The organism is Tianweitania populi (assembly GCF_014652875.1).
GTDB classification, from domain to species: domain Bacteria; phylum Pseudomonadota; class Alphaproteobacteria; order Rhizobiales; family Rhizobiaceae; genus Tianweitania; species Tianweitania populi.
Window position 1 is genome coordinate 977501 of sequence record NZ_BMZQ01000002.1, and the last position, 56920, is coordinate 1034420.

At 61.0% G+C, this 56920-nt stretch carries 53 protein-coding genes, 1 tRNA gene and 2 rRNA genes (2 of these 56 cut by a window edge); 19 read left to right on the top strand and 37 right to left on the bottom strand.

Annotated elements, in window-relative coordinates; translation table 11 throughout:
- The 4 genes from IE166_RS14000 to IE166_RS14015 form a co-directional block, all read left to right on the top strand.
- Nucleotides 1-2042 (top strand): 23S ribosomal RNA (locus IE166_RS14000); it begins 766 nt to the left of the window's first position.
- A 252-nt stretch (nucleotides 2043-2294) separates the two neighbouring features.
- Nucleotides 2295-2409 (top strand): 5S ribosomal RNA (rrf, locus tag IE166_RS14005).
- Between the two features lie 91 nt (nucleotides 2410-2500).
- A tRNA-Met gene (locus IE166_RS14010) sits at nucleotides 2501-2577 on the top strand.
- 656 nt (nucleotides 2578-3233) lie between these two features.
- Nucleotides 3234-4373, top strand: coding sequence for a glycosyltransferase (locus IE166_RS14015; RefSeq protein ID WP_189504815.1), 1140 nt, complete (start codon nucleotides 3234-3236; stop codon nucleotides 4371-4373).
- Here the strand turns inward: IE166_RS14015 and IE166_RS14020 are convergent.
- The 4 genes from IE166_RS14020 to IE166_RS14035 are packed head-to-tail and all read right to left on the bottom strand — an operon-like array spanning nucleotide 4279 to nucleotide 9729.
- Nucleotides 4279-5613 carry a PIG-L family deacetylase gene (locus IE166_RS14020; RefSeq protein WP_189504818.1) on the bottom strand — a complete coding sequence of 445 codons (1335 nt, stop codon included), beginning with the start codon at nucleotides 5611-5613 and terminating at the stop codon, nucleotides 4279-4281. The genes IE166_RS14015 and IE166_RS14020 overlap by 95 nt on opposite strands.
- A gap of 38 nt (nucleotides 5614-5651) precedes the next feature.
- Nucleotides 5652-6767: an acyl-CoA dehydrogenase family protein gene (locus tag IE166_RS14025; protein ID WP_189504820.1), complete on the bottom strand. Its 1116-nt coding sequence runs from the start codon at nucleotides 6765-6767 to the stop codon at nucleotides 5652-5654.
- A gap of 44 nt (nucleotides 6768-6811) precedes the next feature.
- Nucleotides 6812-7675 (bottom strand): glycosyltransferase family 2 protein, encoded by an 864-nt coding sequence (locus IE166_RS14030; protein WP_189504822.1) that lies wholly within the window; start codon nucleotides 7673-7675, stop codon nucleotides 6812-6814.
- Nucleotides 7657-9729: an HAD-IIB family hydrolase gene (locus IE166_RS14035; protein WP_189504824.1), complete on the bottom strand. Its 2073-nt coding sequence runs from the start codon at nucleotides 9727-9729 to the stop codon at nucleotides 7657-7659. The genes IE166_RS14030 and IE166_RS14035 overlap by 19 nt, the downstream gene beginning before the upstream one ends.
- A gap of 43 nt (nucleotides 9730-9772) precedes the next feature.
- Here IE166_RS14035 and IE166_RS14040 point away from each other — a divergent pair, with 43 nt between their 5' ends.
- On the top strand, nucleotides 9773-10831 hold the full coding sequence (locus IE166_RS14040) for a glycosyltransferase family 4 protein (RefSeq protein ID WP_189504826.1): 1059 nt from the start codon (nucleotides 9773-9775) through the stop codon (nucleotides 10829-10831).
- Nucleotides 10831-12015, top strand: a complete 1185-nt coding sequence (locus IE166_RS14045) for a glycosyltransferase family 4 protein (RefSeq protein ID WP_189504828.1) — start codon at nucleotides 10831-10833, stop codon at nucleotides 12013-12015. Before IE166_RS14040 ends, IE166_RS14045 begins: the two co-directional genes overlap by 1 nt.
- Here the strand turns inward: IE166_RS14045 and IE166_RS14050 are convergent.
- Both IE166_RS14050 and IE166_RS14055 read right to left on the bottom strand, forming a co-directional pair.
- Entirely contained in the window at nucleotides 12003-12824 is an 822-nt protein-coding gene (locus tag IE166_RS14050; protein ID WP_244641471.1) for a glycosyltransferase family protein, read from the bottom strand. The genes IE166_RS14045 and IE166_RS14050 overlap by 13 nt on opposite strands.
- A gap of 158 nt (nucleotides 12825-12982) precedes the next feature.
- Entirely contained in the window at nucleotides 12983-13621 is a 639-nt protein-coding gene (locus IE166_RS14055; protein ID WP_244641472.1) for a glycosyltransferase family 29 protein, read from the bottom strand.
- Nucleotides 13622-13723: 102 nt separating this feature from the next.
- On the opposite strand from IE166_RS14055, the gene IE166_RS14060 reads away from it, so the two are divergent.
- Nucleotides 13724-14821 (top strand): glycosyltransferase, encoded by a 1098-nt coding sequence (locus IE166_RS14060; protein WP_189505994.1) that lies wholly within the window; start codon nucleotides 13724-13726, stop codon nucleotides 14819-14821.
- A gap of 121 nt (nucleotides 14822-14942) precedes the next feature.
- On the opposite strand, the gene IE166_RS14065 is transcribed toward IE166_RS14060, so the two are convergent.
- Nucleotides 14943-15386, bottom strand: coding sequence for a DUF1810 domain-containing protein (locus tag IE166_RS14065; RefSeq protein WP_189505996.1), 444 nt, complete (start codon nucleotides 15384-15386; stop codon nucleotides 14943-14945).
- A gap of 159 nt (nucleotides 15387-15545) precedes the next feature.
- Complete coding sequence (locus IE166_RS14070) at nucleotides 15546-16061, bottom strand: Lrp/AsnC family transcriptional regulator (RefSeq protein ID WP_189504832.1); 516 nt, start codon at nucleotides 16059-16061, stop codon at nucleotides 15546-15548.
- Between the two features lie 215 nt (nucleotides 16062-16276).
- Between IE166_RS14070 and IE166_RS14075 the strand changes: the two genes are divergently transcribed.
- Nucleotides 16277-17506, top strand: a complete 1230-nt coding sequence (locus IE166_RS14075) for a thiamine pyrophosphate-dependent dehydrogenase E1 component subunit alpha (RefSeq protein WP_189504834.1) — start codon at nucleotides 16277-16279, stop codon at nucleotides 17504-17506.
- A 4-nt stretch (nucleotides 17507-17510) separates the two neighbouring features.
- Entirely contained in the window at nucleotides 17511-18527 is a 1017-nt protein-coding gene (locus tag IE166_RS14080; RefSeq protein ID WP_189504836.1) for an alpha-ketoacid dehydrogenase subunit beta, read from the top strand.
- Nucleotides 18528-18546: 19 nt separating this feature from the next.
- Here IE166_RS14080 and IE166_RS14085 read toward each other — a convergent pair whose 3' ends face one another.
- Genes IE166_RS14085 through IE166_RS14105 form a run of 5 tightly spaced genes read right to left on the bottom strand, consistent with a single transcriptional unit; the run spans nucleotide 18547 to nucleotide 23527 of the window.
- Complete coding sequence (locus IE166_RS14085) at nucleotides 18547-18765, bottom strand: TOBE domain-containing protein (protein ID WP_189504838.1); 219 nt, start codon at nucleotides 18763-18765, stop codon at nucleotides 18547-18549.
- A gap of 46 nt (nucleotides 18766-18811) precedes the next feature.
- Entirely contained in the window at nucleotides 18812-20059 is a 1248-nt protein-coding gene (locus tag IE166_RS14090; protein ID WP_189504840.1) for an LLM class flavin-dependent oxidoreductase, read from the bottom strand.
- On the bottom strand, nucleotides 20059-20919 hold the full coding sequence (locus tag IE166_RS14095; protein WP_189504842.1) for an LLM class flavin-dependent oxidoreductase: 861 nt from the start codon (nucleotides 20917-20919) through the stop codon (nucleotides 20059-20061). Before IE166_RS14095 ends, IE166_RS14090 begins: the two co-directional genes overlap by 1 nt.
- A 53-nt stretch (nucleotides 20920-20972) precedes the next feature.
- Nucleotides 20973-22526: an HAL/PAL/TAL family ammonia-lyase gene (locus tag IE166_RS14100; protein WP_189504844.1), complete on the bottom strand. Its 1554-nt coding sequence runs from the start codon at nucleotides 22524-22526 to the stop codon at nucleotides 20973-20975.
- Nucleotides 22523-23527 (bottom strand): ornithine cyclodeaminase family protein, encoded by a 1005-nt coding sequence (locus IE166_RS14105; RefSeq protein ID WP_189504846.1) that lies wholly within the window; start codon nucleotides 23525-23527, stop codon nucleotides 22523-22525. Before IE166_RS14105 ends, IE166_RS14100 begins: the two co-directional genes overlap by 4 nt.
- 207 nt (nucleotides 23528-23734) lie before the next feature.
- On the opposite strand from IE166_RS14105, the gene IE166_RS20695 reads away from it, so the two are divergent.
- The gene (locus IE166_RS20695; protein ID WP_244641473.1) at nucleotides 23735-24961 is read left to right on the top strand and encodes a DUF2778 domain-containing protein; all 1227 of its coding nucleotides are present in this window, start codon (nucleotides 23735-23737) and stop codon (nucleotides 24959-24961) included.
- Between the two features lie 76 nt (nucleotides 24962-25037).
- Here the strand turns inward: IE166_RS20695 and leuB are convergent, their stop codons facing one another.
- Nucleotides 25038-26138: a 3-isopropylmalate dehydrogenase gene (gene leuB, locus IE166_RS14115; RefSeq protein WP_189504848.1), complete on the bottom strand. Its 1101-nt coding sequence runs from the start codon at nucleotides 26136-26138 to the stop codon at nucleotides 25038-25040.
- 145 nt (nucleotides 26139-26283) lie between these two features.
- On the opposite strand from leuB, the gene IE166_RS14120 reads away from it, so the two are divergent.
- Nucleotides 26284-26520 carry a type II toxin-antitoxin system VapB family antitoxin gene (locus tag IE166_RS14120; protein ID WP_189504861.1) on the top strand — a complete coding sequence of 79 codons (237 nt, stop codon included), beginning with the start codon at nucleotides 26284-26286 and terminating at the stop codon, nucleotides 26518-26520.
- Entirely contained in the window at nucleotides 26517-26909 is a 393-nt protein-coding gene (gene vapC / locus IE166_RS14125; RefSeq protein ID WP_189504863.1) for a type II toxin-antitoxin system VapC family toxin, read from the top strand. Before IE166_RS14120 ends, vapC begins: the two co-directional genes overlap by 4 nt.
- A 10-nt stretch (nucleotides 26910-26919) precedes the next feature.
- Here vapC and leuD read toward each other — a convergent pair whose 3' ends face one another.
- From leuD to IE166_RS14160, 7 genes are all read right to left on the bottom strand, one after another.
- On the bottom strand, nucleotides 26920-27525 hold the full coding sequence (leuD, locus tag IE166_RS14130; protein WP_189504865.1) for a 3-isopropylmalate dehydratase small subunit: 606 nt from the start codon (nucleotides 27523-27525) through the stop codon (nucleotides 26920-26922).
- 130 nt (nucleotides 27526-27655) lie between these two features.
- Nucleotides 27656-28435 carry a succinate dehydrogenase iron-sulfur subunit gene (locus IE166_RS14135; RefSeq protein WP_189504867.1) on the bottom strand — a complete coding sequence of 260 codons (780 nt, stop codon included), beginning with the start codon at nucleotides 28433-28435 and terminating at the stop codon, nucleotides 27656-27658.
- A gap of 12 nt (nucleotides 28436-28447) precedes the next feature.
- Complete coding sequence (gene sdhA / locus IE166_RS14140) at nucleotides 28448-30274, bottom strand: succinate dehydrogenase flavoprotein subunit (RefSeq protein ID WP_189504869.1); 1827 nt, start codon at nucleotides 30272-30274, stop codon at nucleotides 28448-28450.
- 7 nt (nucleotides 30275-30281) lie between these two features.
- Nucleotides 30282-30665: a succinate dehydrogenase, hydrophobic membrane anchor protein gene (gene sdhD, locus IE166_RS14145; RefSeq protein ID WP_189504871.1), complete on the bottom strand. Its 384-nt coding sequence runs from the start codon at nucleotides 30663-30665 to the stop codon at nucleotides 30282-30284.
- A gap of 1 nt (nucleotide 30666) precedes the next feature.
- The gene (gene sdhC, locus IE166_RS14150) at nucleotides 30667-31065 is read right to left on the bottom strand and encodes a succinate dehydrogenase, cytochrome b556 subunit (protein ID WP_189504873.1); all 399 of its coding nucleotides are present in this window, start codon (nucleotides 31063-31065) and stop codon (nucleotides 30667-30669) included.
- A 202-nt stretch (nucleotides 31066-31267) separates the two neighbouring features.
- Nucleotides 31268-31636 (bottom strand): hypothetical protein, encoded by a 369-nt coding sequence (locus tag IE166_RS14155; RefSeq protein WP_189504875.1) that lies wholly within the window; start codon nucleotides 31634-31636, stop codon nucleotides 31268-31270.
- Nucleotides 31637-31695: 59 nt separating this feature from the next.
- The gene (locus IE166_RS14160) at nucleotides 31696-32157 is read right to left on the bottom strand and encodes a GNAT family N-acetyltransferase (protein ID WP_189504877.1); all 462 of its coding nucleotides are present in this window, start codon (nucleotides 32155-32157) and stop codon (nucleotides 31696-31698) included.
- Nucleotides 32158-32381: 224 nt separating this feature from the next.
- Here IE166_RS14160 and IE166_RS14165 point away from each other — a divergent pair, with 224 nt between their 5' ends.
- A complete protein-coding gene (locus tag IE166_RS14165) occupies nucleotides 32382-33227 on the top strand; it encodes a COG3904 family protein (protein WP_244641475.1) in 846 nt (281 codons plus the stop codon).
- A gap of 21 nt (nucleotides 33228-33248) precedes the next feature.
- Here IE166_RS14165 and IE166_RS14170 read toward each other — a convergent pair whose 3' ends face one another.
- The gene (locus tag IE166_RS14170) at nucleotides 33249-34451 is read right to left on the bottom strand and encodes a GGDEF domain-containing protein (protein ID WP_189504879.1); all 1203 of its coding nucleotides are present in this window, start codon (nucleotides 34449-34451) and stop codon (nucleotides 33249-33251) included.
- A gap of 160 nt (nucleotides 34452-34611) precedes the next feature.
- On the opposite strand from IE166_RS14170, the gene IE166_RS14175 reads away from it, so the two are divergent.
- Nucleotides 34612-34932, top strand: coding sequence for a hypothetical protein (locus IE166_RS14175; RefSeq protein WP_189504881.1), 321 nt, complete (start codon nucleotides 34612-34614; stop codon nucleotides 34930-34932).
- Nucleotides 34933-35021: 89 nt separating this feature from the next.
- Here the strand turns inward: IE166_RS14175 and leuC are convergent, their stop codons facing one another.
- The 3 genes from leuC to IE166_RS14185 form a co-directional block, all read right to left on the bottom strand.
- The gene (gene leuC / locus IE166_RS14180; RefSeq protein ID WP_189504883.1) at nucleotides 35022-36431 is read right to left on the bottom strand and encodes a 3-isopropylmalate dehydratase large subunit; all 1410 of its coding nucleotides are present in this window, start codon (nucleotides 36429-36431) and stop codon (nucleotides 35022-35024) included.
- 66 nt (nucleotides 36432-36497) lie between these two features.
- Nucleotides 36498-36626, bottom strand: a complete 129-nt coding sequence (locus IE166_RS20825; protein WP_280514885.1) for a hypothetical protein — start codon at nucleotides 36624-36626, stop codon at nucleotides 36498-36500.
- 46 nt (nucleotides 36627-36672) lie between these two features.
- Nucleotides 36673-37224: an MgtC/SapB family protein gene (locus tag IE166_RS14185; RefSeq protein ID WP_189504885.1), complete on the bottom strand. Its 552-nt coding sequence runs from the start codon at nucleotides 37222-37224 to the stop codon at nucleotides 36673-36675.
- A 320-nt stretch (nucleotides 37225-37544) separates the two neighbouring features.
- On the opposite strand from IE166_RS14185, the gene IE166_RS14190 reads away from it, so the two are divergent.
- On the top strand, nucleotides 37545-38258 hold the full coding sequence (locus IE166_RS14190) for a hypothetical protein (RefSeq protein WP_189504887.1): 714 nt from the start codon (nucleotides 37545-37547) through the stop codon (nucleotides 38256-38258).
- Between the two features lie 26 nt (nucleotides 38259-38284).
- Here the strand turns inward: IE166_RS14190 and IE166_RS14195 are convergent, their stop codons facing one another.
- The 5 genes from IE166_RS14195 to IE166_RS14215 all read right to left on the bottom strand — a co-directional run bounded on the left by IE166_RS14195 (nucleotide 38285) and on the right by IE166_RS14215 (nucleotide 41851).
- Complete coding sequence (locus IE166_RS14195; protein ID WP_189504889.1) at nucleotides 38285-38563, bottom strand: helix-turn-helix domain-containing protein; 279 nt, start codon at nucleotides 38561-38563, stop codon at nucleotides 38285-38287.
- Entirely contained in the window at nucleotides 38532-38807 is a 276-nt protein-coding gene (locus tag IE166_RS14200) for a BrnT family toxin (protein WP_189504891.1), read from the bottom strand. The genes IE166_RS14195 and IE166_RS14200 overlap by 32 nt, the downstream gene beginning before the upstream one ends.
- A gap of 89 nt (nucleotides 38808-38896) precedes the next feature.
- Nucleotides 38897-39430 carry a GNAT family N-acetyltransferase gene (locus IE166_RS14205; RefSeq protein ID WP_189506002.1) on the bottom strand — a complete coding sequence of 178 codons (534 nt, stop codon included), beginning with the start codon at nucleotides 39428-39430 and terminating at the stop codon, nucleotides 38897-38899.
- A 57-nt stretch (nucleotides 39431-39487) separates the two neighbouring features.
- The gene (locus tag IE166_RS14210) at nucleotides 39488-40864 is read right to left on the bottom strand and encodes a dicarboxylate/amino acid:cation symporter (RefSeq protein WP_189504893.1); all 1377 of its coding nucleotides are present in this window, start codon (nucleotides 40862-40864) and stop codon (nucleotides 39488-39490) included.
- 207 nt (nucleotides 40865-41071) lie between these two features.
- Nucleotides 41072-41851, bottom strand: a complete 780-nt coding sequence (locus IE166_RS14215; RefSeq protein ID WP_189504895.1) for a Bax inhibitor-1/YccA family protein — start codon at nucleotides 41849-41851, stop codon at nucleotides 41072-41074.
- A 243-nt stretch (nucleotides 41852-42094) separates the two neighbouring features.
- Between IE166_RS14215 and IE166_RS14220 the strand changes: the two genes are divergently transcribed.
- From IE166_RS14220 to IE166_RS14235, 4 genes are all read left to right on the top strand, one after another.
- Nucleotides 42095-42889 carry a 3-hydroxybutyrate dehydrogenase gene (locus tag IE166_RS14220; protein WP_385966345.1) on the top strand — a complete coding sequence of 265 codons (795 nt, stop codon included), beginning with the start codon at nucleotides 42095-42097 and terminating at the stop codon, nucleotides 42887-42889.
- Nucleotides 42890-43076: 187 nt separating this feature from the next.
- On the top strand, nucleotides 43077-44213 hold the full coding sequence (locus IE166_RS14225) for an efflux RND transporter periplasmic adaptor subunit (RefSeq protein WP_189504900.1): 1137 nt from the start codon (nucleotides 43077-43079) through the stop codon (nucleotides 44211-44213).
- A 2-nt stretch (nucleotides 44214-44215) separates the two neighbouring features.
- Entirely contained in the window at nucleotides 44216-47389 is a 3174-nt protein-coding gene (locus tag IE166_RS14230) for an efflux RND transporter permease subunit (RefSeq protein WP_189504902.1), read from the top strand.
- A gap of 105 nt (nucleotides 47390-47494) precedes the next feature.
- A complete protein-coding gene (locus tag IE166_RS14235; RefSeq protein WP_189504904.1) occupies nucleotides 47495-47653 on the top strand; it encodes a DUF3309 family protein in 159 nt (52 codons plus the stop codon).
- Between the two features lie 78 nt (nucleotides 47654-47731).
- Here the strand turns inward: IE166_RS14235 and IE166_RS14240 are convergent, their stop codons facing one another.
- The 7 genes from IE166_RS14240 to livM all read right to left on the bottom strand — a co-directional run.
- Nucleotides 47732-48907 (bottom strand): MFS transporter, encoded by a 1176-nt coding sequence (locus IE166_RS14240; RefSeq protein WP_189504907.1) that lies wholly within the window; start codon nucleotides 48905-48907, stop codon nucleotides 47732-47734.
- A 111-nt stretch (nucleotides 48908-49018) separates the two neighbouring features.
- A complete protein-coding gene (gene pyc / locus IE166_RS14245) occupies nucleotides 49019-52477 on the bottom strand; it encodes a pyruvate carboxylase (RefSeq protein ID WP_189504909.1) in 3459 nt (1152 codons plus the stop codon).
- A gap of 169 nt (nucleotides 52478-52646) precedes the next feature.
- Entirely contained in the window at nucleotides 52647-53762 is a 1116-nt protein-coding gene (locus tag IE166_RS14250; protein ID WP_189504911.1) for a branched-chain amino acid ABC transporter substrate-binding protein, read from the bottom strand.
- A gap of 149 nt (nucleotides 53763-53911) precedes the next feature.
- Nucleotides 53912-54259, bottom strand: a complete 348-nt coding sequence (locus IE166_RS14255; protein ID WP_189504913.1) for a DUF6867 family protein — start codon at nucleotides 54257-54259, stop codon at nucleotides 53912-53914.
- Nucleotides 54260-54275: 16 nt separating this feature from the next.
- The gene (locus IE166_RS14260; RefSeq protein WP_189504915.1) at nucleotides 54276-55007 is read right to left on the bottom strand and encodes an ABC transporter ATP-binding protein; all 732 of its coding nucleotides are present in this window, start codon (nucleotides 55005-55007) and stop codon (nucleotides 54276-54278) included.
- Nucleotides 55004-56062 (bottom strand): ABC transporter ATP-binding protein, encoded by a 1059-nt coding sequence (locus IE166_RS14265; RefSeq protein ID WP_189504917.1) that lies wholly within the window; start codon nucleotides 56060-56062, stop codon nucleotides 55004-55006. Before IE166_RS14265 ends, IE166_RS14260 begins: the two co-directional genes overlap by 4 nt.
- Nucleotides 56062-56920 carry the 3' portion of a high-affinity branched-chain amino acid ABC transporter permease LivM gene (livM, locus tag IE166_RS14270; protein ID WP_189504919.1) on the bottom strand. It continues 536 nt past the right edge of the window, so the window shows 859 of its 1395 coding nt (coding positions 537-1395); its start codon lies beyond the right edge, outside the window; it ends in the stop codon at nucleotides 56062-56064. Before livM ends, IE166_RS14265 begins: the two co-directional genes overlap by 1 nt.

Genomic DNA, 56920 nt, shown 5'->3' on the forward strand with positions numbered 1-56920 from the left:
AACTGGAGGACCGAACCCGCATCTGTTGCAATAGATTGGGATGACTTGTGGCTAGGGGTGAAAGGCCAATCAAACTCGGAAATAGCTGGTTCTCCGCGAAATCTATTTAGGTAGAGCGTCGACCGAATACCCTCGGGGGTAGAGCACTGGATGGGCTAGGGGTCCTCACCGGATTACCAAACCTAACCAAACTCCGAATACCGAGGAGTACTAGTCGGCAGACACACGGCGGGTGCTAACGTCCGTCGTGGAAAGGGAAACAACCCTGACCAACAGCTAAGGTCCCCAAGTTATGGCTAAGTGGGAAAGGATGTGAGGATCCCAAAACAACCAGGATGTTGGCTTAGAAGCAGCCATCATTTAAAGAAAGCGTAACAGCTCACTGGTCTAAATAAGGGTCTTTGCGCCGAAAATGTAACGGGGCTCAAGCCATACACCGAAGCTTTGGGTTTGGCACTTTGTGCTAAGCGGTAGCGGAGCGTTCTGTAAGTCTGCGAAGGGATACCTGTGAGGGGTCCTGGAGATATCAGAAGTGCGAATGCTGACATGAGTAACGATAAAGAGGGTGAGAGACCCTCTCGCCGAAAGTCCAAGGGTTCCTGCTTAAAGTTAATCTGAGCAGGGTTAGCCGGCCCCTAAGGCGAGGCCGAAAGGCGTAGTCGATGGGAATCACGTTAATATTCGTGAGCCTGGAGGTAGTGACGGATCGTGTGTGTTGTTCGACCTTATTGGATTGGTCGGGCTTCGAAGCGGTCCCAGGAAATAGCTCCTCCTTATAGCCCGTACCCGAAACCGACACAGGTGGACTGGTAGAGTATACCAAGGCGCTTGAGAGAACTCTGCTGAAGGAACTCGGCAAATTGCACGCGTAACTTCGGAAGAAGCGTGACCCTTTTGCGGGCAACCGTATGAGGGTGGCACAGACCAGGGGGTAGCGACTGTTTACCAAAAACACAGGGCTCTGCGAAGTCGCAAGACGACGTATAGGGTCTGACGCCTGCCCGGTGCTGGAAGGTTAAGAGGAGGGGTGCAAGCTCTGAATCGAAGCCCCAGTAAACGGCGGCCGTAACTATAACGGTCCTAAGGTAGCGAAATTCCTTGTCGGGTAAGTTCCGACCTGCACGAATGGCGTAACGACTTCCCCGCTGTCTCCAGCAGAGACTCAGTGAAATTGAATTCCCCGTGAAGATGCGGGGTTCCTGCGGTTAGACGGAAAGACCCCGTGCACCTTTACTATAGCTTTACACTGGCATTCGTGTCGGCATGTGTAGGATAGGTGGTAGACTTTGAAGCCAGGGCGCCAGCCTTGGTGGAGTCATCCTTGAAATACCACCCTTATCTATATGGATGTCTAACCGCGACCCGTTATCCGGGCCCGGGACAGTGTATGGTGGGTAGTTTGACTGGGGCGGTCGCCTCCTAAAGAGTAACGGAGGCGCGCGATGGTGGGCTCAGAACGGTCGGAAATCGTTCGCTGAGTGCAATGGCATAAGCCTGCCTGACTGCAAGACTGACAAGTCGAGCAGAGACGAAAGTCGGTCATAGTGATCCGGTGGTCCCGTGTGGAAGGGCCATCGCTCAACGGATAAAAGGTACGCCGGGGATAACAGGCTGATGACCCCCAAGAGTCCATATCGACGGGGTTGTTTGGCACCTCGATGTCGACTCATCGCATCCTGGGGCTGGAGCAGGTCCCAAGGGTATGGCTGTTCGCCATTTAAAGCGGTACGTGAGTTGGGTTCAGAACGTCGTGAGACAGTTCGGTCCCTATCTGCCGTGGGTGTAGGAATATTGATAGGATCTGTCCCTAGTACGAGAGGACCGGGATGGACGAACCTCTGGTGGACCTGTTGTGGCGCCAGCCGCATAGCAGGGTAGCTACGTTCGGACGGGATAACCGCTGAAGGCATCTAAGCGGGAAACCCACCTAAAAACGAGTATTCCCTGAGAGCCGTGGAAGACCACCACGTTGATAGGCCGGGTGTGGACGTGCAGTAATGCATGAAGCTTACCGGTACTAATAGCTCGATTGGCTTGATCATTCTCATTTGCCAATGCCCATCTGCGATGGGTATAGCCAGCTTTCTTTGTCCTCACGGATGAGCGCAGCTAACGCTGCTATCCTCCGGACAGGGCGCCGAAAAGTCGGCGATCCTCGGGTTAAGCCCGAGGACAGGCTCCCAATTCGGCCTTGCGGACCTTGTGGTCCGGAAGGTTGTGGCCTTGCCTGCAGAAAAGATAAAACGGGCTCAGCCCTGCACCAGCTTCTCATCCTTTGACATGCGCTTTGCCGACCTGGTGGTTATTGCGGAGTGGCTGCACCCGATCCCTTTCCGAACTCGGCCGTGAAACGCTCCAGCGCTGATGGTACTTCGTCTCAAGACGCGGGAGAGTAAGTCGCTGCCAGGTCTGCCAAACGCATGTCAAAAACAACCGTCTTCTCTCACAAACACAGAACATCCCTTCCGGCCCCACAAAACAAGGGACCGCGCACAGGTGACGCGGGGTGGAGCAGCCCGGTAGCTCGTCAGGCTCATAACCTGAAGGTCGCAAGTTCAAATCTTGCCCCCGCAACCAAGCTTCACCCGTAACGTTAGATGCCTTGGCCTCCTTCCGGAGGCTATTCGCGTTGCGCCACAATCCTCCCGGAAGCAGATCGGAAGCAACCAAGAGAGGGTCGGCGACCGGTTCGAGCGGCAATCGGCGGCAAAAAGGCAGGCGAATGGAACACGCTTTAGGCCGGGTCGGCAAGCCTAGCGAAAATGAATTCGACTTGCGCCGTTCTACGAACTGTATGGACGCTCGCCCAGGCTCGTTACTGTCTCCCGGCGCCCCCGAGGACTGTTTTTCCACACACTTGTTTTAAGGCGTATGTGTCTGAAAGGCCTGTCTGCGTTTGCATAGCGCAAGTGCCCTCATCATCACAGGGATTAGCTTCTCTTGAGCAGCTTCCAGTGCAATCAGTCGCGTGCGGGTTGGCAGAAAGCTCTCAGTTTGCCTTCTAACAGATATCGGAAAGCTGAGATGATGTTACGTAGCCATGGGGTCCCGCATCTAGGTAGCCCCCTTGATCAGCATAACCGCCTGTTATGCTGACACCAGCTTGGTTCCTTCTGTTCGGTTAAAATGGCGCTAAACTAACGCAAACATCCAGCATGTGATCGAATGGCTTACACTTACCGCTTGAACTCTAGCCAATGACACGGCGGCAAGCACCAACCTCCCCGAGGACGATGCCGTCGGTCAACCGCTTCCTTCACAAGCTACCAGTTTCCAGCTGCAGCGTATCAGGCACAATGGATTTTGACAGCGATGCCAAGTTCATCGCGTGCATTCCCGTGCGCGATGAACAAGCCCATATCTCCCTATGTCTCGAGGCGTTGGACGGCGAGTTGGAAGGATGTGACGCTGTCGTTCTTGTAGCCAATGGTTGTCGAGACCGGACGGTTGACATCGCGATTCAAAGATTGACGCTGTGGAAGCGTCGCTGGCTTCTGATCGATTGTACGTGGAAGCCTGGTACCGGAAGCGCTTCGTTAGCACGACGTTTGGCAATGGACGTTGCGGGGCACTGCGGCGCTTCTAGTCTTCTGTTTTCCGTCGATGGCGATACGATCGTTCAGCCCGGTCTGCGAAACGCCTATATGCAGGAATTTGACCGTGGCTATGATCTGGTTTGTGGCCGCATCGGTTTCATTGCCTCGGAGACTGCCGGTCTCCCGGAGGCCGATCCTGCTCATGAAGCGGTCATCCGAGAGTATCGAGAGATGTCGCGTTTCATCGAAGCGCTCATCTTCCCGGATGAGAATAACCCGTGGCCGCATCACGGCAACATAGGCGGCGCGAACTTTGCACTACGTGCTGATGCGTATCAGCGGATCGGCGGACTTCCAACGCCGCCTTCCGGCGAGGATCGAGCGCTTCGAAGGCTATGTCAGGCGCATGATCTGCGCATTCGCTATTCCGATGGCCCTCGCGTCGAGACCTCGTGCCGGCTCTTCGGCCGCGCCAGCGGTGGGCTGTCGGATGAATTGCGGCGCAACCGCACCGAGACTGATCCCGTCGTTGACGAACTGCTTGAGCCGCCAGAGCAGCTTCTTCTTCGCCTGAGAAGTCGCCTGCAGTTCAGATCAGCATCGGACGCGCAGAAGGGCGATTTGTTGAAGGCACTAATTCTGCCACAAGCAGCAGTGGAGACAGTTCTGGCGCTTCCAAGCAGTGCAGGATGGCAGATGGTGGAAGACACCAGCGCGATGCTGCAGCGAACACGGATGCGTCTCAGCGATCTTGTTGAGCATCTTCCTGGTCTGCGACAGATGCTTTCCGCCGTTGAAGAAGCTCAATCCGAAAATCGGGAGTCTCTTCGACCTTGAGTGTCTCGAACGTCCGGCCCAGAGCGCACCGGAAGAAATCGGATGCTGTTCGCCCATCAAGCGGAGTGCCGGTCGAACCGAGCCAGGACACCACGACAATGCACGCGTCGGGCTCCAGGCGCGTCGTCAAATTGTCAGCGAGCGTTGTCAAAGCACCTTCGTCGAGGAAATAAAGTACCTCCGACAGAAGTACGAGATCGAAGGAACCATCAGGCATGTCGGCCGGCATGCTGCCTGTCCTGAAGTGTGCCTGCTCCCCCCATCCGAAGTTTCGGGCGCGCTGGATGATCGCTGGATCGCGATCGAAGCCGACGGCGGTTTGCACCAGCCCGGCCTGAAGCAAGGCTCCGGACAGGTGCCCTTCGCCACAACCCGCTTCAAGCGATTGTCGGAACGGTGTTTCGTGCCGCGTTTCGCTAAGCAGCGAAACAACTGACTCGCGCTTCTGCCTTTCATAGGCGGAACTGCGCACATGCCACGGATCGCCATCATCTGCGTAAAGCCGGGCAAAGTGATCCGGGCCGGGCAAGGATCCTGGAAGCTCAAGCCACGAGATGCGCTCGAGTGGCTGCGTATGATGATCAATGAACCAGTCGGGAAGAACGAAGCCGCTGGGACTGTCCGTCACGACCTTGCCTAGCTGGCTTGCATGACAGGCGATGGCGCGAGCCTTGAGTTCAGGCTCGGTTTCTACCCTGAAAGCCGTCATGCCTTCCGTCTGGCAGGCAACATCGTCTTCCAGCCGGCAAGTCCAAACCTCGTAGAAAAGGATCCGGAGGGTCGGCACCATCGAGCGAACTTCGAGCGCGATGGCTGCCGCGGTCGCGTGATCGGGGTGGGGATCGTCGGGATGCGGTGCTGCCAGAGCGGTTGCGCCTAGTCGCTCGCAGAGTTCAGCAACAGAGGCTGCAACAGAGGCTCGCTCAGGGTGCCTCCCTGATCCCCCGTCGGGAAGACCGAGGCGCAAATGCTCGGCATGGTCGCAGCCGAGCATGCGCATGGCGGTTCTTTGTTCTTCGCGCCTGATTGCTTCGAGGCTGTCGGGCGGAAAAAGCTTGGAGCCAGGATGTGAGCTGCCGCCATCGGTGAGCGCGACCAAGCCGAGCTTGCGTTTCGAACGCCCCGCTTCGATCAACAACGCCGAACAGCCCAACGTTTCGTCATCGGGATGCGGAGCAAGCACAACCAGCCCACCGCTGCCGACCAATCGCGAAACAGGCGCAACGTGTGCGGCGCGCATAACGGCGTTCCATTGACCCATGGTCGATGCGACCATGATCAAAGACTGCTCGCCAGTACACGGCCGTGCTGCAGCAACACGGCGTCCGGGTTGGCCTGACGTATATACACGGCCAGATCGCGGGTGAGCCGCTCAACCGGATGCGAGTTTTCGAACGAGCCTAGGCCAAGGGCTCGCTCGGCGAGATCGATGACGCTCATTGCTGCTTCTTCCGTAACCAGCCTGGAATAGGCGGACAAAGCCACCGTCTGGGCAATTTCGTCCGCATCGGCATTCGGCCTTGTGGTTTCAACGCGTTGCGCTGCATCCTCGATCCACAAACGCGCTGTTCGTGCCTGCATGATGGCGCGGCCGATCCGTGCCCGTTGCAGAGGATGCTCGGCACGGCCGTTGTCGTTCAATTCCCATGCAATGATTTTGACGATTGCTTCGATGGCGCCCAACTGCGCGGCCGCGCAACGCCATATGCCGCCCACGAACCAGGGTTCAAGACGATAGCAGTCGGGCTGTCCAACGAAGGCTTCTGGGCCGACGGTCAAATTCTCGAAGCTGTACGTACCGGATGCCGTGCGTTGCATGCCGCGATAATGCCAGGAAGACAGATCCACTCGCGAGGGATCATCGACGGGTAGAAGCAAGAGCTGCATGGGACCGTCTTTCTGGCTGATGGGCACGAGTGCGGCACGGAGAACTCCAGCACCGGACGCATAGCGCTTCGACCCGCTAAGGCACCACGCGCTTGTCCCTTCAACACCATCCAGCTTGACGGGCTCCCTGCCGTCTGCACCCCAGACGCCGAGCATCCCACCGTTCTGAACGGTTTCGAGCACGAAGTTCTGCTGCGCGGTGCTGCCATAAAGCGAAACCAGTTGCAGCACGTTCAAATGGCCTTCGAGCAGCCGGGCAGTACTCAGATCAATGCCGCCGATCTCGCTCAGGCAGCCAAGCACCGATTTCCAGTCGCCAGTATAGCTATAGCCACCCTGTTCAAGAGGCGAAACGAAGAGCTGCAAAAGACCATGTTCAACCAGGATCGGCAAGACGGCCCGGAAGTCGTCTTCTGCGAGCCCATGCACCGCCTCGCGCAAGTCGTCGGAAAACGCAGCGGCGAGGGCAGGCTTCTTTAGGCCGAAGCCTCTTGGGTCATCAATCATGCATTCGACTTTCCAGGTAGGCTCTCGGACCGGGTAAGGCAACGTCAGCTGAACAGGCGGCTATCGCCCTGCTGCGCTTCAACGATTTCAGCGGCCGAGGGCTCGCGAAGGCGTTCGATCTGTGTGCTTTGGCTCGACCATCGGATCAAGCCACGCTCGTTGAATTGCCCAAGCCAATAATCCATGCACCATCGACCGTGACGTGCATAAAAGAGTTTGGCGTTTCGCAGAATGTGGTCGAAGTGCTGCAAGGGCGGCACGGAGATCGGGTGGTGCTGATGGTAGCAGCGGGCGCCGCTTGTCCAGAAGAAGGGCAGGCCAGCAGCCGCCAGCCGGCGTGCAAAATCCGTTTCCTCGCCGCCGTAACCAACGAAGGCCTCGTCCATGCCGCCGATGTCGAGATAGCGTGCGCGCGGCAGAGCGAACGACAAACCCCAAAGCTCTCCGGCGTCTGGTTCTTCCCTGACCCCTATTGACGGGACTGGCGGCTTTGCCGGATGCGGTGCTCCCGCCTGATCGAGTGCTGCAAAATCAAGCGTGTCGCCGACGGCTTTGGCAGGAAGGTAAAAGACCTCGCCGAGAAACAGTCCTTCCTGTTCGCCGGCAGCCTTCTGATAAGCGCCGACGACGCCGGGACCTGCGATGCAGTCGACATCAAGGAAAACGAGAAGCTCTGCGCTCGCGGCTTCCGCCGCCCGGTTACGAGCCGCTGCGAGCGGGAGTGGATCGCCCGGCACCATGACGTGACAGACCGGGCATCCTGGATCGGGAAGATCGTCGTGTGGTGCCTCCTGCATCCACGCGATGACCAGTTCGTCCGGCGGCGTGGTTTGCAGCGCGATGCTCTTCAGGAGGTTGATGAGATGGGTTTTGCGTCCGCGAACGAGGGTCAGGACGCTGGTGCGCATGTCTCTCTCGACTGATTGCGGAAGTGCAGAACGCCTTCGATGATGCCGCGCGCGTACTTTTCGCGTGCCACATAGGAATGCGCGAGCGAGGGAAGATTGGCGAGATCGTCCGAGAAATTCGCGACGATGATGGCCTGCGGCATGGTGCGGAGCATCTCTATGTCGTTACCGGAATCTCCCGCCACAAAGACGGCATCCTTGGACAGGCTATAGCGGTTACGCACGAAATCCACGGCGGTGCCTTTCGATGCGCGGATCGGCAGGATGTCGAGATACCGGGCATGGCTATGGATAACCGAGCAGCGCAAGTTCCTTGCTTCAAGCCTGGCTTTCACCCGCTGCACGACACTCGCACTGCCATCGCTGAAGTAGCTCAGCTTGTGGGAGCGCTGTTCGAGCGGCGCCTGGGGGTGGATGCCGTCAAGGTCGAGCAAAGCCTTGTGAGCCGCTTCACGGTCCCAACCTCTCGATACGATCGCGCGCCATTCGAGATCGGCGCTGTAGGTCGTGCCATTTGGGTCGAGATGGTAGATTTCCGATCCAACGGACGTGATCATGACCTGGGGGCGCGGCGCGTCCTGCTGTTCGAGGATGGCCATGGCACTATGGAACGAGCGTCCTGTGGCAACGCCAAAGGCAAGCTGGTCTTCCTTGCTGTGCCAGTCGCCGAAAACCTGCATGCAATCCTCGCAGCCAACTAGCGTATTATCAATATCGCAGATCAGCAGTTGCGAAGGCCGGCTGACCACAGGCTTGGGCGTCAGCAAGGACTGGATGAGGCCATGATAGCGGCTGGCATGGCGGGTCCAATCGTAGTTCTTGACCGCAATGCGCCCTTGCGATGCAAAACGATCCCAGAGTTGTTGATCATCCAGGATGCTCAAAGCCGCTTGCGTGATGGCCTGCGGCGAGCGGGGATCAACCAGAACACCGTTGCGGCACATCTCGACGATATCGTTCGGCCCGCCGGAGTCGGTCGCGACGATCGGCAGACCGACCGCCGAGGCTTCAAGCAAGGTCAGGCCAAACGGCTCGTTCAGGGCGGGGTTGATGAAGATGCCACGCCTTTCACGCGCATAGGCGTAAATGGCCGGAATGTCTTCAGAGCGATGAGTTTTCGGATATGCGACCGAACCATAGAGATCGTATCGGTCGATCAAATGAAGAAGGTCGCGGACAGTGTCCGCCATGTCCCCATCCAGATCGGTGTAGTCGTCTCGCGAGCCAGCGATCAGAACAAGATTGGCCCGTTCGCGAAGTTCAGCACTTTCGCCGAACGCTGTAACAAGGGCAGCAAGGTTCTTTTTGCGAACCGGACGCGCGATCGCCAAAAGCTGCGGCTTAGTGGCATCAACCAGGAAACGATCTATGGCGCCACGAACATCCTCAGTGGAATGAGCATTGGCAAAGCGTTCGAGATCGCTGCCGGGCGGAAGAACGCGGATATGGCCCGGTGCGTAATGGTCGTAATGAGCATATTGCACCTCGGCCTCGTCACGCGATGATGCGATAATCGCGCTGGCTTTGGCGGCGGCCATTTCCTCCGCGGCGATCCGTTCGGTCAATCCACGCCAATCCGAACCATCTGACTGCACCGCATGCTTCTTCACACGGCCGAGCGAATGCGCCGTGAAGATGAACGGAATGCCGAGCCGGTCCTGGACGATCTCGGCGACCACTGCGGCATCCGCATAATGCGCATGGATCATGTCCGGCTTAGTCGGTTCACCTTCAATGAACCCCACAACCGCATCGGCGAAGGACTGGGTTTCGGTGTGGAGGTCTTCTTTTGCGAGATAAGTCTTGGATGTCGTGGGAAATCGTACGATCTCGACTTTGGCGCTGACCTGCTCACGAGGTTGCGCATAGCTCATGCCATGTTCGCTGCCAAAATGCCGTGTGGCGATAACAACACGATCGATGAGCGGTGATTTTGCGGAGGCTTCAACGAGGTCGAGCAGGTAGCGAATGTGGCCCCCGGTGTCAGCTGTGATGCCATATTCGACATCATGACCGCGCAGACACCCTTGAAGTGCCATATGCAAGATGAACATTACCCGCTAGCTCGCAACTCAAAATCTCACAAACAGAGACGCTATGCCTGATCGGCAAAAACCCTTGCGCGTTGCGCAAGTCGCACCGACCATCTTCCCCGTGCCTCCAAAAGATCATGGAGGCACCGAGCGGATCATCAACGATTTGTCCGTTGCACTGACACGCTTAGGCGTGAAGGTAACGCTTCTTGCGCCCTCTGACAGTACCGTTGAGGTCGAACGGGTCGGGCTCCTGCCAAGTTTGTCATTTCTTGAAGCAAAACAGGGTTCCGTTCCTCCATCGATACCGGCGGTCTTGGAGGCTGCGCGGTTGGAAGATCTGAGAACGCGCCTCGATCAGTTCGACATCATTCACTGTCACGGTGAGTTTGCGCATGCCGTTGTTTTGGGCGAGCGCCGTGGGCAGAGCGTAACGACGATCCATTGGCGTGTGGACGAGCTCGATCGCGAACTTTTCTTCTCGCGATTTCCCGATCTTCCGGTTGCCGCGATCTCGGCCGCGCAGGAAACCGGGATTCCGCAACCCAATCGCGCGGGTGTGGTGCATCATGGCATTGAACGCGATCGGTACGCGTTTTCCGCCCAGAGCGAAGGCTACTTGGCCTTTGTTGGGAGAATGACGGATCAGAAGCGGCCGGACCGGGCGATTCGCGCCGCCAGGGCCGCCGGTCGGCCCATTCGCCTGGCGGGCACCATCGATGTCGGCAATCCCCGCTACTTCGACAATGAAGTGCGGCCGTTGCTATCAGAAGAGGCTGTTTATGTTGGTCCGCTGGGCGACCGCGAAAAGGGTCGGCTGCTTGCCGGCGCTGACGCCTTGTTGTTTCCGATAGACTGGCCCGAGCCTTTCGGGTTGGTGATGATCGAAGCCATGGCGTGTGGAACACCCGTGATTGCCTGGCGAAAGGGGAGTGTGCCCGAAATCGTCGAGGACGGCGTAACGGGATTCATCGTAGACAGCGAAGCGGAGGCTGTGTCGGCAATCCAGCGCCTCCACACGCTCGATCGCGCGCGCGTCCGGAACCGCTTCGAAGAGCGCTTTACCTCCGATCGAATGGCAAGGGATTACCTATCTCTCTACCACAAGCTTCTTGGCCGCTGATGCGCACGGCACTTCTGGCCTGGGACTACCCGCCATCGCCGAGCGGCCTGTCAACGGCAGCGCGCGAAATCGCCGAAAGCCTTGCTGAAGCGGGCGCAGATGCGACCGTGTTCACGATGGACCGGACCGGACGCGAGATAGTCAATGGCGTAACGATTATCGGCTGTGCCATCCCTGAAAAGACGATGCTAGCCAAGCTCAGGCTTTTCGGAGGCATCGGCCATATGGCTGCGCCTTCAGCCTTTCGCCAAGCGGTCCTTACCGAGCATAGGCGGCGCCCGTTCGATGTGCTTGAAGCCACCAACTGGTACGCGCCGGCAAGTCTGCTCGTGTCATGCCTTCCCGTCGTGACCCGTAATTCGACCCCGGCAGCCTTCTCACGCGACAATCCAGGTTCGATGCGTGATCGGGTGGACGCCTGGGCGGCCGACCGTCTGGAACGAAAACAGGCTCAAGGCAGCGCTGCCCTTATTTCCAATACGGATGATCACGGCCAGCGCATGCAAGAGCACTACCGGTTGCAGGTCGATGCTCAACCCCATGCGGTCATCGGCTTGAGCCTTTCGCCTGACAGCCTGCAGAGGGCGGCACATGCGACTTACCCTTCCGGAGTCGCTTCTCCCATTCGTCTGCTTTTTGTTGGTCGTGCCGAACATCGCAAAGGCTTCGACACGATCCTGGAAGCCGTGTCCATTCTGCGCGTGGAAGCCCTAAAAGGCGCGATACCCGCCTTTGTTGTCGACCTCGTCGGCATTGCACCGGACGACCTCCCGCCTGGGTTGGACCAGGAAGATCGAAAATGCCTAAACCCGGTGGGACGCGTGCATGAAACGGCACTTGCGGGCTTCTATGAAGCGGCGCATGCGGTTCTGGCTCCTTCACGCTACGAAAGCTTTGGCCTCGTTTACCAAGAAGGTCTCGCCTATGGGCGACCGATGATCGCGTCCAGCGAAGACGCCAGCGCGCGGGTGTTTGTTGGCATGACCGGTGCCGGCATTATGGCGGAGCGCAACACGGGTAACGCGCTTGCTGCTGCGATCCGTCCAGTTCTCAATGACCCGGACCTGCGAAGCACGTTGCGCACGAAGGCGCTGAAAGCGGCGGGTCGCTTCAATAGGGAAACCCTGGGTCGTGAAACGCTGGCGCTCTATGAGAAAGCGATAACGGCCTATCAAGCACGATAGGGTTCAAGCAGGGTTCGCATCTCGTCGAGCCGACCTTCGCCCGGCGCAAGCGCCTCATAGTGCTTCGATCGCGCCAGAACATGGCTTCGCGTCAAGTGGTGGTCGATAGCAGCGTTCAAAGCGATGAAGCTTTTCTGCCATGGACGCACCGGACGTTCATGCACGCTGCCCGCAAAGCGAACTTCGCGCCGGTTCAGCCGGTACTGGGTGTCGGGATAAAGCGTCGACAAAACGCCATCAACGAGGTTGCGGCGTGGAAGTCCGATGGAAACCACGCCTTGCCGATCGGCCAGCGACGCGAACCTAGCCAGGTTCTCACCTTGCGAAACCGGAAATGCCTCGTCCGCATCAAGTTGAATCTGCCAAGCGCAAGAAGCCTCTGCCCGCAAGGCATTTCGCTGCGCCGCGAAGTCTCCCGCCAGGGGCCGTGACACAAGCCGCACGACCATCTTGCCAAACTTGGAGTCTGAAATGATCGAGGCAGGCGCGGCGGGGGCATCCGCCAATACGACCATCTCGCGCGCCCATGCGCTGTGTTCGGCGTTCCGGTCCAGCACGTCAGCGACGTCTTCCGCACGACAAAGGATCCCCAGCGAAAGGGACGTCGGTGCAATTTGTGCGACATCAATGATCGACGCGTCGGCTGCAAGGTTGCCGTGTGGGTTGCGCAATGCGTGTTCCTGATCCGGCTTCAAGGGAATAACGGCTCTTCCTAAACGCGTTGCAGCCGTTCGAAGCGTGTAGATGTCCAGGCCATAGCCGGCGTCGGTATCGGAAACGTAATGGCCTTGGGCTGTTCTTGTCTTCAAATGATGCAGGTCAATGGTCCCCGCCGAGGGATCGTCGACCAGCACCCCGCATGACCCGCATGCAAGCTCGAACCTCCGTTCGATCCCGCCGGCAAAAAGCAGGGTACGGTTCGTATCAGTCCACATCGATGCGGAACAAACAAAGCAGCGCGTGGAGGTCATGCTGCACTTTTTCGGGGCAGGGGATGCAGCGTCAGTCTTCCTTCGGTCGCCCTCTCTTCAAACCAGCGTTTTTCTTCCATCCAGGAGTGGCCGCTCCAGCCTTCAAACCCGAAGCCATGAACATCTATCCTGGTTTGCGCCGGCAGCATGCCGAGCAGAAACAGCGCCACCAGAAAGCCCGTGCTTGGCGTTGGGACCCTATTTTCAGATGACGCGAGAAGCTGTCTTGCGCTTTGATGAACCGTTTCCGGCAGAATGGTCACTGAAACCTCGAGCGCCTGCAACAGGGTTTGTGCGGCGTCTGTCCAATCGCGCCCGTCTTTTTCCTGCGCGCTCGGGTTCTCGGTCTTGCGTGGAAAAGGGAAGAGGATGTGGCTCGCTTGTTGAACAACAGGGCGCTGCACGAAAGTGGCATCGCTCAGCCACTCCTCCATTTGGCCGCCGTGATTGACAAGCGCCAGATGTGTTACCCGTTTGCCCGACCACGTACCGAAGCCGGAAGCGTTGTTGAAACGAACAACCCACTCGGCAGCATCAATTTGATCCGCGCTGCTGAGCGAGTGCAAATCAGGTGCGTTGCCGACGATAGCGACCGAACGGGGAATGTCGTTTCCCAAAGCTGCAACCTCCGGCACGATGATGATCTCTCACCCGAATTGTAGGACGGTCATCTGGACTCTTGGCTTCCTGGCATCATCTTGCCGGAACCGGAAGCCATCAACTTGAAAGACCAGTCATTGAAGAAGCCGATCTCCTTTTTTGTCCATCATCAAGGCCGAGGGCATGCCAATCGCGCAATGGCGTTGATCGCGCAATTCTCCGAGGACCGGCCGGTCTCTGTCCTGACAGCTGGACCCGAACTTTTCGCAGGCTTCAAGCGTGACATCGAGATCATCACGCTTCCGAACATGATCGGCGCCGCGGTTCCCACGGCGCGGCTTTATGCCGAGCCGACACCGCAGGTCATGCACTGCGTGCCGCTCGGTCTCGCCGAAATGCGCCGAACCATGCGTCTGATCCTCGATCATCTGGACGATCGCCGAAGCGGCCTTCTGGTTGTGGATGTATCAGCAGAGATCGGTCTTCTGTCTCGCGTTGCCAGCGTTCCGTCCGTGCAGATCCGGATGCATGGCGACCGCTCCGATATCGGTCATATCGGCGCCTATGAAGCAGCCGTCGGTATGCTCGCGCCCTTTGACGAGCGCCTCGAGCAGGAGGACTATCCAGCCTATCTGCGTGCCAAGACCTTCTATACCGGCGGGCTCTGCACAACGCTGACCGACGTTCCCTCAAAACAGGAAGCACGCCGGAGCCTCGGCCTCGATGCCGATCGCGAGCTGATCGTGGTTGTCACCGGCGGCGGCGGTGCTGGTACGCCCTATGCTCCGCTTACGGTCGCCGCTCGTGCGGCACCCGACGCTCTTTGGCTCACAATCGGGCCGACCCATCGCGAAGGGCATGAAACAGATTTCTCCAACCTTCGTGAACTTGGCTGGGTCGAGAATGTCACCGACTACCTGGCGGCAGCGGACATCGTAATTGCGTCCGCAGGCGACAACACCATTCACGAAGTCGCCCGGATCGGCCAGAAACTCGTGATCATGCCGGAATGGCGCTACTTCGGGGAACAGGTCCGAAAAGCGGAAAGCCTGGTGCAACTCGGCGCTGCCATCAGTGCTCCACGCTGGCCAGGCGATTTTTCGTCGTGGAATGACCTTCTTTCCCTAGCACGTTCGATAGACACCGACGCAATTCGTTCGATCTACGCACCACAAGCCGCCGAACGCGGCGCCGTATGGCTTGAAACGCTGGTTGATGAGTTGTGGGCTAGTTAGACAGGCAGGCAAATTTCGTTATTGAAGCAGTCACCACGTTGTCTTGATGTCTTGCTGGAAGCCGCCACCTTCGCCGCACTTTGGCAGCACATATTACACGCTCAGCTGGCGCGACCGATGACTACGCATCTGGCTCCAGCTTCAGCAGCCGCAGCGTCCCATTGTCCATCCTGCCCGAAAAGAAAGCCTCAAGCGCTTCCTGAAAAACAGAGCCTCCACCTGCCGCTAGCGCAAACAGCGTCATCGACGAATGAAACTTCAAATCATCCGGTGAGCCAAAGATCGCATGCACAGATAACCCAGTGTGGCGCAAAACGGCGGCCGTGCATTCCTCAAGCCGCGACCCCAGAACCGGATCGGCAAGATAAGCCTGAGCCTCAGCCAGCCCAGTGATGCCGTACCGCTCCGCCATCGGCGATCGACCTAAGCCACGCAGCTGCGGGAAGATGAACCACATCCAGTGACTAAGCTTGCGGCCACCTCTCAACTCCGAGAACGCCGAAGCGTAGGTGCCGGCTTGAGCATCAAGGAAGCGCGAAAGGTCGAACGAACCCGTGTGTGACATCATCATGAGCTAACGTGCACGGGCAAGCTGGCAAGGTCAGTCAGTGCCAACGATGATGGAAGCTACATTAAAAGCAGACAGGGCCAGGTGGAAGGATGCCGACCTGTGAGTGCAGCGCTTGCCGATATGGCCTGAGTTCTGCGGTGCATATGACCGGCGTCAGCGCTCGCCAAGCCTCACTGGATCCACCGATTCCGCTCGCTTCAGCGTTCGCAGTGAAAAGGTGGAGCGCGTTTGGCGGATGTTGCCGATCTTGTAGAGGTGCTGGCGCAGGAAGCGCTCGTAGTCGGCTGTATCAGCCACGGCGACTTTGACGAGATAGTCGTATTCGCCGGTAACGAGGTTGGCTTCGAGCACTTCCGGAATGCGTGTGAGGGCTTGGCCAAAGCGTTCGAGAACTTCCTCCTCGTGCTTGTCCAACGTGATTTCCACGAAGACCACATCGCGCAGCCCAAGAGCGCCGTTGTCGACAACCGCGACATAGCGCTCGATGATGCCTTCGCTTTCGAGGCGCTTGACACGGTTCCAGCAGGGCGAGGGGGAAAGGCCGACGCGGGTGGCGAGATCGCTGTTGGTCAGGCGGCCGTCATTCAGGAGGGCGGAAAGGATCCGCCGGTCTGTCGCGTCGATCTGGCTGCGTTTGGCGCGCTTCGATCGTGCAGAAGAGTCTTCCATGCAAGCACCTCAAGGGAGACGATTATCCTGTTTGAGTGACCATGAAAGAGGAGAAAAAGAAAGTTCCTTGTTTCTGGCGAAGCTAGGATCACTGAAAATGCTGGGGAGGACAGCCTTGATCCGTTCTTTGCTCGATCCACGGGCTGCGTCGGCCTATGCTGGTCTGATGCGGCGCTTCGACATGGCATCCGCGTCACCGAATGGGAGGTTCTGCTGTGAGTGATTTCGCTCCGCTTTCGCTTCATGTGCCGGCGCCGCCGTCGCGCGAGGAAAATGCGCCTGTCGATACGTCCCGCCTGTCGCCGGCCGGTGCCGTGCGGCGTCCGCCGGTCGATGCCGATCCGCAGGATATCCGAGATCTGGCTTATTCGCTGATCCGCGTGCTGGATGATGACGGCTCAGCCAAAGGCGAATGGGCGCCGGCGCTGGACACTGATGTTCTGCGCGGCGGGTTGCGCGCCATGATGAAGACGCGCGCTTATGACCAACGCATGATGCGCATGCAGCGTCAGGGTCTGACGTCGTTCTATATGCAATGCACGGGAGAAGAGGCCGTCGCCTGCGCCTTCCAGTCCGCGCTGCAAAAAGGCGACATGAACTTCCCGACCTATCGCCAGCAGGGCCTCCTTATTGCGCAGGACTGGCCGGTGGTCGATATGATCAACCAGATCCTGTCCAATTCAGCCGACCGCATCAAGGGCCGCCAGCTGCCGGTGATGTATTCGGCCAAGGAAGCCGGCTTCTTTTCCATTTCCGGCAATCTGGGCACGCAGTATATTCAAGCGGTGGGTTGGGCCATGGCGTCCGCTATCCGCAAGGACACGAAGGTGGCGGCGGCCTGGATTGGTGACGGGTCGACGGCCGAAAGCGACTTTCACGCCGCGCTGGTATTTGCTTCCGTTTACCGGCCTCCGATCATCCTGAACGTCGTCAACAATCAGTGGGCGATCTCTTCGCCGCAATCGATGGCAGGTGGCGAGCGGACAACCTTTGCCGCGCGTGCGCATGGATATGGCATTCCGTCGCTGCGTGTGGACGGTAACGATTATCTGGCAGTCAATGCTGTTGCGAGCTGGGCTGTGGAGCGGGCGCGGCGCAATCTCGGGCCGACCCTGATCGAGTGGGTGACTTATCGCGTTGCGCCGCATTCGACTTCGGATGATCCCAGCAAGTATCGAGCAAAGGATGCATCCGCCGCCTGGCCGCTCGGCGATCCGATTATCAGGCTGAAAGCGCATCTGGTGAGCCGGGGAGAGTGGAGCGAGGAGCGATCCGTGCAGCTTGAAGCCGAGCTCGACCAGGAGATTGCGGCAGCCGCCCAAGAAGCGCGTCGCTCGGGCACGCTGCATGATGGGCCCAAGCAGAGTCCCGCCACCATGTTCGAGGACGTCTACAAGGACGTGCCGCGTCACCTGCGCGAACAGCGTCAGAAGCTGGGATATTGAGTTCATGCCTTCTCGCACAATGATTGAGGCGATCCGCAGCGCCATTGACCTTTCCATGGAGCGCGACGATCGCGTTGTGGTGTTCGGTGAGGATGTCGGCTTCTTCGGTGGCGTGTTTCGCTGCACCGAAGGGCTGCAGAAGAAATATGGCACGTCGCGCTGCTTCGATACGCCGATCTCGGAAACCGGCATCGTTGGTGCAGCCGTCGGCATGGGCGCCTATGGATTGCGGCCGATCGCCGAAATCCAGTTCGCCGACTACATGTATCCGGCCTATGACCAGATCGTTTCGGAAGCCGCTCGTCTGCGCTTCCGCTCCGCAGGCGATTTCACCGCGCCGATGGTGGTGCGGATGCCGTGTGGCGGCGGCATTTTCGGTGGCCAGACACACAGCCAGAGCCCGGAAGCGCTCTTTACCCATGTCGCCGGCCTGAAGACGGTTATTCCGTCCAACCCCTACGATGCCAAAGGCTTGCTGATTTCGGCGATTGAGGACGACGATCCCGTGATCTTCCTCGAGCCCAAGCGGCTTTATAATGGCCCGTTCGATGGTCATCATGATCGGCCGGTGGTGCCTTGGTCAAAGCATCCGCTGTCGGAGGTGCCGGACGAACATTACACCGTGCCGATCGGTAAGGCCGTGATCCGGCGCGAAGGATCAGCCGTTACCGTGCTTGCTTATGGCACGATGGTGCATGTGGCCGAGGTTGCTGCGCAGGATACCGGCATTGATGCGGAAATCATCGATCTGCGCACGCTGGTGCCGCTCGATATCGATGCGATCGTCGCTTCGGTCGAAAAAACCGGCCGCTGCGTTGTGGTGCATGAAGCGACGCGGACATCCGGCTTCGGCGCTGAACTTGCGGCTGAGGTGCAGGAGCGCTGCTTCTACCATCTGGAAAAGCCGGTGCTGCGTGTGACCGGCTGGGACACGCCCTATCCGCATGTCCATGAGTGGGAGTATTTCCCGGGACCGAAGCGCGTTGGCGAGGCCTTGATCGAGGCGACAGCGGCCGATTGATCCGCCGACGCTTCCTGGCTCAAGCGGTCAGGTCGACGCCAACCATGACATCAGAAGCCTTGATCACGGCATAAGCGGGTGTGCCGGCCTTGAGGCCGAGTTCGTCGACCGCTTCGTTGGTGATCGAGGCGGTCACGATGTTGCCCTGGCCAAGATCGATCTTCACGTGCGACGTCGTTGCGCCTTTGACGATGTCGACTACGGTGCCCTTGAGCTGATTGCGTGCGCTGAGTTTCATGAAGCCGGTTCCTTTCGGTTGATCGCGGTCATTGCGGGCTCAAGCCTCAAATACCGAGATTGGCGCGTAGGGTATCGCCTTCATAGACCTGCCGGAACAGGCCGCGACGCCGCAGTTCGGGGATGACGAGGTCGACGAAGCTGTCGAGTTCGCCCGGGAAGAAGGCGGGCATGACGTTGAAGCCGTCGCAGGCACCGCCGGTGAACCAGGCTTCCAACTCGTCTGCAATATCCTGCGCTGTGCCGACCAGACGCCAGTGGCCGCGTGCACCGGCGAAATGGCGGGCGACTTCGCGGATGGTGAGATTGTCGCGCCGGGCCTGCTCCACGACGAGGGCCTGGCGGCTCTGCATGCCTTGCGTGACCTCCAGGTCTGGCAGCGGACCATCGAGCGGCAGATCCTTGAGTGCATCGGTGGCCAGATAGCTGGCGAGAAGCGACAGGCCGACTTCATCGGGGATCAGATCTTGCAGGGCGTCGAGCTTGGCCTGGGCTTCTTCGCGTGTCGCCGCGACGATCGGTGACACACCGGGCATGATCTTGATGTGGTCGGGATTCCGCCCTGCTGCGCGGGTGCGAGCTTTCACATCGTCATAGAAGCTCTTGGCGCTGTCTATGGTTTGTGCGGCTGTGAACACGACATCGGCTGTCCGCGCAGCCAGGTCGCGGCCGACATCGGATGCGCCGGCCTGTATCATTACCGGTTTGCTCTGCCGTGAGGCGGTGAGCCCCAAACCCTGCTGCACGATGAAGTGCTCGCCGCTGTGATTGAGCGGGGCGGATAGGTCGGTGGGGTCCCAGAGCCGCGCCACGACATCAGCAAACTCATCGGCGCGATGATAGCGATCGACATGCTTGCGCAGACCTTCCGCGCCGAAATTCGCGGCTTCGATCTCGCTTGCGGATGTCACTAGGTTCCAGCCGGCACGGCCGCCGCTCAACAGGTCGAGCGTGGCAAAGGCGCGAGCAAGAGCGTAGGGCTCGTTGTAGGAGGTCGACGCCGTCGCGACGAGGCCGATGCGGCTGGTTTGTGCGGCGATGGCGGCCAGCAGGCTCAGCGGTTCGAAGCCGATCGAGCGCGCTGTCTGGCTCGCAGTCCAAGTGTTTGCATCGCGCAAGCCGGCTGCATCTTCGAGGAAGACGAGGTCGAAGCCAGCGTTCTCTGCCGTTTGTGCCAAGCGAACATACTGATCGACATCAAGACCCATGTCGGCAGCGGCATCGGGGTGACGCCAGGCGGCGATGTGGTGGCCGGTCGGCATCAGGAAAGCGCCGAGCTTCATCTGCGCGCGCATCAGGCGGATCCTTCCAGGCGGCTTCGAAGGGCGATGGTCGCGAACTGCCTGCCGGGTCTTTCCGACAAGATCTGCAGCACGGTTTCGGCTTCCTGGGGGGAGCGGATGCGCAGAACGATCCCGTCTGCGTCCGCCTGCCGCTGTTCCGTGGTGAAGGCGGCAGCATCGATCATGCGCAGGTGCTTGGCTTTGCCATGGGGAGGTACGTCGCCCTCGAAGAGCACAACGTCGGCGAGGTCAGCGATCTCTCCAATGTCAGGCCAATCATCGGCGCGCAGCATCAGGATCGGGCGATCCTGCGGTGAGCGCATGATGTTCAACGGTCCGCGCACGGAAAAGAACGCGCCTTGGTGGTCGAGATAATGCATCCGGCTCGGATCGATGAACTGGCCGGATTGCTTGTTCATCGCCACGGCATTAGCGTCCCAACCATGCCACAAACCTTCCACCACGCGCGTGAACTCAGCGACGCGCGCCGGCGTGTTACCATTCGGCATGCGGATGGGCGCGCTGAAAGCGGCGTCCTCCGCGGCTGATTGGTCAGACGTCACGCACCAACCGATCCGGCCGTGGCTGATCTGGTCGAGTGAGGCAAGGCGCCGCGAGAGATTGTAGGGCTGGTGGCCGCCGGTGGAGGTTGCCGCGATCAGGCCGATGCGCTGTGTCGAAGCGGCAAGAAAGCCCAGCAGGATCGTGGCGTCCGGCCAGCCGCTTGTTCCATCGGGCTTGGCGATCGTGTCGGGTACGATCACGAAATCCACGCCGCTTGCCTCAGCCGTCTGACTGACACCCTGAACGCTTTCGATCGTCCAGTCCGGCGCTTGACCGAAGCTGCCGCCAAGTTCCAGGCCAATCAGCATGTTCGTCTCCATTGCAACAGCAAGGCGGGCACTTGTCGCGCAAGCCGTCGAGGTCAAGCCAGGTGCGAACTGACGCCGCTGAAAAGCGCGCGCATGGCTTCCGCCGTCTCGTCACACCAGAGCCGCTCATGCAGCATCCGCGCGTCCGGCCCGGTTTCGCGATCCTCTTCGAGCGCAGGCACAATCGCGCGGATCCGCGTTTGCAGCCAACCGGCGGCCGCGCCGAGATGCTGCTCTGGCTCGTTTGCTGCGCGAAGGCTGCAGGCCTGTGCCGCAAACATCGCTTCCAGCGTTATCATCCAGCGGCACAAAGCGATCTGCTCGTCGAGCTTGGTGATCGTCAGCGGCGTCATTGGCGCCACATCCTCGACCGTGTCGGAAACAGACAACGCATCGAGGCTGGCGGGTGCTGCCTTGAGCCGGATCTCCGCATGAAGTGCCGCCAGAGCCTTTTGCATGGGTACGAAGCCCGCTGAAGCACCGCCGACGGGTGACAGATAGTTGGGCAGCCCGGACAAGCGCCCCGTCATCAGCTTGATCGAACGCTGTGCGGAAGCCGTCGCGAGATGGGCAAGGCTGATCGCGATTGTATCGAAGGCGAGTGCGATTGTTGGTGTGTGGAAGTTAGCAGCCGAATGGATTTCCTCGTCTTCCACCAGCACCAGCGGATTGTCGGCCGCGCCGTTGAGTTCGATTTCGACTTCGCGGCATGCAGCGGCATAGGCGGCCAGTGTGGTGCCTGTGACCTGCGCGAGGGTGCGGAAGGAAAGGGCATCCTGCACCTTGCGGCCGGGCTGCGGCGCATGGAGGCTGCTGCCTTCCAGCGCGTGGCGGAACAGTGCTGCGGCGTCGCTCTGGCCGGCTGCCGGGCGAACATTTGCCATGCGGGGATCGAAGATGCGCGGGTTGGCACCATAGCCTTCGAAGGCCAGTGCGCCGGTTGCGATATGCAGGCGCAGGAAGTCGCCCAGGCTATCCAGCGAAAGTGCTGCCATCGCTGTGGTGACGGCCGATGCGTTGGCGATTGCCAGACCATCCTTGGCGGCGAGCTGGACGGGAGCGAGCCCTGCTGCACGAAATGCATCACCCGCTTCCACAATGCGGCCGCCAAAATAAACGCGGCCGCGGCCGATCACAGCTGCGGCCATGCTCATGGAGACAATGAGATCGCCGGTGCCCAGCGAACCGCGTGACGGCAAAACCGGCACGATGTCGCGCGCCAGCATCGCTACAAGCAGATCGAACACGTCGAGCGACACACCGGCACCGCCCTTCGCCAGACCGGCAATGCGGCAGAACAAGGCGGCACGGCACGTTTCCACCGCCAGCGGTTCGCCGATGCCCGCCACCCTGGCCCGCACCATTTGCGCCTGAAAGTCCGCCACGGCATCATGATCTATGCGATGGCCGATATTGCCGCCGAGACCAGTGTTCAGACCATAAACCGCAATCCCGTCGCGCAGATGGCGGTCCACCACACTGCGCGCCGCGATCATCCTCTCGCGCACCCCTGCGGCAAGCGTGACCTGCACCGGCTTGCGTGCGGCGGCGGTGATGTCGGCAAGTGTCAGCCGACGCTCACTCAGAACGAAGGCGGCGGGCGTCACGCGTAGCGCAGCCGGTGTCCGGCGCCGATGCTTTCCGCCTTTTTCAGGAAGGCATGGCCAAGCGCGATATCCGACAAGGACAGTCCGCGATGCCAGAACAGGTTGGTTTCGGTCTCGCTTTCACGGCCGGGTTTCAGCCCCGCCACGATCTGCCCAAGCTCGGCATGCAGTGTTTGTTCCGACAGTTTGCCGGCTTCCACATGGGCGCGCAGCGAGCCGAACTTGCCGCCCTTACACTGGCCCCAATCATCCACCACGAGCTTCGCCATGATGTCGGTCAGCGACAGTTCCACAGCGCTCATCGTGCCATAAGGCACCACAAGCGCGCCGGGCTTGATCCATTCGGTTTTCAGCATCGGCGTCGGCTCGCTCAGCCGCGACGCTTCCACCACGATGTCGGCACCTTCGATGCAGGATTGCCAGTCCTCGGTGACGATGACCTCCTTGTTGAGGTCGCGCCTCAAGCGTTCGGCAAAGGCGTTGCGGCTTTCCGGGCGGCGGGAATGAACCCGGAGCACCTCGAAGTCGAACAGGCTATCGAGCAGCCGCACGTTCCAATAGGCCGTGCCACGCGCGCCGATATGGCCAAGCACTCTCGAATCCTTGCGCGCCAGGTATTTCGCGCCGATTGCGGTCACTGCCCCGGTGCGCATATCGGTGATGCCGCTGGCATCGAGGATCGCGCGCGGCGTGCCGGTGCGTGGATCGAACAGGTTGAGAATGCCGAATTCCGACGGCAGCCCCTGCTTGTAGTTGTCGACGAAATCGCCAACGACCTTCACGCCCGCCGCATCGATCTCGCCGCCGATCCAGCCGCGCAAGACGTTGAAATGCCCTTCAACGCCCGCGCGCGGCTCTAAGTGGACACGCGGTTCGATCTCGGTTTCGCGGCGCCCCTGCATGGCCAGACTTTCTTCGATGGCAGCCAGAATTTCTGCATCGCTCAAGGCGGCGGCTTCGATGTCGAAGCAGTTGAGATAGGTGATGTAGATCGGCTGCATCTGGACTCCGGCGGTAGGCAACTCGTGTCGCAGTGGTTCTAACCCGATGCAGATGCCGCCACAAACTCTCGTTACGGTATGCGTCGAGTTAAAGAGTTTGGTTACCGAATTCCTGCATGATCATCCCATCACAGAGCGCAGCCAGCTTTAAGGGTGCGGCTTCTGGTCGATGCGTGATCGTATAGGGGCTTGTTTATGCGTAAATGCTTGTCTGCGTCAGACTGGCCTCGGTCGCGTTCCGCATCGTCCCGGATTTCTCGTTCCGGTCCGCTTCTGGCTGGTGGCCTGTTTCTGGGGCTTCTGGCGGCTTGGGGCGGTGGACTGGCCGCGTCCGTGCATCTGGCGGCACAGCCTGACAGCAAGCCCGTTTCGGTTCGCCCGTTGTTTGCCAACGTGGCTGCAGAAGCTGAAACGAACACCGCAAAATCGTCTCGCCCCGGGCAGACCGAAGGCGCTTTGCGCGCGCCGGATTTCGTTCGTGAGGCATGGGCCCGCGATGCGGCCGAGCGCAACGAACAGCGCCAGGTCGCCAGCGCCTTTGAAACCCGCTTCGTTCCGGCGAAAAGGGCGGCTGGATCGATCACCGGCGAGCAGTTCGCTTCACTGGTCAAGGCAAGTCAGCAAGCCGCCGAGGCGAAAGCCACGCAGCTCGCACAGGCTGCCACAGCCCCCGTGGCAACGCCACCTGCTGCCTCTGCGCCAGTGCCTGTGCAGATGGCGTCGCTTGCCAAATCCGCCAAGGCAAAGATGCTGGCGACCGAGCATGAGGCGGAGGCGCAAGACGACGCTGACAACGAAACGGTTCTCGCCTCCCTGGAAACGGATGACCTCCCCGACCTCGGCCTCGTTCCGTCCTGGCGGCCGGCAATCGCGCGCAAGAGCGTGATTGCGCCCGTTGTTCCAGACAAGCGCGGCGAAGCCGTTCCTGCCCTGGCTTATGCGCGTCCGGACAATCCTGTTGAGCGACCCGCGGCGAAGTCCGCTGCGATCCCTTGGCCGGATGTCGGCCGCAAGACCGCCATCTACGATATCAGTGCGGGTGTGGTTCACATGCCCAATGGCGAGAAGCTCGAAGCGCATTCCGGCCGCGGCGCGATGCGTGACAATCCGAACTACACGCATGTGAAGATGCGCGGCGCCACGCCCGCGTCAACCTACAAGCTCACCATGCGCGAAACCCGCTTCCATGGCGTAGAGGCCATCCGGCTCAACCCAATCGACGGCAAAGCTCCAAAGGGCCGCACCGGTCTTCTCGCCCACACTTACCTGCTACGCGTGCCCGGCGATTCCAGCGGCTGCGTCGTGTTCAAGAATTACCCGCAGTTCCTGGCAGCCTTCAAGCGTGGCGAGATCACCCATATGGTGGTTGTGCCTAGGCTCCAAGATGCACCCGCCGCACCGCGGCTGGCCTCGTTCTTTTCCCGACGCGGATAAGACGGGCACGGATCTCACAAACAGAAAGGCCGCCTGGGTTCAGGCGGCCTTTTTGTTTGTTCGATGATGGGTTCGATCAGGCCGCTTCGCGGTACTTCGCGATGATCGCGTCGCCCATTTCAACCGTGCCGACCTCGCGCATGCCGTCGGACATGATGTCCTTTGTGCGCAGACCGTCTGCCAGCACGGCGGCGATGGCGGCTTCCAGGCGGTCGGCTTCCACCACCATGTCGAAGGAATAGCGCAGGCACATGGCGAAGGATGCGATCATGGCGATCGGATTGGCGATGCCCTTGCCGGCAATATCGGGGGCAGAGCCATGCACGGGCTCATACAACGCCTTGCGCTTGCCGGTCTTGGCGTCCGGCGCGCCAAGCGAAGCGGAAGGCAGCATGCCGAGCGAGCCGGTCAGCATGGCGGCCACGTCCGACAGCATGTCGCCGAACAGGTTGTCGGTCACGATCACATCGAACTGCTTGGGCCAACGCACCAGCTGCATACCGCCGGCATCGGCCAGCATGTGATCGAGCTTCACGTCGCTATAGGCCTTGTGGGTGGCGGTCACGACCTCGTTCCACAACACGCCCGACTTCATGACGTTGCGCTTTTCCATGGAGGTCACATGGTTGTTGCGCGTCCGGGCCAGTTCGAAGGCCATGGCCGCGATGCGCTCGATCTCATAGGTGTCGTAGACCTGGGTATCGACGGCCCGCTTCTGGCCGTTGCCGAGATCAGTGATCTGCTTGGGCTCGCCGAAATACACGCCGCCGGTCAATTCGCGCAGGATCAAGATGTCGAGGCCCTCGATGACGTCCTGCTTGAGCGACGAGGAAGAGGCGAGCGCGGGATAGCAGATCGCCGGGCGCAGATTGGCGAAGAGTTCGAGATCCTTGCGCAGCCGCAAAAGGCCGGCTTCCGGGCGAACATCATAGGGCACGCCATCCCACTTCGGCCCGCCGACCGCGCCGAACAGAACCGCATCGGCAGCTGTGGCCTTCGCCATATCCGCGTCGGAGATAGCGGCACCATGCGCATCATAAGCGCAGCCGCCGACCAAGCCTTCTTCCGTTACAAACGAAGCGCCGTTCTCGTTCATGACGGCAATGAGCTTCTTGACCTCGGCCATAGCCTCGGGACCGATGCCGTCGCCGGCGAGAAGAAGAAGCTTGTGCGTCATGGGAGAAGTCCTCGGCTCTTGTGAAATGCTCCGAGTTTGCTAATGGGCGAGAGGGAGTGATGCAAGGGAACTCTGGTGAGCCAGGCTTGAGTTCATACGCGTCGGTGTGTATATAGATCATGATCTATACACACGAGGTGCGGCTGTGCGGACCAACATCGACATCGACGATGCCTTGATGGCTGAAGCTATGAAAGCAGGTGGTTTTCCCACCAAGAAGGCGGCAGTTGAAACGGCACTTCGCGAGTGGGTTCTTGATGCGAAGAGGCGAAAGGCGCTTGATGATCTTTGGGGCGCCGTGCCCGACTGGGAGGGCGACCTTGACGCGATGCGCCGTGGCGCCAACCCTGAACATGGCTTTCATGAAGATGGTGATCAGTGATCGTTGTTGATAGCTCGGTCTGGATCAATCAACTCAGGAAAGTCGTGACGCCCAAAACCAGCATGCTGCGGCGGCAGCTTAGGTCATCGGACATTCTGGTAGGCGACCTTATCCTGATGGAAGTCCTTCAAGGTTGCCGAACCGACACTGAAGCTGACGGAATTGAGACTATCCTGCTGCAATTCGAACTGGCCGACATGGTCGGGGAAGAATTGGCGAGGCAGGCTGCGCACAACTACCGGCATTTGCGCCAACGCGGCATCACGATCCGCTCACCCATCGACGTGATGATCGCAACCTACTGCATGGATCGCGGCTACGCACTTCTCACCGAGGATCGTGATTTTAAGCCGATGGCGCAGCATCTTGGGCTGCGCCTGATCGAATAGCCTTACCGCCTCAAGCCCAAGGCCGAGCGGCAGCGTTCTGCTGCTCAAACGCCGAGATCGAAGACGCTTTCTCCAGCGTCAGGCCGATGTCGTCCAAGCCGTTCAGCAGGCAGTAGCGCTTGAAGTCGTCGAGGTCGAAGGTGATCGTGCCGCCATCCGGGCCGCTGATCGTTTTGGCTTCGAGGTCGATCGTCAGCGTGGCGTTGGCGCCACGCGAGGCGTCGTCCAGCAGCTTTTCCAGGTTTTCCGGGCTGACGGTGATCGGCAGAATGCCGTTCTTGAAGCAGTTGTTGTAGAAGATGTCGGCGAAGCTGGTGGAAATCACGCAGCGAATGCCGAAGTCGAGCAGCGCCCAAGGCGCGTGCTCGCGCGAGGAGCCGCAGCCAAAATTGTCGCCGGCAACCAGGATCTGCGCGCTGCGATAGGCTGGCTTGTTCAGCACGAAGTCCGGGTTTTCCGAACCGTCCTCGTTGAAGCGCATTTCCGCGAACAGGCCCTTCTTGAGGCCGGTGCGCTCAATGGTCTTGAGGTAGTCCTTGGGGATGATCATGTCCGTATCGACATTGACGATCGGCAGCGGTGCAGCGACGCCGGTCAGCTTGGTGAATTTGTCCATGATGAAACTCCCTTCGTTTACGGAGAGCGTACCCGTTGTTACGGCCTCCCTAGCAGATGCCGCCGGAACTGAAAAGCGCCGGACTATGCCGGCGCTTCATGATCTTGGGGTCTGTCGGCAATCAAGCCGGTCAAACGTGGCGTTCGACCATCATCTTCTTGATTTCGGCAATCGCCTTGGCGGGGTTGAGACCCTTCGGGCAGGTTTGCGCGCAGTTCATGATGGTGTGGCAGCGATAAAGCCGGAAAGGGTCTTCGAGATTGTCCAAGCGCTCGCCAGTGGCTTCGTCGCGGCTATCGATCAGCCAGCGATAGGCCTGTAGCAGCACGGCGGGACCTAGATAGCGGTCGCCGTTCCACCAATAGCTCGGGCACGAGGTTTGGCAGCAGAAGCACAGGATACACTCGTAGAGACCATCGAGTTTCTGGCGGTCCTCATGGCTTTGCAGCCATTCCTTGGCGGGCTCGGGCGAAACCGTCTTGAGGTAAGGCTCGATCGAGGTGAGCTGCGCGTAAGGAACCGTCAGGTCCGGCACGAGATCCTTGACCACCGGCATATGCGGCAGCGGATAGATCTTCACGGCACCTGAAATGTCGTCGGACCCCTTGGTGCAGGCCAGCGTGTTCGTGCCGTCGATGTTCATGGCGCAGGAGCCGCAAATGCCTTCGCGGCAAGAGCGGCGCAGGGTCAGGGTCGGATCAACCTTGTCCTTGATCCACAACAGCGCATCCAGAACCATCGGGCCGCAATCATCGGTATCGACGAAATAGGTATCGATCGACGGGGTCTCTCCGTCATCCGGCGACCAGCGATAGATCTTGTATTCGCGCAGATTGGTCGCGCCTTCCGGCTTCGGCCAGGTCTTGCCCGTGCGGATCTTCGAGTTCTTGGGAAGGGTGAGTTCAACCATGACCTTCTCCGATCAATAGACGCGCGCCTTGGGCGCGATCTTGGCGAGGCTGATGCCGCCGTCTTCTTCCTTCAGCAGCGGTTCGGTGTGAACCGGGCGGTAGGACAGGGTGACGGTGCCGTCAGGATCGAGATGCGACAGCGTGTGAACGCGCCAGTTGACGTCATCGCGCGAAGAGAAGTCTTCGCGTGCATGGGCGCCACGGCTTTCCTTGCGGGCTTCGGCGCCATAGACCGTGCATATGGCGTTGGCCATCAGGTTTTCCAACTCGAGCGTTTCCACCAGATCGGAATTCCAGATCATCGAACGGTCGCTGACCTTGATGTCCGGCAGTTCCTTCCAGATCGCGGAAATGCGCTGGCAGCCGTTTTCGAGCGACTCCTGCGTGCGGAACACGGCGGCGTCTTCCTGCATCGCGCGCTGCATCTTTTCACGCAGCTTGGCCGTCGGCGACGAACCGTTAGCGTAACGCAGGCGGTCGAAGCGGGCCATGATCTTGTCGACCGAGGCTTGGTTCGGCGAGGGGATCGGCGCTTCGCGGTCGATCACCTGGCCGGCGCGGATCGCTGCGGCGCGACCGAACACCACGAGATCGATTAGCGAGTTGGAGCCGAGGCGATTGGCGCCGTGAACGGATGCGCAGCCCGCTTCGCCGACGGCCATCAGGCCCGGTGTGACGCGGTCCGGGTTTTCCGGCGTCGGGTTCAGCACTTCGCCCCAATAGTTCGTGGGAATGCCGCCCATATTGTAGTGAACGGTCGGCAGAACCGGGATCGGCTCCTTCGTGACATCCACGCCTGCAAAGATCTGCGCGCTTTCGGAAATGCCCGGCAGACGCTCGTGCAGCACCGCCGGATCGAGATGGTCAAGATGCAGGAAGATGTGGTCCTTGTTCTTGCCCACACCGCGGCCGTCGCGGATTTCCAGCGTCATGCAGCGCGAGACCACATCGCGCGAGGCCAGATCCTTGGCCGATGGCGCATAGCGCTCCATGAAGCGCTCGCCTTCGGAATTGACGAGATAACCGCCTTCGCCACGTGCGCCTTCGGTGATCAAGCAGCCCGCGCCGTAGATGCCGGTCGGATGGAACTGCACGAATTCCATGTCCTGCAAGGGCAGACCGGCGCGTGCGACCATGCCCCCGCCGTCACCGGTGCAGGTGTGGGCTGAAGTGGCCGAGAAATAAGCGCGGCCATAACCGCCTGTCGCCAGCACCACCATCTTGGCGGAGAAGCGGTGGATCGTGCCGTCATCCAGGTTCCAGGCAATCACGCCCGTGCAGGTGCCGTCCGGATCCATGATCAGGTCGAGCGCAAAATATTCGATGAAGAACTGCGCGTTGTGCTTGATCGACTGGCCATAGAGCGTGTGCAGGATGGCGTGGCCGGTGCGGTCGGCGGCGGCGCAAGTGCGCTGCACGGGCGGACCGTCGCCATAGTTCATCATGTGGCCGCCGAAGGGGCGCTGATAGATCTTGCCTTCTTCGGTGCGCGAGAAGGGCACGCCATAATGCTCCAGCTCGTAAACGGCAGCCGGCGCTTCACGTGTCAGATATTCCATGGCGTCGACATCGCCGAGCCAGTCGGAGCCCTTGACGGTGTCGAACAGGTGCCACTTCCAGCTGTCGGCGCCCATATTCTGCAGCGAGGCGGCGATACCGCCCTGGGCTGCAACCGTGTGCGAGCGGGTCGGGAAGACCTTGGTTATGCAGGCCGTCTTCAGGCCCTGTTCAGCCATGCCCAGCGTGGCGCGAAGACCGGCGCCGCCGGCACCGACGACAACCACGTCGAACTTGTGATCGACGAACTGATAAGCAGGAGCAGTTTGTGCTGTCGCCATTGCCGCGTCAGCCTCCGAATGCGATTTTGAGAAGAGAAAACACGCAAATTCCGCCTACCAGCACCACGAAGAAGCTGTTGAGCATCATCAGCGTGACTTTGACCAGTTCGTTGTGGATGTAGTCGGAAACGACTTCCTGCATGCCCAGGCGCATATGCTCCAGGCTGATCAGGATAAACAGCATCACCGGCACCCAGACGAGCGGCTGGCCGAGTGTTGCGCGCACTTCAGCGAAGCTGCTGCCGGCAAGCGAAACAACCAGGCCGATCACGAACAGCGACAGCGGCAGAAGGGCTGCGGAGGAAACGCGCACCGCCCAGAAATGGCTGGTGCCGCTTTTGGTGGAGCCGAGGCCGCGAACCCTGTTCAGGGGCGTACGCATGTCTGCCATGTCAAAGCACCAGATAAAGCGCGACCCAGGTCAGCGCGGTCAGAACAACGGATGCGATCAGCGAGGCCCAGGACGTTTGTCGCGACACGTGCTTTTCCATGGCGACGCCCGTGTCCCACAGCATGTGGCGGACGCCGCCGACCGCATGGAGGAACATCGCCCAGGTGAAGCCGAGCAGAACAAGCGTTCCGAAGATTGATCCCATCACGGCATTGGCCGTGTCGAACCAGTCTGGCGAAGTCGCCGCGGCGACCAGCCACCAGGCAACCAGAAGCGTGCCGAAATAGAGCGCGCCGCCGGTGATGCGATGCGCAATCGACAGCGTCATCGTGATCGGCCAGCGATAGATGGTAAGATGCGGTGAAAGCGGCCGTCTGGACGCGGCAGTTGATCGGCTCATGGCTCCCCCGGCTCGGACCCGTGTTGGCCGGAACAAAACCGGCGCCGGCCCTACGGATTGCGACATTGGCTGCGGGTCTCTTAATCAGCTTTTTGCAGCGCGTCAAAGCCCCAAACAGGTGTTTGACTTGAATCTAGCGTCGGTCAGTCGGCGGACCAGGTTTCTGCTGTCCGTTCAATCGATTAGGCTGGTGTTTGACCTGTCAGGAGCGTTTGCAGCTCAGCGTCGGTTTGCCGGCAACCATGTAAAGCGCTTCGCCATCTTCCAGCACGATGGCCTGGTTGGAACCGCCGAATCGCGCATTTTGCGTCGGCGGCGCGGCGGGCAGGTCGATGGACGCGCCATCCGTGCCCTGCACCCGCACGGCGCTGCCCAGGTTTTCCACGGTAATGGAGCCGTCTTCGCCACAGCTATAGGTCGCCATGCGTGGCTGTGCAGCGGTGCCTTCGGCTCCGCCCGTATTCGCATTGTTGGTCGTTTCCGACGCGACGCAGGCGGCGGCCAGGATCGACAAGGCAATCAGGACCGTCGTGTTCCGGACGAGGCGTCCGGTCTTCTGATTCGTTTCCATCACCGGCAGGATTACCGCCGCCGTGATTGGTGATCAACGCCGAACGGGGTGGCGAAAGGTTACCTTGCGCTGAAGTCGATGACGTAGCTCGTCCAGTCGGCCGGGGCCGCCACCTGCTCATAGAGTTTGCGGCCGTCTTCCGGTTGGCGCGGCGCGTTGAGGATGAGGTATCGCCAGCCTCGCTCGTGGCCGAAGTCTGCAAGAACATCGACCATGGCCTTGGCGATACCCTGGCCGCGAAAATCCTGATCCACGAAGATGTGGTCGGCCATTCCGTAGCGCATGCCGGACACCGGCTCCGGCAGATCGGTGAAGATCATGAAGCCGATCAGCCTGTCGTCGATGCGGGCGCCCAGCACCTCCGCCGAGCGATCCTGCAGAAGCATCTCCGCATAGTAGCTGTCCGGCCGCCGCGGCGCGCCGCGCGTCAGGGCTTGCGCATAGGCGGCAAGAAGCGGCGCTAGCTCCGAAGCATCGCGGAACTGCAGCGGCGCGATGTCGGTCGTCGGCATCTGGGTCATCGGTCTTTGATCCTCAAAGTGACCATGTGTGTCAATCGCGCCAGCAAGTCTCGCATCCGCGCGGGTGACTTTGGTTAAAAAACAGTTAACATACTTCCCGGGGTGCTGCTTCGGCAGCTGGCGATCTGGGTTTTCAACATGGCTTGTTCTCAGCAAATGGAGAAGCGCGCTCAGCGTTCCGCAGGCTTGTGCGCCGTCCGCTCGTGGCAGTGCAGGGTCGGACAATGAACACGTTCGGTCTCCGCCGGCAGGACATCTATCGCGCGCCGCTTCGCGAGCGCAGTCCGGTGCTGCGCTACCTTAGCCGGTTCGATGCAGGTGAGGCGGTTCGGTGGGCGCTACGCGGCCTGCTTGTCGGCGCGATCGTCGTGCTCGCACTGGATCTGCGCGATGTCGCTGCGCAGCGAGGCCTGATTTCGCCGGCCTTCTGGCCGCTTTTCGGTAAAAGCGACGTGGCACTGCCTGATGTGCGGGATGCGGGTTCCGACAGCCGCAGCGATCCGCGCCGAGACGTCACGACCGACGAGGCCTTGCTTGATGGCGATATGCGGTTTGCGCTGGAAGATGGCGGGCGTTTGACCCTGACCGGCCGCATCGTCCAGGGCAGTGCGGAAGCGTTCGCCAACGAGGTGAGGGCTCAGGGCGACGCCGCGATCACCGTGGTGATCAACTCTCCAGGCGGCTCGCTGGAAGATGCGATGGCCATGGGGCGGCTGATCCGAAAGCATGGTTTTGCCACGCAAATCCCGGATGGCGCGCTATGCGCCTCGTCTTGCCCTTTGATGTTTGCCGGCGGCGTTGAACGTTCGGCCGGTTCAAAGGCGGCGATCGGCCTGCATCAGTTTTATGCGGCGCCCGGCAGTTCCGATGATGCCGCAGCTGCACTTTCCAGCGCTCAGGCAACCACGGCGCGGATCAGCCGATACCTGACCGAGATGGGCGTGGATACGGCTTTGTGGCTGCATGCGCTCGATACGCCGCCGCAGGCGCTCTACTACCTCTCGCCGGAAGAGCGCAAAGACTACAAGCTCGTCACCGGCGCGCAAACGCTGGCTGCCGTTCAGAACTGAGCCGCCTATCCTGCCGACGGATCAGCCGTGTTGCAGAAAATTCGTTTGATCCTGCTCGCCATCCACCACGGCCGGCGCAATGCGCACGCAATCGCGTCCTGCCGTCTTGGCGAGGTAAAGGGCGGTATCCGCCCGCGCCATCAGCGCGTGGACGGTTTCCCCCTTCTGTAGCTCCGCCACGCCGAAGCTTGCGGTGAAGGTGCGTCCGGGCGGCGCGCCGGGGATGCTGAGGGCGGCGAAGCTGCCGCGCAGGCCTTCCGCGTAGATGCGGGCCATCGGCAGATTGGCGCCGGGATAGAGAATGGCAAATTCCTCGCCGCCGACCCGCCCGACGATCTGGCCGGCATTGGATGCCAGCGTCAGTTGGCGCGCAAACCCCGCGATCACCAGATCGCCTGTGCCGTGGCCGTAGGTGTCGTTGACCGACTTGAAGTGGTCGAGGTCGCACAGGATCATGGCAAGCGGCACGCGCGAGCCCTGATAGACATGCAGAAGCGGTGCGGCGCGCTCCTCGAAGCCGCGCCGGTTGAGGACGCCGGACAGTGGATCGGTTTCGGACTTCACCATCATGACGCCAAGCGTGTTGCGCATCATGACCATGATGATCATCAGCCCCATTGCGAGAAAGAAGATCGCGCTCAGCGTCTGCGATACGATCGCATAGGAGGTGGAAATGTAAGCGCTCGGCGTTTCGCCGATATTGCCGATCCATAGAGCAATCAAAGGCTTGGCGAGGAAGTGCGCTGCGGTGGCGGACACCACCGTGAGAAGGCCGTAATCGAGCGCTGTCTTTTGCGAACTGCGCAGCACCACGATCGCCGCCAGGCCCTGCAACAGCGCATAAGGCAGCTGGTACAAGACCATCGGCATAATGGAGAGCCGCGGCGTGCCGTCATGGATCAGGATCGTTCCCAGCGCCACGAACAGCAGGCCGACGATCCAGAATGAGGGAACGGGCTGGTGGTAGGTGCGTGCCAGACCGACCGTGAGGCAGGCGAGCCCGAAAGCAAGGCTCATATAGGTCGCGACAACCAGGAACTCGGCGTCCGGGATCAGATCGACCGCGAATTCCAGACCGACATAGCTGATCGCCAGAACGCAGCTGAGAACCAGCCAGCGCGGGGCGGTGGCCTTGTTGTCGTAGGCGGCCATGAACAGGAAAGCCCCGGCCACCAGGACCGCGACCGCCATATTGATGATAAGGATGAAGCCGCCGCCGCTCATCGCTGGAATCCGTTTGGTCCTCTTTATCGTGCCGCGGAAAAGAGTTGGTTAATGGAAGTGCTGCCTCCTGCCATTCCGGAACCGCGACCGGAAGCCGTGCATTGTGGTGCGAGGCATGAATGTGCCACCTAAAAAACCAACGAAAACAAGGAGCGTAGGCATGGCCGATACGATCACTCTCACCGATCACGAAGCGATTCGAGACTGGGCGGCGGCGCGAATGGGGTCTCCGGCTGTTGTGGATATCTCGCCGGCCTCCGGCACGCAGCCGATGCTGCGCCTGGTATTCGACCAGCAGGCCTATCTCGACACGGACCAAGCCGAACGTCCTGTTAATGCTGGCGGAATCGAGCTGGTGGAGTGGGACGAGTGGTTCAAGCTGTTCGACGAAGCCGAGCTGGCGCTGGTGGTGTCGGAAGATGTGCCGGGCCAGCGCGACAGCTTCCATGAGCTCATTCGGCGCGACGAAGGCACCAAGTAGCAGCGCAGGACGGGCAAGTCGCAGCACGGAACAAACAAAAAGAGCGCCACTTGGGCGCTCTTTCTACGATATGGCGGACGTTTCCGGCTTTAGTTGAAGGTGCGGATGTCCACGAAGTGGCCGGCGATCGCGGCAGCCGCGGCCATGGCCGGTGACACCAGATGGGTGCGGCCCTTGAAGCCCTGGCGGCCCTCGAAATTTCGATTCGAGGTCGAGGCGCAGCGCTCATAGGGGCTTAGCCGGTCGTCGTTCATCGCAAGGCACATGGAGCAGCCCGGCTCGCGCCAATCAAAACCGGCTTCCACGAAGATCTTGTCGAGACCCTCGGCTTCCGCCTGTTCCTTCACGAGACCCGAGCCCGGAACGATCATGGCGCTGACCTTCGGGTTGACCTTGCGGCCTTCCACGACCTTGGCGACTTCGCGCAGATCCTCGATGCGGCCATTGGTGCAGGAGCCGATGAAGACGCGGTCGAGTGTGATGTCGGTGATCTTGGTGCCGGCGGTCAGGCCCATATAGTGAAGCGCGCGCTCCTTGGAGGTCCGCTTGTTTTCGTCCGCGATCTGAGCCGGATCGGGAACCACGCCTTCAACGGACACGACGTCTTCAGGCGAAGAGCCCCAGGACACGATCGGCGGCAGTGCGGCGGCGTTGAGCACGACGACCTTGTCGAAATGCGCGCCCTCATCGGTTTGCAGGGTCGACCAGTATTCGACGGCCTTGTCCCAATTCGCACCTTTTGGCGCACGGGGCTTGTCCTTGACGTAAGCGAAAGTGGTTTCGTCCGGCGCGATGAGGCCGGCACGCGCGCCGCCTTCGATCGACATGTTGCAGATGGTCATGCGGCCTTCCATCGACAGCGCGCGGATCGCTTCGCCAGCATATTCGATGACGTAGCCGGTGCCGCCGGCCGTGCCGATCTCGCCGATGATCGCCAGGATGATGTCCTTGGCGGTGACGCCTTCGGGCAGCTGCCCATCGACGCGCACCAGCATGTTCTTGGCCTTCTTCTGGATCAGCGTCTGGGTGGCCAGCACATGCTCGACCTCAGAGGTTCCGATGCCATGAGCGAGAGCGCCGAACGCGCCATGCGTGGAAGTGTGGCTGTCGCCGCACACGATGGTCATGCCGGGCAGGGTGAAGCCCTGTTCCGGGCCGACGATGTGGACGATGCCCTGGCGGACATCGACGGCATCATAGTATTCGACGCCGAACTCGGCGGTGTTGCGGGCCAGCGCCTCCACCTGGATACGGCTTTCCTCGTTCTTGATGCCGAACTTGCGCTCGGGCGAGGTGGACACGTTGTGATCGACAACGGCCAGCGTTCTTTCGGGATGGCGGACCTTGCGGCCGGTCATGCGCAGACCCTCGAAAGCCTGCGGGCTCGTCACTTCGTGGACGAGGTGACGGTCGATATAAAGCAGGCAGGTGCCATCGTCCTGTTGGTCGACGATGTGGTCGTCAAAGATCTTGTCGTACAGGGTGCGCGGTGCGCTCATGGTCGTGATCCGTGAAAAGTCGTGAATGGCTGGATGCCCCGGAGGGCTCTGGCGACGGATGTCGACCTAGCTAAGTCGGGCCGTGGAGGCGCCGCAGACATGCGCAAAGAAGCGGCCCGGCAGACGCTTGCGGTCCTGCAGGGTGAAACGGCGATAGGCGGGTTTGCCGAACAGCGCTTCCATGCACTGGCTCATAGCAAGCTTCGGAAGGCTCGGCAATCGCGAGCGGAAGCCTGGGCTTTCACGTCTTCGGCTTCGAGGCGTCTCGCGCAGGGGAAGGCTGGTCGTTCTGCGCGCCGGCGTGCGGCTCATCCGTGTCACCGCCACTGATCGTCTTGCTGAGCGAATTGATGACGCTGAGGATGACGATGGCAACAAACGTCGCGAGCAGCGCGATCTGCCACAGACCGAGACCGCTGGACAGACCGATCGCGCCCGCGAGCCACATGCCGGCACCGGTCGTGAGGCCATGAACTTTGCCGCGACCGGCCCAGATCAGGCCGGCTGCGAGAAAGGCGACGCCGGCCGTCACCGCTTCCACGGCACGGATCGGATCAACCTGCACCGGCGCGTTGGCAAACACCGGAGACAGCGTGATCTCGACGGTGAGGATGCCGAACACCGCGGCGGCGACACAAACCATGATGTGGGTGCGCAAGCCCGCCGAATGGTTGCGCCATTCCCGCTCGAAGCCAATAACGGCGCCGAGGATGGCAGCCAGGAGGATGCGGGCGGCCAAGACCGGGAACGGCACGACGGTCGGATGACCGATCTCTTCGAAGAGGGCTTCCATTCAAGCCAAGCCTTTCTGCCTCGATAGCCGTTGCTTCAACGAAAAACGGCGGCGAGACCGTCACCTGGTGTTCGTGCTGAAACTACGCCGGCATTGTCAACTGGTGGAATGCCGGCTTGGTTCGCTTTGAAGTAGGGCAGGCGTGACATGGGGGGTACGCGGTTCAGCATGGTGGGAGATTATCATGTCGATACGTCGGGGCTGAAGCCGCTGACGACAGAGTCGATCGCCAAGGAAAGATGCGTAAGCTAGGATCGGCGGAGCTCGATCGGTAATTGGCTCAGGTTGACAAGTAGGCTCTGAAAACAAAGGAAATGCGTATGAACCGGCGCCTGACGCTTGTCCTTGCACTCTGCATTGCGCTTTCAACGATGAGCGGTGCCGGCTTTGCTGCCAAACGTCCGATCATCGACTTTCGCATTCCTGCGCCGGAGGGCATGTGCCAGCTTAACCCTCAAGATGACGGCATAGTGGGCGAGGTTTATGAGGACAACAGGCTGAAGATGGCGCAGACTAGAAACCTTCTGATAGCGCTGTTCTTTCCCTGCGAGATCTTGGCCTTGGAGAACTTGGCCGATCAACCGGATATCACGCCACGCTGGATCTCAGTCTACAGCCACAACATGACCAATGGAGAGTTGGTCAAAAGTCCGCTTGCACCGGATCAGTCGCGGTTATCCATGGAAAATGCGTTCCGCGCCATGAATGTTGAGGGGTCCTACGTGAATGCGGCTCTAGAAGACTTGATCCCGAAAATGGAAACGGGCGTGACATTCGAGACCGGGCCGCTGACAGAGATCGTGAGGAGCAAGGATCCCGAGATCCTTTACGTCAAGATGTTCACCCGCGCGCAGGCTGACGAGCATTTGGTCGAGACCCGCTCAGTTGTCGCCTTCACGCAGGTTGGCGGCTACGACGTTTCCATCACCAGTACCATCACGAAGGGCTCAAACGGCGACTATACACGTCTCTTGAACGAAAGCCGGGTCATGGCGAAGGCCCTGCGTGCAGAGTCGACGTTTACGAGCGAGTGAGCGCGACATCGCTCCGCTTACAGCAATTACGCAACTGCCTTCGCCACTATGTCTGGATGTTGGCCGATCACGCGCACATAGGCGATGGCGAAATCCGGCGCGGTTGTTCGCGCCTGCTCCCAATCGCGCAGCGTACCGACAGGAACCCGGAAGCGATTGGCGAACTCAGACTGTGACAAGCCAAGCCCCGTCCTTGTTGTGCGGATCAGGCGTGCGCGCTGGCCTCGCTCCAACGCTTCGGCCGTCACGTCAAAATCTTCGGCATCGGCTGGCTCAGCAGCTAGCGTGATAGGCTCTTTCTTCACCCTTGTTGCTCCTTCTCACCGAGATGAAGCGGGGAAGGTCTCCCCGCCAAACAAAGACGCCGGTGAACAGCTTCTCTCCGACAAATCCAATCACCTTGAATCGCTCCTCACCATCGATCTCGCGGATCGAAGGGATAATGAGGTGGTCAACGTCTTCGAAAATCCTGTCGCCGAAAGCGAGCGGCAGGTTGTGCTTGTCACGATTACTCAGGTCCTTGGTGGGATCGAACCTATCCGCCGTCATGACCGAAGATATACGGAATTTCCGTATGAAGCGCAATCTTTTTCATTCGGTGTGCTACAGTTTGAGCATGCCCGAGGTCCGCTCGTTAATCACTGCGCCGAAGCCTCCTGCCGCAAATCCAGCATCAGCAGTTCTTCATCAAAGCCTCGGCCGTCGATCACCATCGCATCGCGCTCCACCCCGAAGGGTACGAAGCCGAGTGCGTGGTAGAGGCGGCGGGCGGGGAGGTTGTGCATGGTGGCGTTGCATTGCAGGATCACCTGCTGCTCGCGCGCATGGGCGATGATGCCCTCGACCAGTGCGCGGCCAAGACCGCTCTTGCGCCAATCCGGCTTGAGGTAGACGCTGACCATCTTGGCCTTGTGGCGCGTCTTGATTCCGCCATTCGGGATATAGGCGGCCATGCCGATCAGGGTTTCGTTTTGGAAGGCGCCGAGCGTCAGGCCAGGCAGTGCAGGTGCGCAGCGTGCGGCCATGTCTTGGTCGCGCAGGGTCGATTCATCGACCGGACTGGCGCTGAAGGCTTCCGGGCTGTCATTGAGCGCTTCCAGGCGAAGTGCGCGGTAGGCGTCGACATCCGCCGCCGTCAGTGGGCGGATGGTGGTTTCAGGCTGTGCAACGATGGTCCCCTCCCAGCGTAGAAGCCGGGACGGCCATGATAAACGGCCGCCCCGAAGATCTTACGCCGGCTGTGGTGCCGCATCCGTGTCCAGCGCGTCAATACCGCCGGCATTGTCATATTGCGCCTGGTTGAGGATTCCGGCGCGCTTGGAGACGATGGTCGGGATCAGCGCCTGGCCAGCGACGTTGACGGCGGTGCGGCCCATGTCGAGGATCGGATCGACCGCCAGAAGCAGGCCGACGCCGGCAAGGGGCAGGCCGAGCGTGGAGAGCGTCAGCGTCAGCATCACCACCGCACCGGTCAGGCCGGCAGTTGCGGCCGAGCCGATCACCGACACGAAGACGATCAGGAAATAGTCCTGGATCGAAAGCGGCACGCCGTAGAACTGCGCAACGAAGATCGCGGCGATGGCCGGATAGATCGCGGCACAGCCGTCCATCTTGGTGGTGGCGCCGAGCGGAACCGCGAAGGCCGAATATTCGCGCGGCACGCCGAGGCTCTTTTCGGTCACGGCTTCGGTGACCGGCAGCGTGCCGATCGAGGAGCGCGACACGAAAGCGAGCTGGATGGCGGGCCATGCACCGGCAAAGAAGCGGGCCGGCGACAGGCCGTGCAGGGTCAGGATCACCGGGTAAACCACGAACAGCACGATTGCGAGGCCGATATAAACGGCGGCCGAGAACCAGCCGAGCTGCGACAGGGTCTGCCAGCCATATTGCGCGACCGCGTTGCCGAGCAGGCCGATCGTGCCGATCGGTGTCAGACGGATCACCCACCACAGGATCTTGCGGGTGAGCGCCAGCAGCGAGCGGTTGAAGGCAAGGAAGGGCTCAGCCGCATCGCCGACCTTGAGTGCTGCAACGCCGACGGCGATCGACACGACGAGGATCTGCAGGACGTTGAAGTTCAGCGATGTGGTGGCGCTGCCATCCGTGATCTTGGTGGAAGCCTGAAGGCCGAGAATGTTGGCGGGAACTAGACCCTTCAGGAAGTCGATCCACGAACCGGTGGAAGACGGAGCCTTGGCGGCTTCAGCGGCGATCTGCGTGTTGAGGCCGGGCTGGATGATGAGGCCGAGCGCGATGCCGATCACCACGGCAATCAGCGCGGTGATGGCGAACCAGAGCAGTGTCTGCCAGACCAGCGCTGCCGCATTGGACAACTGGCGCAGATTGCTGATCGAGGCGACGATTGCCGTGAAGATCAACGGAGGGACAAGCGCGCGCAGCAGCTGCACGAAGATCGAACCGATGGTCGACAGGGTCTGCGCCAACCAGTTCGGATCGCCGGCCGGATTGTTGCCCATGTTGCGGGCAAGGAGGCCGAGCAGGATGCCGACCACCATGGCGGCGATGACCTGGAAGCCGAAGCTTGCATAGAACGGTTTGAAGACGACCGGACGGGCCGCGCCTGAAGCGGGATGAGAAACGGGCATGTGAGGTAACTCCAGCAGTCCGCGCGCGGGCGTTGAAAACGCAGGGCCAGGACGATTGCGCCCAGACCTACGCCTCATTTTGCCATCGGAACAGGCAAGATGATCTCACATTCAGCAGTTTGCGGCAAAAAGAACCTTCGAAGACCCCATCAAACAAAAAAAAGCCCCGGCTTTGCCGGGGCTTCTCGAGGATCGGTTCGCTTCTGCTTAGTCGCGGTTGCCCATGAACTGCAGCAGGAAGGTGAACATGTTGATGAAGTCGAGGTAGAGACGCAGGGCGCCCATGATCGCCTTGCGACCGGCAACCAGCGTGTCGTCGCCTTCCCAGTACATTTCCTTGATCTGCTGGGTGTCATAGGCGGTCAGGCCTGCGAAGATCAGGACGCCAGCCGCCGAAATGACGAACTGCAGCATGCCCGAACCCAGGAAGATGTTGACGACCATCGCAATCATCAGGCCGATGAGGCCCATGAACAGGAACGAGCCCATGCCGCTGAGGTCACGCTTGGTGGTGTAGCCGAACAGCGACAGCGCGCCGAACGAGGCAGCGGTGATGAAGAAGGTCTGGACGATGCTGCCGGTCGTGTAGACCAGGAAGATCGAGGACAGCGAAACGCCAACCAGAGCCGCATAGCCCCAGAAGGTTGCCTGTGCCGCACCAGTCGTCATCTTGTCGATGCGGAACGACAGGAAGAACACGACGGCAAGCGGGGCCAGCATCACGACCCAGCGCAGCGGCGAACCATAAACGGCAACGCCCAGCGAGGTCAGCATCTTGCCGTTCGGCAGGGTTGCCGCGGCCAGCGACGGATCATTGGTCGTGGTCAGCATCACCATCGCCAGAGCGGCGACGCCGGTGATGGCAAGACCCAGTGCCATGAGATTGTAAACGCGCAGCATGTAGCTGCGCAGACCCTGGTCGATACCGGCGTCGGCCTGCGTACCGTAACCGGCAGGGCGGGTCTGATAATTACGCATATCAGCCATTGTTTCCTCTATTGCTTCTGTCTCGTCGGGGTCCGGTCGCGGATCAACCGAGGCGCCGCTGGCGAGACGTCCAGCATGCCTTTGCGGAATATGATGGTTTAGAAAGTCAAGAACAAGGCCTGTTTCACCCTGCAAAGGTCACGTGATTGTTAGAAGCCGCGTCGCTGTGCGCCCTTTGCCGCAAGGGATTGCGGGGCGGCGCGGATCATCGCAGCATGGTTGCTCACTGAAAACACTTTCAGCCTGGAAGGAAAAAGCATGGCCAAGGCCGCACTCGTGACGGGATCGAATTCGGGAATAGGGCTGGCGATCGCGCGTCAGCTGGCAGCGGCCGGCTATGACATCGCGCTGAACTCCTTCACCGATCGCGCGGACGATCACGCGCTGGCTGAGGAGATCGCGGCCGAGACAGGCGTGCGCGTGATCTATCTGGCCGCCGACATGTCGAAGCCCGCGGAGTGCCGGGCGTTGGTGGAGCGCGCGCATGATGCGTTCGGGCGGCTGGACGTGCTGGTGAACAATGCCGGCATCCAGTTCGTGGCGCCGGTGGAGGAATTTCCCGAAGAGCGCTGGGATGCGATCATCGCGATCAACCTGTCATCGGCCTTCCACACGTCGGCGAAAGCCATTCCGCTGATGAAGGCTGCGGGCGAGGGGCGCATCGTCAACATCGCTTCGGCGCATGGGTTGCGTGCGTCGCCCTTCAAGTCGGCCTATGTGGCGGCCAAGCATGGCATTGTCGGCTTCACCAAGACGGTGGCGTTGGAGCTTGCCGGCAGCGGCATCACCTGCAACGCGATCTGCCCCGGCTTCGTGCGCACGCCGCTGGTAGAAAAGCAGATCGATGACCTGGCTGCGACCCATTCGCATCTGCGCAAGGAAGAGGTGGTGCGCGACATCGTTTTGCAGAAACAGCCGAGCAAGCAGTTCGTGACTGTCGAGCAGATCGGGGGAACGGCAGTGTTTCTGTGCTCGGATGCAGCCGCGCAGATCACCGGCACCACCATTTCCGTGGATGGTGGCTGGACGGCTCAGTAACCAAGGAAGACGGCTGCAATCATTCCGCCTTCTTTGCCAGTCAAAAACCGGTTATTGAGCGTCCGGGCCGGGGGATGACGCACAGCTCTTCTTTGCTGTCGGACCGGACCGGGCGGAAACGTCCTTGAATATCCGGCGGCAGATGCGGCACCGCCATGATGACTGCCCGCAGCATTTCGGACACGGTATGGCGAAGTTCAGGTTCCACAAGCTGGCCGCGGTCGCGGTTCTGATCGGCTTTGCCGCCTGGACGGCGACGGGCGAGTTCTCGTCGGTCGGTTCGGCCGCGGAAGAAGCCGAGGCCACCCGCGCCGACCAGGCCGCGCACGCGCCTGTCGCCCCGCCGCGCACCGTGGCCGTTGTCGTGCCGCCGCGTGTGATGCATGCGCGCGCCGTGCGCATGTCGGGCGTGACCGAAGCCAACAAACGCGCGCTGCTGGCCACGCGTGCGGGCGGGATCATCGACGAACTGCCGGTGGAACAGGGCCAGGCCGTGAAGACCGGCGATCTCATCCTTCGGCTTGCGGCGGAAGAAAAGACCTCCGGCGTGGACACGGCGCGCGCGCTTCTGGCGCAGCGCGAAGCGGAGAACAAGGCATCCGAAAGCCTCGCCAAATCCGGCAATCTCGCGCGGTTGCAGATCGACGCGTCGCGCGCAGCCCTGGCGCAAGCGCGCTCGCAGCTGGAAACCGCGCAGGCGGAACTGTCGCGCAATGAAGTGCGTGCGCCCTTCGACGGCGTGGTGGACCGGCTGGATGTCGAACTCGGCAGTTCGGTGACGCAAGGCGGCCAGGTCGCGACGCTGCTTAATCTCGACCCGATCCTTTCGGTTGGTGAAGTTAACGAGCGCGAACTCGCCTACTTGCGTCTAGGCGCGGAGGCCGATGTCCACCTCATCAATGGCGGTGAGGTGAAAGGCAGCATCCGCTATATCAGTCGCGAGTCGTCGGCTCAGACCCGGACCTTCCGCATTGAGGTCGCGATCCCCAATGGCGATGGCGCCATTCCCGCCGGCATGACCTCGGAAATCACGCTGCGCGTCCAGCCCGCCGAGGCCGTCGTTTTGCCGCGCTCGGTGGTCACGCTTTCGCGCACCGGCGAACTCGGTATCCGCACGATCGACCCGAACAACAAGGTCGCGTTCCACACGATCGACCTCGTTGACGACACGCCGAGCGGCCTCGTGCTTGGCGGCATCCCGGCCGATGCGCGCGTGATCGTTGCAGGGCAGGACCTCGTAACGGAAGGCGACACGGTCAACCCGGTTGAAGCCGATGCCGCAACGCTCCAGAAGCTGGCGGAAGGCACAGGCGGGACGCTCTGACCATGGACATCATAGCGATCGCCATCCGCAATGCCCGCCTGACGCTGTCGATCCTGCTCTTCCTGGTGATCGCCGGCGCGCTGGCTTACCGCGCCGTGCCGAAGGAAGCCGAGCCGGACGTCGCGATCCCCATCATGTATGTGAGCCTGATCTATCAGGGCATCTCGCCGGAGGACGCCGAGCGCCTGCTGCTCAGGCCGGTCGAATCGCAGCTCAAGAGCCTCAAGGGGCTCAAGGAAATGAAGTCAAACGCCTTTCAGGGCGGCGCCAACGTGATCGTCGAGTTCGATCCGTCGATCGATCTGGGCGATGCGCTGATCGACACGCGCAACAAGGTTCAGGACGCCAAGCGCGATTTGCCGACGGGCGTCGAGGAGCCGACGGTCAACGAGGTCAACCTTTCCGAATTTCCGGTGGTCTTCGTCACGCTGTCGGGCGACATCCCCGAGCGTGCACTGGCAACCGCCGCCAAGACCCTGCGCGACCGCATCGAGGAGGTGCCGGGTGTGCTGGAAGGCGAGATCCAGGGCTCGCGCGACGAGATGGTCGAGGCGATCATTGATCCGGTGCGGCTGAGTTCCTACGGCTTAAGGCTCGACCAGTTGATCCAGGGTATCGGCCAGTCGAACAGCCTGGTTGCGGCCGGCGCCATCGAGGGCAGCGAAGGCAAATACGCGGTCAAGGTTCCCGCGCTCATCGAAACGCCGGAAGACGTCGCCAACCTGCCGGTTGTCGCCAGCGCCAATGCCGTTGTGCGCGTGCGCGACCTGGCCACCGTGCGCTCGACCTTCGAGGATGCCGAAACGATCGCGCGGATCGATGGCAAGAGCGCCATCACGATCGCGGTCAAGAAGCGCATTGGCGCCAATGTGGTCGAGACGATCGAGGGCTCGAAGGCGGTGGCGGACGAATTCGTCAGCCAAACCCAAAAAACGCTGCCCGGCTTGCAGGTGACTTACACGCAAGACAAGTCCACCTTCGTCAACCAGCTGCTGAACGACCTGCAGAACCATGTGATGATCGCGGTCATCCTGGTGTTCATCGTCATCCTCTATGCCCTGTCCGGCCGCGCCTCTCTGCTGATCGGCCTGTCGATCCCGTCGTCCTTCCTGATCGGCATCCTGCTGCTGGCGCTGATGGGCTACACGATCAACATGATCGTGCTGTTCAGCCTGATCCTGGCGGTCGGCATGCTGGTCGACGACGCGATCATCGTCACCGAATATGCCGAGCGGCGTATGTCGGAAGGCGTGCACCGGGTGCAGGCCTTCGAGGAAGCGGCTAAGCGCATGTCCGGCCCGGTGATCGCCGCGACGCTGACGCGCATCGCGGCCTTCTCGCCGCTGCTGTTCTGGCCCGGCATTGTCGGCGACTTCATGAAATATCTGCCGATTACGCTGATCGTGACGCTGGCAGCATCAATGGCCTATGCGCTTCTGTTTGCGCCCGCCATCGGCGCAATCATCGGCAAGGCGCCGAAGGAAGAGCACCACGAAGGGCGCGACGGCTTCTATATGAGCGTCGTGAAAACGGCGGTGCGTTTCCCGATTACTGCATTGGTGCTCACGGTCGCGCTGCTGTCCGGTGGGCTTTATTCCTATGTGAAGTACGGCAACGGCGTCGAGTTCTTCCCCTCGGTCGAGCCGGATTACGGCCTGCTCTATGTTCATGCACGCGGCAATCTTTCGCTTGGAGAGATGGACGCGGCAACGCGCATCGCTGAACAGCGGATGCTCGGCTTCCCCGGTATCAAGTCGGTTCTGACCAAGGTCGGCAAGACGCGCGGCGGCGAGGATGTTCCGGAAGACGTCGTCGGCGTCATCAACTACGAGTTCGTCGATTGGCGCGAGCGCAAGTCCGCGCACGAAATCCTGGACGAGCTGCGCGGGGTCATGGCCGGCATTCCCGGTGTCGATGTCGAGGTGCGCGTGCCCGACGCCGGTCCGGCTACCGGCAAAGCGGTGCAGGTGCAGCTCTCGGCAGCCGATCCAACCGGCCTGAACGCCTATGCGCAGAAGGTTGCCGATGCGGTCGCTCAGGTGCCCGGCGTCATCGATCTTTCCAACGGCCTGCCGCCTCCGGGTGTGGACTGGGCGCTCGAGATCGACCGTGCCAAGGCTGCGCAATACGGCATTTCGCCGATTTCGGTGGGCACGATGGTGCAGCTCGTCACCACCGGCCTGAAGCTCACCGATTATCGTCCGGCCGGCGCCGATGATGCGGTCGACATCCGGCTGCGCCTGCCTGAAGATCGCCGCACGCTGCTGGCGCTCGACGATCTGCGGATCGAGACGGCGCAGGGTTCGGTGCCGATCTCGAATTTCGTCACCCGCAAGGCCGAGCCGACCGTCGGCATCCTCAACCGCATCGACGGCAAGCGCACGATCACCGTGCAGGCCAACGTCGCCACGGGCTTCCAGGTGGCCGAAGTGCAGGCGGCGGTCGCCAAGGTGGTGGGCGACATGGCGCAGCCCGGCGTCGACTGGAAGCTCGCCGGCTCAAATGAGGACAGCGCGGAGGCCGGCGCGTTCCTGGTCAACGCGTTCGGCGCGGCAATCTTCCTGATCTTCCTCGTGCTGCTTGCGCAGTTCAACAAGTTCACCAGCGTCTTTCTGGTGCTGTCCTGCGTCGTGATGGCGGTGATCGGCGCGCTGCTCGGCATCCTTTTGACCGGGCAGACCTTCGTGATCGTGATGTCGGGCATCGGCTTCATCGCGCTGGCCGGCGTTGTCGTGAACAACAACATCGTGCTGATCGACACCTATGACCGGCTGCGCGAAGAAGGCTGGGACAAGCGCGATGCGATTTTGCAGACCTGCCGCGAGCGGGCGCGTCCCGTGGTGCTGACGGCGGCCTCGGCCATTCTCGGCGTGCTGCCGATCGCCTTTGGCCTCGGCCTGGAAATCTTCCATCACGAGATCACGATCAACGCGCCGTCCACGCAATGGTGGATCGCGCTGTCGTCGGCCATCGTCTACGGCCTTACATTTGCAACGGCTTTGACGCTAGTGGTGACGCCATCGATGCTGATGATCTTCACGCGCGAGCACAACCGGGCGAAGAAGCCAAGCTGGTTCGCGCGGATCTTCCGCCGCAACCGGACGGAGGTTGTAGCCCCGACTTCAGACCAGGATCTGATCGGCCCATCGCTGCCCTATCCAAAGGCGGCTGAGTAAGAAACTTCGCCACCTACTTCACGACACCGTTATATTAGAGGGAACCAATAGGTCGCTTGCGCATTTTTGCCACAATCTGATCCTGTCTCGTGAAAGGCAACTGCGATGACGCTTTCGACCATCCTCATCATCATTCTCGTGCTGCTCCTGATCGGCGCGATCCCAAGCTGGCCGCATTCGCGTGGCTGGGGTTACGGCCCGTCCGGCATCGTCGGCGTCATTCTGGTGGTGCTGCTGATCCTGGTTCTGATGGGCCGCGTTTAAGCGCAGCCAGTCCCAGACCAAGAAAAAGCCCGGCCTTGGTGCCGGGCTTTTTTGTTTCCGTTCAGTATCCGGCTGGTTTCAGTGACCAGATTGCGCGCCGTCGGCCGAGGCCGCGAAGCGGGCGGCAAAGAACACGATCACCAGCAACACCGACAGGGCGAGATAGATCGGCGCGAAGCCAGTGCTCTGGCCGATAAAGCCAATAAACGACGGGGCGACGAGGATGCCGGAATAGCCGAGCGTCGACACCACGCTCATGCCTGCAGCCGACGAAATTCCGGGCTGGTTGCCAGCTGCCGAAAAGGCGATTGGGATGATGTTGGCGAGACCGAAACCAGCAAAGGCGAAGGCCGCGATAGCCAGCCACGGTGTCGGCGACAGACCCGCCACGATGATGCCGAGTGCCGCGATCAGGCTCGATACGCGCAAGGTCAGCACCGCGCCGAAGCGGTTGCGTACGATGTCGCCGAGAAAGCGCATCGTCGCCATCGTCGCGGAAAAGGCGGCAAAGGCAAAGCCGGCGGTGGCGATATCGGCGCTGCGTTCCTGGCGCAGGTAGATCGCGGCCCAATCCAAGATCGCGCCTTCCGGGATCATGGCAAACAGCGCGATGAGGCCGACGATATAGATGGCGGGCTGGCGCGGGAAGCCGGTTCGCGTCTTGGCTTCCGGTGCCGGCTGCTCCTCGCTGACAAGAAAGCGGATCGCGGCGAACACCACGATCAGGGTGATGAGCGTGACCATAATGGCATGGGGCAGGGTGCCGAAGCGCTGGATCGTCAAGCCGCCCAAGCCGCCGCCAGCAAAACCGCCCAGGCTCCAGAAGCCGTGCGAGGCCGACATGATGGCCTTGCCGAGCTTGCGCTCCACGGCCACCGCATTGGTGTTCATCGCGACATCCATGCCGCCGACCAAGGCGCCGAACAGCACCATGGCGGGGGCCGCCAGCCAGACGCTCGGCATGGCAATGACGATCAGCAAACCGACGGTGCAGGCAACGGCAAAGGCGGTGAGGACTTTTCGCGACCCGTAGCGGGGAATGAGAAGTCCGCAGGAAGGCATGGCGACCAGCGCGCCGAGGCCGAAGCCCAGGATCAGCAGGCCCAGCGTGGCTTCACGAATATCAAGCCGTGTCAGCAACAGGGGAATCTGCGGCGCCCAGCTGCCGACAATGAAGCCGTTGGTGCAGAACATGGCGGCGACCGCCCAGCGGCCGCGCTGTGCCGCCGCTCTGTTTTCCGTCGTGATCGCCATTGTCGCCCCTTCCATCTGCGGAGCGACAGCTAAATCGATGCGGGCGCAAGTCAATGCACCAAGCAAGGTTGGCGCAGAGCCAGCCGGTCACTTCGCGTGACCGGCTGATACTCAGCCATAAACGATCAGCAGATCCTTGGCGTCGATCTGGTCACCGGCCTTGACGAGCACTTCGGCGACCGTGCCGTCGCGCTCGGCATGAAGGGCGGTTTCCATCTTCATGGCTTCGATCGACAGGAGCACGTCGCCGGCCTTGACCGCCTGTCCGGCAGCCACGGCGAGCGTCGAAACCACGCCCGGCATCGGCGCGCCGACCTGGGTGTCGTTGTTCGCCTCGACCTTGCGCCGCACCGTTCCGTTGGCAGCGCCGCGCGCACGATCCAGCACCTTGATGCGGCGCGGCTGGCCGTTGAGCTCGAAGAAGACGGTGGCCTTGCCCTTGGAATCGACATCGCCTTCGCCAAGGCAGCGGATCACCAGCGTCTTGCCCTTCTCCAGCGTGACGAAGATCTCATCCTCCATCTGCATGCCGTAGAAATAGGTCGGCGTCGGCAAGACGCTGACGGGACCATAGGTGTCCTGCGCGGCCGCGAAGTCGAGAAAGACCTTGGGATACATCAGCCAGGAAGCAAACTCCTGCTCGCTTGGCGCGCGGCCGAGTTTCTCTTCCAGCTCCTTGCGCAACGCCGGAAGATCGGCCGGTTCGAGCAGCGCGCCGGGACGATCAGTGATCGGCGCGGCACCTTTCAGTGCCTTCTTCTGCAGCGCCTGCGGCCATCCGCCGGGCGACTGTCCGAGATCGCCGCGCAGCATGGACACGACGGAATCCGGAAACGCGATGTCCCGGGCGGGGTTCTCGACATCGGCGACCGTCAAATCCTGCGACACCATCATCAGCGCCATGTCACCCACGACCTTGGACGACGGCGTGACTTTCACGATATCGCCGAACATCAGATTCACATCATGATAGGCCTGCGCCACTTCGTGCCAGCGGGTCTCCAGCCCGAGCGATCGCGCCTGTTCCTTGAGGTTGGTGAACTGTCCGCCCGGCATTTCGTGGAGATAGACTTCCGATGCCGGCCCCTTCAGGTCGCTTTCGAACGCGGCATACTGGTTGCGCACCGCTTCCCAATAGAAAGAGATGCGGCGGATCGCTGCCGGGTCGAGCCCGGTTTCGCGATCCGTGTCCTTGAGCGCTTCCACGATCGAGCCGAGGCAGGGCTGCGAGGTGTTGCCGGAAAACGCGTCCATCGCCGCATCCACGGCATCGACGCCGGCTTCCACCGCCGCCAGCACGGTCGCGGCCGAAATGCCGGAGGTGTCATGCGTGTGGAAGTGGATCGGCAGGTCGGTGGCCTCGCGCAGCGCCTTGAACAACACGCGCGCGCCGGCGGGTTTCAGCAGGCCGGCCATGTCCTTGACAGCGATGATATGGGCGCCCGCCTTTTCCAGCTCAGCCGCGAGACCGGTATAATAGTTGAGGTCGTATTTGGCGCGGGCGGGGTCGAGAACATCGCCGGTGTAGCAGATCGCCGCTTCGCACAGCTTGTTCTCGGCGCGCACCGCGTCCATCGCCACGCGCATATTATCGACCCAGTTCAAACAGTCGAACACGCGGAACAGGTCGACGCCGCCGCTCGCGGCCTCGTGCACGAAATGCTGCACGACATTGTCAGGATAGTTGGTGTAGCCGACGCCATTTGCGCCGCGCAGCAGCATCTGCAGCAGGATGTTGGGCGCGGCCGATCGGATCTTGGCGAGTCGCTCCCACGGATCCTCGGTCAGAAACCGCATCGCGACATCGAAGGTCGCGCCGCCCCAGCATTCCAGCGACAGAAGCTCGGGCAGCGCGCGGGCATAAGCGCCGGCGATCGACACGATATCTGCTGAGCGCATGCGGGTGGCGAGCAGCGACTGGTGGCCGTCGCGCATGGTCGTGTCGGTGACCAGGACACGGTTCTCGCCGCGCATCCACTTGGCAAAACCATCCGGGCCAAGCGCGTCAAGCTTCTGCTTGGTGCCGTCAGTAATCGTGCTGTCGAAATGCGGCACGCGCGGGGCGGCGATATCGGCGCGCGGGCCGGGGCGGCCGCGGGTTTCGGGATGGCCGTTCACCGTGACATCGGCGAGATAGGTGAGGAGCTTTGTCGCGCGGTCCTGCCGCTTCACGCTGGCAAACAGCTCCGGCGTCGTGTCGATGAAGCGCGTCGTGTAGCTGTTATCGTGGAAGGCGGGATGCGTGATGATCGCTTCCAGGAAGGTCAGGTTGGTCGCCACGCCGCGGATGCGGAACTCGCGCAGCGCGCGCTCCATGCGCTTGATCGCCTCGCCCGACGACGGCGCCCAGGCTGTCACCTTTTCCAGCAGCGGATCATAGAAGCGCGTGATCACAGCACCCGAATAGGCCGTGCCGCCATCGAGCCGAATGCCAAAGCCGGTTGCGCCGCGATAGGCGGTAATGCGGCCATAATCCGGAATGAAATTCTGTTCCGGGTCTTCCGTGGTGATGCGACATTGCAGGGCGTGGCCGTTGAGCCGGATGTCGCTTTGCGCCGGAACGCCGCTTTCCACCGACCCTATCGCCGCACCTTCCAGGATGTGGATCTGCGCCTTGACGATGTCGATGCCGGTGACCTGCTCGGTCACCGTATGCTCGACCTGGATGCGTGGATTGACCTCGATGAAATAGAACTTGCCGGTATCGGCATCCATCAGGAACTCGACCGTGCCGGCGCCGACATAATCGGTGGCATCGGCGATCTTCAGCGCATAGCCGCAGAGCTCGGCGCGTTGCACGTCGTCGAGATAGGGTGCGGGCGCGCGCTCCACGACTTTCTGGTTGCGGCGCTGGATGGAGCAGTCGCGCTCAAACAGATGCACGGTGTTGCCATGCGTGTCGCCAAGCACCTGCACCTCGACATGGCGGGCGCGCTCCACCAGCTTTTCGAGATAGACTTCGTCCTTGCCGAAGGCAGCCTTCGCTTCGCGCTTGGCTTCGGTGACTTCGCGGGTGAGATCCGCTTCGGCGCGGATCGCACGCATGCCGCGTCCACCGCCGCCCCAGGACGCCTTGAGCATAACGGGATAGCCGATGCCAGCCGCGAGCGTCTTCACCGCTTCCATGTCATCGGGCAGGGGCTCGGTGGCCGGCACCACCGGCACGCCGACCTCGATCGCCAGATTGCGCGCAGCGACCTTGTTGCCGAGGCGGCGCATCGTATCGGGCTTCGGGCCGATGAAGGTGATGCCGGCTTCGGCGCAAGCATCGGCGAATTCCGGGCTTTCTGAAAGCAGGCCGTAGCCGGGATGGATTGCGTCGGCGCCCGACAGCTTGGCGACGCGGATGACCTCGTCGATTGACAGGTAGCTCTCGATCGGCCCGAGATCCTTGGCCAGATGGGGTCCACGGCCGATCGGGTAGCTTTCGTCGGCCTTGAAGCGGTGCAGGGAGTATTTGTCTTCTTCAGCCCAGATCGCGACGGTGGCGATGCCCAGTTCGTTGGCCGCGCGGAAGACTCGGATGGCAATTTCGGACCGGTTGGCGACGAGGATTTTCTTGATCGGCAAAGCTCTCTCCCTGCCGCTAACGAGCGGCGGTTCTAAGTTTGCGTAAATCATGATGCAGCGCAACAAGTGCCGTGCTGCAGACGCAAAAATCCTGACCGATCACTCGCACAAACGAAAAATGCCCGGCGCTGAGCACCGGGCATTTAGAAGCGTTTAGAAGCTTAAGAGCTTAGAGCTGCTCGTAGTTGTACTTGCCGTCGGCGCTCTTCTTCCACTGATACACGACGTAGTCGGCATCGGTGCGATCGCCCTTTTCATTGAAGGACAGCTCGCCGAGAACGGTCTTGAACGGACCCTTCTCGTGGATCGCCTTGGCAACGGCTTCCGGATCGTTCGAGCCGGCAGCAGCAGCGGCCTGCGCGATGATCTGCGTCGAAGCGTAGGCGTAGAGCGTGTAGGCTTCCGGCTCGAAACCGGCAGCGCGGAACTTCTCGACCACTTCCTTGGCGTTCGGGTTGTTGCGCGGATCCGGGCCGAACGTGTTGTAGGTGCCGACCACGGCGTCGCCGGCGATCGAAGCGAGTTCGTTCGACACGATGCCGTCGCCCGAGAACAGCGGCGCCTTGACGCCCTGGTCAGCCGTCTGGCGGATCAGCAGGCCGGCTTCCGTGTGGAGGCCGCCCCAGTAGATGAGCGAGACATTGGCCTGCTTCATCTTGGCGATCAGGGCCGAGAAGTCCTTGTCGCCGGTGTTCACGCCTTCATACATGACTTCCGTCACGCCGGCTGCGTTGAGCGCCTTCTTGGTTTCGTCGGCAAGACCCTGGCCATAAGGCGTCTTGTCGTGGATCACGGCAACCTTGGCGTCCTTGAAGTTGTCGGCAATGTACTTGCCGGCAACGATGCCCTGCTGGTCGTCACGACCGCAAACGCGGAACGTGTTCCACAGACCGCGCTCGGTGAAGACCGGGTTGGTTGCGGCAGGGGTGACTTCCACGATGCCGTTTTCGGCATAGACTTCCGAAGCCGGGATCGACACGCCGGAGTTGAAGTGGCCGACCACGAACTTCACGCCATCGGCAGCGAACTTGTTGGCGACCGAAACGCCCTGCGTCGGATCGGATGCGTCATCGCCGACCGTGACGGTGATCTTTTCGCCGTTGATGCCGCCGGCTGCGTTGATGTCCGCAACAGCCTGCTCGGCGCCCTTCTGCAACTGTGCGCCGAAAGCGGCGTTCGGCCCGGTGATCGGACCGCCGACGCCCAGCAGGACGTCCGCAAAGGCACTGCCGCTGAACGCGACAAGCGCGGTCAAGGCGACTGCTGATAACAGAGACTTCTTCATGAGTGCACTCCCATTCGTATAAGCAGGCCTGGATGAAACTTCCGTGCGATGCCCACCCCTCGCAGAAAGTAAAGTTTGCCCATTTTCAGGCAGTTGTCACGCCGATTCAAAATGTCTCGGCGGGAATGGTGAAGATCAGGCCCCAGGGCTCAGGAACGTGCCTTCCAGGACAGGGGTGATCCTTTTTCATAAAGCCAGCCATATTGGCGCACCATCTGGTTGGTGCGGGTATAACGATAGCCGACAAAGCCGAAGACCATCAGGATGATCGTATCCACGAGGTAGTAGTGGAGCGAAAACATCGTGCCTTCAAACAACGCATGATGAATGAAGCGAACCGCGACGCCCAAAGCCAGCAGCGAGAAGAACAGCGACAGGTAAGACCGCCAGGTCTTGGCGCAGGCGCGACCCGTCATCCAGGCAGCCCAGCCGCCCAGAATGAAGGTGATGAAGAAGAACTCCCAGATATTGGCTTCTTCGTAAAGGAAACCGCTCACGACATCGTCTCCTGCATCAATGCCGCCCGCCTTCGAGATAGGCGGCGCGAACTTCCGGATTGGCGAGCAGATCACGTCCGCTGCCCGACATGGTGACAGCCCCATTGACCATGACATAACCGCGATGGGCGAGCTTCAGCGCGCCGAAAGCGTTCTGTTCCACGAGAAAGACGGTCAGGCCTTCGGTGCGGTTGAGTTCGCGAATGGCGTCGAAGATCTGCTTCACGATCAGAGGTGCCAGACCAAGCGAAGGCTCATCGAGCAGCAGCAGCTTGGGACGCGCCATCAGCGCACGACCGATCGACAGCATCTGCTGTTCGCCGCCCGACAGCGTTCCGCCGCGCTGGTCGATACGCTCTTTCAGGCGCGGAAACAGGGCAAAGACCTTTTCCACGTCCTGGTCGAAATACTGCATGTTGTCGAGGCTGGCGCCCATTTGCAGGTTTTCGCGCACGCTCATGCGCGGAAAGATGCGGCGGCCTTCCGGCGATTGGGCGATGCGCAGCCGGGCGATCTCATGCGTCGGCATGGCGGTAATGTCGGTGCCGTCGAAGGTGATCCGGCCGGCGCGCGCATGCGGTGCGCCGCAGATCGTCATCATCAGGGTCGACTTGCCGGCACCGTTGGCGCCGATCAGCGCAACGATCTCGCCTTGGTTGACCGAAACATCGACGCCATTCAGCGCGCGAATGTTGCCGTAAAAGGTTTCAACCTTCTCGACGGCCAGAAGCGGTGTTTGTCCCGTCATTGTGCTGGGCCTTTTGGTTCGACGGGAGACTTCGCGGCAGTTTCAGCCTCAACCTGCGCCGCTTTGGAGGCGGCAGGAGATGCGGGGACGATGGTCTCCCCGCCGGCTTCCTCGACGGTATCCGCGATCGGGCCTTCGAACATGGAGGAGGTCTCGGCCGGACCCTGGGCCACCGGCGCAACACCATCCAATTCTTCGATGACGCTGGTATCGCCCACTTCCACGAGGACATCACCGACTTCTTCGTCATCGACGCCGAGATAGGCGGCAATGACCTTGGGATCGCTGCGCACAGAAGCCGGGCTGCCGTCGGAGATCTTGCGGCCATATTCGAGCACCACGACGTGGTCGGAGATTTCCATCACCACGGCCATGTCATGTTCGATCAGCAGGATCGAGGTGCCGCTGTCGCGCCGGATGCCGAGCAGCAGTTCGTTGAGCGCCAGCGACTCCTTGGGGTTCAAACCGGCAGCGGGCTCGTCGAGGCACAGCAGTTCGGGACCGGTGCACATGGCGCGCGCAATCTCGAGACGGCGTTGCGCGCCATAAGACAAGTCACCGGCCGGATCATCGGCGCGATCCATGAGATCGGCCTTTTCCAGCCAGTAAACGGCCTTTTCGATGGAAGCGCGGCTGGCATCCTTGTAGCCGCCCAGGCCCAGCAGACCGAGAACGGTGAAGCCGGAGGCCCGCATCAGGGCGTTGTGCTGCGCCACCAAGAGGTTTTCCAGCACGGTCATGCCGGAAAACAGGCGGATGTTCTGGAAGGTACGCGCGACCTTGGCTTTCGCCGTGATCTGGAAGTCCGGCATGCGCTCCAGAAGGAACTTTTCGCCGGATGCGCGTGTCATCGTGATCATGCCTTCGGTCGGCTTGTAGAAGCCGGTAATGCAGTTGAACACGGTGGTCTTGCCGGCGCCGTTGGGGCCGATCAGCGCGGTGATTTCGCCGCGCGGCGCGGTGAAGGACAGGTCGCCGATGGCAACCAGGCCGCCGAACTTCATCGAGAGATGATCGACCTGGAGGATCGGGGTCTGAAGGTTTGTGCCAGCCATCAGCCGTGGCCTTCCTTGGTGAACGTCGAGGACACGGCGCGCGCTTCCTTGAGGTAGGCGGTGGGTTCTCGGCTGCCGACAAATCCGCGCGGCTTCCAGACCATGACAACAACCATGGCGATGCCGAACAGGAGCATGCGGTAGAGTTCAGGCGTGAAGTTCTGGCCGAACACCAGCTTCAGGAACTGCATTTCACGCAGGATTTCCATGCCGCCGATCATCACCAAGGCGGCGATGGCGATGCCCGACAGCGAGCCCATGCCGCCCAGAACCACGATGGCCAGGATGATGGCCGACTGCAGGAACACGAAGCTTTCCGGATTGATGAAGCCCTGGCGGGCCGCAAAGAAGGCGCCGGCAAAGCCGCCGAACATCGCGCCGATCGCAAAAGCGGTCAGCTTGGTGTTGGTGGTGTTGATGCCGAGCGACCGGCAGGCGATCTCGTCTTCACGCAGCGCTTCCCAGGCACGACCCACCGGCAAACGGCGCAGGCGGATGGTGACGAAAGCGGTCAGCAGGGCGAGGGCAAGGATCAGGTAATACAGGAAGATCGTGTAATACGCGCCCGACGTCGGGATATCGAAGACCTTGCCGATATAGTTCGGCGACGACACGTTGAAGTCGAACCAGCCGAAGAAGGTGATCTTCGGAATGCCGGAAATACCGGCCGAGCCCTTGGTCACGTCGCGCCAGTTGATCAGAACGAGGCGGATGATTTCACCGAAGGCCAGCGTCACAATGGCGAGATAATCGCCGCGCAGTCGCAACACGGGAAAGCCGAGCAGCACGCCCCAGAAGGCTGCCATGATGCCCGCGGCCGGCAGCAGGATCCAGAAAGACAGGCCGAAATGCGTGCCG

Bases quoted from the DNA above. Each gene is read 5' to 3' on its own strand.
- IE166_RS14015 (WP_189504815.1), top strand. From the start codon at position 3,234: ATGCCGTCGGTCAACCGCTTCCTTCACAAGCTACCAGTTTCCAGCTGC.
- IE166_RS14020 (WP_189504818.1), bottom strand. From the start codon at position 5,613: ATGCGCGCCGCACACGTTGCGCCTGTTTCGCGATTGGTCGGCAGCGGT.
- IE166_RS14025 (WP_189504820.1), bottom strand. From the start codon at position 6,767: ATGATTGATGACCCAAGAGGCTTCGGCCTAAAGAAGCCTGCCCTCGCC.
- IE166_RS14030 (WP_189504822.1), bottom strand. From the start codon at position 7,675: ATGCGCACCAGCGTCCTGACCCTCGTTCGCGGACGCAAAACCCATCTC.
- IE166_RS14035 (WP_189504824.1), bottom strand. From the start codon at position 9,729: ATGTTCATCTTGCATATGGCACTTCAAGGGTGTCTGCGCGGTCATGAT.
- IE166_RS14040 (WP_189504826.1), top strand. From the start codon at position 9,773: ATGCCTGATCGGCAAAAACCCTTGCGCGTTGCGCAAGTCGCACCGACC.
- IE166_RS14045 (WP_189504828.1), top strand. From the start codon at position 10,831: ATGCGCACGGCACTTCTGGCCTGGGACTACCCGCCATCGCCGAGCGGC.
- IE166_RS14065 (WP_189505996.1), bottom strand. From the start codon at position 15,386: ATGTCACACACGGGTTCGTTCGACCTTTCGCGCTTCCTTGATGCTCAA.
- IE166_RS14070 (WP_189504832.1), bottom strand. From the start codon at position 16,061: ATGGAAGACTCTTCTGCACGATCGAAGCGCGCCAAACGCAGCCAGATC.
- IE166_RS14080 (WP_189504836.1), top strand. From the start codon at position 17,511: ATGCCTTCTCGCACAATGATTGAGGCGATCCGCAGCGCCATTGACCTT.
- IE166_RS14085 (WP_189504838.1), bottom strand. From the start codon at position 18,765: ATGAAACTCAGCGCACGCAATCAGCTCAAGGGCACCGTAGTCGACATC.
- IE166_RS14090 (WP_189504840.1), bottom strand. From the start codon at position 20,059: ATGCGCGCGCAGATGAAGCTCGGCGCTTTCCTGATGCCGACCGGCCAC.
- IE166_RS14095 (WP_189504842.1), bottom strand. From the start codon at position 20,919: ATGCTGATTGGCCTGGAACTTGGCGGCAGCTTCGGTCAAGCGCCGGAC.
- IE166_RS14105 (WP_189504846.1), bottom strand. From the start codon at position 23,527: ATGCAGCCGATCTACATCACCTATCTCAACTGCTTCGACATCGAAGCC.
- leuB (WP_189504848.1), bottom strand. From the start codon at position 26,138: ATGACGCACAAGCTTCTTCTTCTCGCCGGCGACGGCATCGGTCCCGAG.
- leuD (WP_189504865.1), bottom strand. From the start codon at position 27,525: ATGGACAAATTCACCAAGCTGACCGGCGTCGCTGCACCGCTGCCGATC.
- IE166_RS14135 (WP_189504867.1), bottom strand. From the start codon at position 28,435: ATGGTTGAACTCACCCTTCCCAAGAACTCGAAGATCCGCACGGGCAAG.
- sdhA (WP_189504869.1), bottom strand. From the start codon at position 30,274: ATGGCGACAGCACAAACTGCTCCTGCTTATCAGTTCGTCGATCACAAG.
- sdhD (WP_189504871.1), bottom strand. From the start codon at position 30,665: ATGGCAGACATGCGTACGCCCCTGAACAGGGTTCGCGGCCTCGGCTCC.
- sdhC (WP_189504873.1), bottom strand. From the start codon at position 31,065: ATGAGCCGATCAACTGCCGCGTCCAGACGGCCGCTTTCACCGCATCTT.
- IE166_RS14155 (WP_189504875.1), bottom strand. From the start codon at position 31,636: ATGGAAACGAATCAGAAGACCGGACGCCTCGTCCGGAACACGACGGTC.
- IE166_RS14160 (WP_189504877.1), bottom strand. From the start codon at position 32,157: ATGACCCAGATGCCGACGACCGACATCGCGCCGCTGCAGTTCCGCGAT.
- IE166_RS14165 (WP_244641475.1), top strand. From the start codon at position 32,382: ATGAACACGTTCGGTCTCCGCCGGCAGGACATCTATCGCGCGCCGCTT.
- IE166_RS14170 (WP_189504879.1), bottom strand. From the start codon at position 34,451: ATGAGCGGCGGCGGCTTCATCCTTATCATCAATATGGCGGTCGCGGTC.
- IE166_RS14175 (WP_189504881.1), top strand. From the start codon at position 34,612: ATGGCCGATACGATCACTCTCACCGATCACGAAGCGATTCGAGACTGG.
- leuC (WP_189504883.1), bottom strand. From the start codon at position 36,431: ATGAGCGCACCGCGCACCCTGTACGACAAGATCTTTGACGACCACATC.
- IE166_RS20825 (WP_280514885.1), bottom strand. From the start codon at position 36,626: ATGAGCCAGTGCATGGAAGCGCTGTTCGGCAAACCCGCCTATCGCCGT.
- IE166_RS14185 (WP_189504885.1), bottom strand. From the start codon at position 37,224: ATGGAAGCCCTCTTCGAAGAGATCGGTCATCCGACCGTCGTGCCGTTC.
- IE166_RS14190 (WP_189504887.1), top strand. From the start codon at position 37,545: ATGAACCGGCGCCTGACGCTTGTCCTTGCACTCTGCATTGCGCTTTCA.
- IE166_RS14200 (WP_189504891.1), bottom strand. From the start codon at position 38,807: ATGACGGCGGATAGGTTCGATCCCACCAAGGACCTGAGTAATCGTGAC.
- IE166_RS14210 (WP_189504893.1), bottom strand. From the start codon at position 40,864: ATGCCCGTTTCTCATCCCGCTTCAGGCGCGGCCCGTCCGGTCGTCTTC.
- IE166_RS14215 (WP_189504895.1), bottom strand. From the start codon at position 41,851: ATGGCTGATATGCGTAATTATCAGACCCGCCCTGCCGGTTACGGTACG.
- IE166_RS14225 (WP_189504900.1), top strand. From the start codon at position 43,077: ATGGCGAAGTTCAGGTTCCACAAGCTGGCCGCGGTCGCGGTTCTGATC.
- IE166_RS14230 (WP_189504902.1), top strand. From the start codon at position 44,216: ATGGACATCATAGCGATCGCCATCCGCAATGCCCGCCTGACGCTGTCG.
- IE166_RS14235 (WP_189504904.1), top strand. From the start codon at position 47,495: ATGACGCTTTCGACCATCCTCATCATCATTCTCGTGCTGCTCCTGATC.
- IE166_RS14240 (WP_189504907.1), bottom strand. From the start codon at position 48,907: ATGGCGATCACGACGGAAAACAGAGCGGCGGCACAGCGCGGCCGCTGG.
- IE166_RS14250 (WP_189504911.1), bottom strand. From the start codon at position 53,762: ATGAAGAAGTCTCTGTTATCAGCAGTCGCCTTGACCGCGCTTGTCGCG.
- IE166_RS14260 (WP_189504915.1), bottom strand. From the start codon at position 55,007: ATGACGGGACAAACACCGCTTCTGGCCGTCGAGAAGGTTGAAACCTTT.
- IE166_RS14265 (WP_189504917.1), bottom strand. From the start codon at position 56,062: ATGGCTGGCACAAACCTTCAGACCCCGATCCTCCAGGTCGATCATCTC.